General features: G+C 70.9%; 42 protein-coding genes and 4 pseudogenes. 21 read left to right on the forward strand and 25 right to left on the reverse strand.

What is annotated here, in order from left to right; genetic code table 11:
* Window positions 1-170 precede the first annotated feature (170 nt).
* The 3 genes from A3IC_RS0139860 (at window position 171) to A3IC_RS71775 (ending at window position 1,222) form a co-directional block, all read left to right on the forward strand.
* On the forward strand, window positions 171-389 hold the full coding sequence (locus A3IC_RS0139860; protein ID WP_020553410.1) for a hypothetical protein: 219 nt from the start codon (window positions 171-173) through the stop codon (window positions 387-389).
* Complete coding sequence (locus A3IC_RS0139865) at window positions 373-744, forward strand: hypothetical protein (RefSeq protein WP_020553411.1); 372 nt, start codon at window positions 373-375, stop codon at window positions 742-744. Before A3IC_RS0139860 ends, A3IC_RS0139865 begins: the two co-directional genes overlap by 17 nt.
* Window positions 745-994: 250 nt before the next feature.
* Window positions 995-1,222, forward strand: a complete 228-nt coding sequence (locus tag A3IC_RS71775) for a DEAD/DEAH box helicase family protein (protein ID WP_020555654.1) — start codon at window positions 995-997, stop codon at window positions 1,220-1,222.
* A 1,134-nt stretch (window positions 1,223-2,356) separates the two neighbouring features.
* Here the strand turns inward: A3IC_RS71775 and A3IC_RS71780 are convergent.
* The 3 genes and pseudogenes from A3IC_RS71780 to A3IC_RS70360 form a co-directional block, all read right to left on the reverse strand.
* Window positions 2,357-3,454 (reverse strand): hypothetical protein, encoded by a 1,098-nt coding sequence (locus A3IC_RS71780; protein WP_052174028.1) that lies wholly within the window; start codon window positions 3,452-3,454, stop codon window positions 2,357-2,359.
* Between the two features lie 149 nt (window positions 3,455-3,603).
* Window positions 3,604-3,744: pseudogene (locus tag A3IC_RS73810) on the reverse strand (IS256 family transposase); the annotation flags it as partial.
* A gap of 219 nt (window positions 3,745-3,963) precedes the next feature.
* On the reverse strand, window positions 3,964-5,007 hold the full coding sequence (locus tag A3IC_RS70360; protein WP_052174029.1) for a hypothetical protein: 1,044 nt from the start codon (window positions 5,005-5,007) through the stop codon (window positions 3,964-3,966).
* Between the two features lie 350 nt (window positions 5,008-5,357).
* On the opposite strand from A3IC_RS70360, the gene A3IC_RS0139890 reads away from it, so the two are divergent.
* On the forward strand, window positions 5,358-5,792 hold the full coding sequence (locus A3IC_RS0139890; protein ID WP_020555656.1) for a hypothetical protein: 435 nt from the start codon (window positions 5,358-5,360) through the stop codon (window positions 5,790-5,792).
* A gap of 424 nt (window positions 5,793-6,216) precedes the next feature.
* Here the strand turns inward: A3IC_RS0139890 and A3IC_RS0139895 are convergent, their stop codons facing one another.
* From A3IC_RS0139895 to A3IC_RS0139920, 6 genes are all read right to left on the reverse strand, one after another.
* Complete coding sequence (locus tag A3IC_RS0139895; RefSeq protein WP_020555657.1) at window positions 6,217-6,753, reverse strand: DUF2716 domain-containing protein; 537 nt, start codon at window positions 6,751-6,753, stop codon at window positions 6,217-6,219.
* 9 nt (window positions 6,754-6,762) lie between these two features.
* Complete coding sequence (locus tag A3IC_RS73815; protein WP_425387385.1) at window positions 6,763-7,464, reverse strand: DUF6225 family protein; 702 nt, start codon at window positions 7,462-7,464, stop codon at window positions 6,763-6,765.
* A 51-nt stretch (window positions 7,465-7,515) separates the two neighbouring features.
* Window positions 7,516-8,529, reverse strand: coding sequence for a UDP-N-acetylmuramate dehydrogenase (locus tag A3IC_RS59305; protein WP_020555659.1), 1,014 nt, complete (start codon window positions 8,527-8,529; stop codon window positions 7,516-7,518).
* Between the two features lie 21 nt (window positions 8,530-8,550).
* A complete protein-coding gene (locus A3IC_RS59310; RefSeq protein ID WP_020555660.1) occupies window positions 8,551-9,078 on the reverse strand; it encodes a serine hydrolase in 528 nt (175 codons plus the stop codon).
* Window positions 9,079-9,319: 241 nt separating this feature from the next.
* On the reverse strand, window positions 9,320-9,688 hold the full coding sequence (locus A3IC_RS0139915; protein ID WP_020555661.1) for a hypothetical protein: 369 nt from the start codon (window positions 9,686-9,688) through the stop codon (window positions 9,320-9,322).
* Window positions 9,689-10,910: 1,222 nt separating this feature from the next.
* Window positions 10,911-11,798, reverse strand: coding sequence for a helix-turn-helix transcriptional regulator (locus A3IC_RS0139920; RefSeq protein WP_020555662.1), 888 nt, complete (start codon window positions 11,796-11,798; stop codon window positions 10,911-10,913).
* Window positions 11,799-11,923: 125 nt separating this feature from the next.
* Here A3IC_RS0139920 and A3IC_RS0139925 point away from each other — a divergent pair, with 125 nt between their 5' ends.
* Window positions 11,924-13,309, forward strand: a complete 1,386-nt coding sequence (locus tag A3IC_RS0139925) for an MFS transporter (RefSeq protein WP_020555663.1) — start codon at window positions 11,924-11,926, stop codon at window positions 13,307-13,309.
* A 337-nt stretch (window positions 13,310-13,646) separates the two neighbouring features.
* Here A3IC_RS0139925 and A3IC_RS69840 read toward each other — a convergent pair whose 3' ends face one another.
* From A3IC_RS69840 to A3IC_RS71785, 3 genes and pseudogenes are all read right to left on the reverse strand, one after another.
* On the reverse strand, window positions 13,647-14,333 hold the full coding sequence (locus tag A3IC_RS69840) for a hypothetical protein (protein WP_026219282.1): 687 nt from the start codon (window positions 14,331-14,333) through the stop codon (window positions 13,647-13,649).
* 139 nt (window positions 14,334-14,472) lie between these two features.
* Window positions 14,473-14,924: pseudogene (locus A3IC_RS0139935) on the reverse strand (IS5 family transposase); the annotation flags it as partial.
* A gap of 44 nt (window positions 14,925-14,968) precedes the next feature.
* A pseudogene (locus tag A3IC_RS71785) lies at window positions 14,969-15,178 on the reverse strand (DNA phosphorothioation system sulfurtransferase DndC); the annotation flags it as partial.
* A 322-nt stretch (window positions 15,179-15,500) separates the two neighbouring features.
* On the opposite strand from A3IC_RS71785, the gene A3IC_RS0139945 reads away from it, so the two are divergent.
* A complete protein-coding gene (locus A3IC_RS0139945; protein WP_158696290.1) occupies window positions 15,501-16,802 on the forward strand; it encodes an MFS transporter in 1,302 nt (433 codons plus the stop codon).
* Window positions 16,803-16,861: 59 nt separating this feature from the next.
* Here the strand turns inward: A3IC_RS0139945 and A3IC_RS0139950 are convergent, their stop codons facing one another.
* The 6 genes from A3IC_RS0139950 to A3IC_RS0139975 are packed head-to-tail and all read right to left on the reverse strand — an operon-like array spanning window position 16,862 to window position 22,904.
* Window positions 16,862-18,658 (reverse strand): gamma-glutamyltransferase family protein, encoded by a 1,797-nt coding sequence (locus tag A3IC_RS0139950; protein ID WP_020555668.1) that lies wholly within the window; start codon window positions 18,656-18,658, stop codon window positions 16,862-16,864.
* Between the two features lie 23 nt (window positions 18,659-18,681).
* Window positions 18,682-19,560 carry a PhzF family phenazine biosynthesis protein gene (locus A3IC_RS0139955; RefSeq protein ID WP_020555669.1) on the reverse strand — a complete coding sequence of 293 codons (879 nt, stop codon included), beginning with the start codon at window positions 19,558-19,560 and terminating at the stop codon, window positions 18,682-18,684.
* Window positions 19,557-20,450 (reverse strand): LLM class flavin-dependent oxidoreductase, encoded by an 894-nt coding sequence (locus tag A3IC_RS0139960; protein ID WP_106669149.1) that lies wholly within the window; start codon window positions 20,448-20,450, stop codon window positions 19,557-19,559. The genes A3IC_RS0139955 and A3IC_RS0139960 overlap by 4 nt, the downstream gene beginning before the upstream one ends.
* A 5-nt stretch (window positions 20,451-20,455) precedes the next feature.
* Window positions 20,456-21,421 carry a hypothetical protein gene (locus A3IC_RS0139965; protein WP_020555671.1) on the reverse strand — a complete coding sequence of 322 codons (966 nt, stop codon included), beginning with the start codon at window positions 21,419-21,421 and terminating at the stop codon, window positions 20,456-20,458.
* The gene (locus tag A3IC_RS0139970) at window positions 21,418-21,897 is read right to left on the reverse strand and encodes a VOC family protein (RefSeq protein ID WP_020555672.1); all 480 of its coding nucleotides are present in this window, start codon (window positions 21,895-21,897) and stop codon (window positions 21,418-21,420) included. Before A3IC_RS0139970 ends, A3IC_RS0139965 begins: the two co-directional genes overlap by 4 nt.
* Before the next feature lie 59 nt (window positions 21,898-21,956).
* Window positions 21,957-22,904, reverse strand: a complete 948-nt coding sequence (locus A3IC_RS0139975) for a class I SAM-dependent methyltransferase (protein WP_245599793.1) — start codon at window positions 22,902-22,904, stop codon at window positions 21,957-21,959.
* A 428-nt stretch (window positions 22,905-23,332) separates the two neighbouring features.
* Here A3IC_RS0139975 and A3IC_RS0139980 point away from each other — a divergent pair, with 428 nt between their 5' ends.
* The 8 genes from A3IC_RS0139980 to A3IC_RS0140015 are packed head-to-tail and all read left to right on the forward strand — an operon-like array spanning window position 23,333 to window position 42,869.
* The gene (locus tag A3IC_RS0139980) at window positions 23,333-24,358 is read left to right on the forward strand and encodes a hypothetical protein (protein ID WP_020555674.1); all 1,026 of its coding nucleotides are present in this window, start codon (window positions 23,333-23,335) and stop codon (window positions 24,356-24,358) included.
* 50 nt (window positions 24,359-24,408) lie between these two features.
* On the forward strand, window positions 24,409-30,828 hold the full coding sequence (locus A3IC_RS59315) for a non-ribosomal peptide synthetase (RefSeq protein WP_052174032.1): 6,420 nt from the start codon (window positions 24,409-24,411) through the stop codon (window positions 30,826-30,828).
* A gap of 34 nt (window positions 30,829-30,862) precedes the next feature.
* A complete protein-coding gene (locus A3IC_RS59320) occupies window positions 30,863-34,744 on the forward strand; it encodes a non-ribosomal peptide synthetase (RefSeq protein WP_026219286.1) in 3,882 nt (1,293 codons plus the stop codon).
* 1 nt (window position 34,745) lies between these two features.
* Window positions 34,746-36,605 carry an asparagine synthase (glutamine-hydrolyzing) gene (gene asnB, locus A3IC_RS0139995; protein ID WP_020555675.1) on the forward strand — a complete coding sequence of 620 codons (1,860 nt, stop codon included), beginning with the start codon at window positions 34,746-34,748 and terminating at the stop codon, window positions 36,603-36,605.
* A gap of 26 nt (window positions 36,606-36,631) precedes the next feature.
* A complete protein-coding gene (locus A3IC_RS0140000) occupies window positions 36,632-38,464 on the forward strand; it encodes a non-ribosomal peptide synthetase (RefSeq protein ID WP_020555676.1) in 1,833 nt (610 codons plus the stop codon).
* 1 nt (window position 38,465) lies between these two features.
* Window positions 38,466-40,925, forward strand: a complete 2,460-nt coding sequence (locus A3IC_RS0140005) for a condensation domain-containing protein (RefSeq protein ID WP_020555677.1) — start codon at window positions 38,466-38,468, stop codon at window positions 40,923-40,925.
* 1 nt (window position 40,926) lies between these two features.
* The gene (locus A3IC_RS59325) at window positions 40,927-41,718 is read left to right on the forward strand and encodes an aspartate/glutamate racemase family protein (RefSeq protein ID WP_245599794.1); all 792 of its coding nucleotides are present in this window, start codon (window positions 40,927-40,929) and stop codon (window positions 41,716-41,718) included.
* Entirely contained in the window at window positions 41,715-42,869 is a 1,155-nt protein-coding gene (locus A3IC_RS0140015) for an acyl-CoA dehydrogenase family protein (protein ID WP_020555679.1), read from the forward strand. Before A3IC_RS59325 ends, A3IC_RS0140015 begins: the two co-directional genes overlap by 4 nt.
* 220 nt (window positions 42,870-43,089) lie before the next feature.
* Here the strand turns inward: A3IC_RS0140015 and A3IC_RS0140020 are convergent.
* Window positions 43,090-43,467 (reverse strand): annotated as a pseudogene (locus tag A3IC_RS0140020) (glycosyl hydrolase family 18 protein); the annotation flags it as partial.
* A gap of 88 nt (window positions 43,468-43,555) precedes the next feature.
* Between A3IC_RS0140020 and A3IC_RS59330 the strand changes: the two are divergent.
* The 3 genes from A3IC_RS59330 (at window position 43,556) to A3IC_RS0140035 (ending at window position 46,087) form a co-directional block, all read left to right on the forward strand.
* On the forward strand, window positions 43,556-44,161 hold the full coding sequence (locus A3IC_RS59330; protein ID WP_020555681.1) for a DUF4259 domain-containing protein: 606 nt from the start codon (window positions 43,556-43,558) through the stop codon (window positions 44,159-44,161).
* Window positions 44,162-44,261: 100 nt separating this feature from the next.
* Entirely contained in the window at window positions 44,262-45,236 is a 975-nt protein-coding gene (locus A3IC_RS0140030; protein ID WP_020555682.1) for a daunorubicin resistance protein DrrA family ABC transporter ATP-binding protein, read from the forward strand.
* A complete protein-coding gene (locus A3IC_RS0140035; RefSeq protein WP_026219287.1) occupies window positions 45,233-46,087 on the forward strand; it encodes an ABC transporter permease in 855 nt (284 codons plus the stop codon). The genes A3IC_RS0140030 and A3IC_RS0140035 overlap by 4 nt, the downstream gene beginning before the upstream one ends.
* 262 nt (window positions 46,088-46,349) lie before the next feature.
* Here A3IC_RS0140035 and A3IC_RS0140040 read toward each other — a convergent pair whose 3' ends face one another.
* Window positions 46,350-46,811 carry a GNAT family N-acetyltransferase gene (locus A3IC_RS0140040; protein WP_040877935.1) on the reverse strand — a complete coding sequence of 154 codons (462 nt, stop codon included), beginning with the start codon at window positions 46,809-46,811 and terminating at the stop codon, window positions 46,350-46,352.
* A gap of 753 nt (window positions 46,812-47,564) precedes the next feature.
* Between A3IC_RS0140040 and A3IC_RS0140045 the strand changes: the two genes are divergently transcribed.
* Complete coding sequence (locus A3IC_RS0140045) at window positions 47,565-48,122, forward strand: hypothetical protein (RefSeq protein WP_020555685.1); 558 nt, start codon at window positions 47,565-47,567, stop codon at window positions 48,120-48,122.
* Window positions 48,123-48,935: 813 nt separating this feature from the next.
* Here A3IC_RS0140045 and A3IC_RS65880 read toward each other — a convergent pair.
* Window positions 48,936-49,547 (reverse strand): cupredoxin domain-containing protein, encoded by a 612-nt coding sequence (locus tag A3IC_RS65880; RefSeq protein ID WP_245599795.1) that lies wholly within the window; start codon window positions 49,545-49,547, stop codon window positions 48,936-48,938.
* A 190-nt stretch (window positions 49,548-49,737) separates the two neighbouring features.
* On the opposite strand from A3IC_RS65880, the gene A3IC_RS67860 reads away from it, so the two are divergent.
* Complete coding sequence (locus A3IC_RS67860) at window positions 49,738-50,229, forward strand: hypothetical protein (RefSeq protein ID WP_158696291.1); 492 nt, start codon at window positions 49,738-49,740, stop codon at window positions 50,227-50,229.
* 347 nt (window positions 50,230-50,576) lie between these two features.
* Here A3IC_RS67860 and A3IC_RS0140070 read toward each other — a convergent pair whose 3' ends face one another.
* On the reverse strand, window positions 50,577-51,161 hold the full coding sequence (locus tag A3IC_RS0140070) for a hypothetical protein (RefSeq protein ID WP_321184048.1): 585 nt from the start codon (window positions 51,159-51,161) through the stop codon (window positions 50,577-50,579).
* Between the two features lie 63 nt (window positions 51,162-51,224).
* Window positions 51,225-51,419 carry a DUF5954 family protein gene (locus A3IC_RS71790; RefSeq protein WP_026219289.1) on the reverse strand — a complete coding sequence of 65 codons (195 nt, stop codon included), beginning with the start codon at window positions 51,417-51,419 and terminating at the stop codon, window positions 51,225-51,227.
* On the opposite strand from A3IC_RS71790, the gene A3IC_RS73215 reads away from it, so the two are divergent.
* Both A3IC_RS73215 and A3IC_RS0140085 read left to right on the forward strand, forming a co-directional pair.
* Window positions 51,333-51,701, forward strand: a complete 369-nt coding sequence (locus A3IC_RS73215) for a DUF6461 domain-containing protein (protein WP_158696292.1) — start codon at window positions 51,333-51,335, stop codon at window positions 51,699-51,701. The two genes, A3IC_RS71790 and A3IC_RS73215, sit on opposite strands and share 87 nt — an antisense overlap.
* Window positions 51,702-51,936: 235 nt before the next feature.
* Window positions 51,937-52,374: a hypothetical protein gene (locus A3IC_RS0140085; protein ID WP_020555692.1), complete on the forward strand. Its 438-nt coding sequence runs from the start codon at window positions 51,937-51,939 to the stop codon at window positions 52,372-52,374.
* 322 nt (window positions 52,375-52,696) lie between these two features.
* Here A3IC_RS0140085 and A3IC_RS69225 read toward each other — a convergent pair whose 3' ends face one another.
* Both A3IC_RS69225 and A3IC_RS69230 read right to left on the reverse strand, forming a co-directional pair.
* The gene (locus A3IC_RS69225; protein WP_020555693.1) at window positions 52,697-52,918 is read right to left on the reverse strand and encodes a hypothetical protein; all 222 of its coding nucleotides are present in this window, start codon (window positions 52,916-52,918) and stop codon (window positions 52,697-52,699) included.
* Window positions 52,894-53,085: a hypothetical protein gene (locus A3IC_RS69230; RefSeq protein ID WP_158696293.1), complete on the reverse strand. Its 192-nt coding sequence runs from the start codon at window positions 53,083-53,085 to the stop codon at window positions 52,894-52,896. The genes A3IC_RS69225 and A3IC_RS69230 overlap by 25 nt, the downstream gene beginning before the upstream one ends.
* Window positions 53,086-53,347 lie beyond the last annotated feature (262 nt).

Here is a 53,347-nt window from a genome sequence, read left to right on the forward strand (position 1 = left end):
GCCTCGGAGCCGGCGGCCGACACCTCACGCAGCGACAGTCCACCGCGCTTTCAACCAACGAGGTGGCGGGCACGTTACGACGCCGGCGACACACCACCGTCCGCAGGCTCGCCACGCGGGTGACCGTCGGTGCCCACGACACGCCTGCTAGCATTTGCTAGCATCGACTTATGGCGAAAACACAACTCAACGTGCGCCTGGACGAGGACGCGGCCGACGCCGCCCGCCAGGCCGCCGAGACCAGGCACATGACCCTGCAGCAATACATCGAACACCTCGTGCGCAGCGACACCGATCCGCTGCGGGCGGCGTTCGTGGCGTCCGCGCGCGATGTGATCACGGAGTACGGCGATCTCATCGAGGAGCGCGCGCGTGCACCTCGCGGTTGACCTGACCTGGATCCTGGAGATCGCGCGCCTCGCAGGCGAACAGGATCCTTCCCCCGACGACTTCGGGGTGCCCCTGGCCGCGGTCGAGCGCCACAAGGCCGTCCTGTTCGATCGTGACGTCTACGACGGCGTCCACGCGCGCGCCGCCGCCCTCGCGCACACCCTGGGCCGCCTGAACTGGCTCGAGCGCTCGAACATGACGGTCGCCGTCGCGGTCGCCGTCGCCTACCTCCAGGCATCCGGCAGGTCGGTCAAACCCGGGCCCGAGGAGATCACCCGGCTCGTCGACGAGCTGCGCCGCGAAGACTGCAGCGCCCACTCCGTCACCGCCCTCCTGCGCTCCTGGCCCGCCTGACCACCCCGACCCCCGGTCGGCGGACGGGGAGGCCCGGACCCACCCGATACTCGCGAATCCCCTCGCTCTGGGAGACGAAAGATGCGGAATCCCCCACCCACGTCGATCCCCCGGCGAGCGCGCCACACAGCTCCGGCGCTGCGGCCTCACCAACGCGACGCCCTCGAGGCGATCGTCCGCGAACTGGAGAACCCCGACCCTCAAGCGGTCGCAAGCGCCCCGTACAGCGGACGCCGGGCCACCCGCGGTGATGGCCTGCGGCACCGGCAAGACCTGGGTCGCCGCCGGAGCGGCGGCCACCCTCGCCGCCCACGAGCGCGTCCTGGTCCTGGTGCCCACCCTCGACCTCCTCGTCCAGACCGTCCGGGCCTGGCACAGGGCCGGACGCGTCGGCGGCAACCAGCTCGCGGTCTGCTCCCTGGCCGGTGACCGGGCACTGGGCGACGCCGGGGTACAGGCGACCATGAGCGCGCCGTAACTCGCCCTGTGGGCCAACCGGGACGGGCCGCTGATCGTGTACGCCACGTATCAGTCGCTGGGGACGATCCTGGACGCCCACGCGGGTGTGTACGGGCTGCGATTGGCACCGTGGCGGCTGGTCTGCATCGACGAGGCACACCGAACGAGCGGTTGGCTGGGGAAGGAGTGGGGGCCGTCCACGACGACGAGCGGCTCCCGGCCGGGGGGCGGCTGTACCTGACCGCGACCCCGCGCGTGTGGGAACCGCCCGGCAACAGCACGTACGGCGAGGGCACCGGCGAAGGCGAGGCCGAGCGGCCGTCGGTCCTCGCCGGCGACGCGGCGTGGGAGGACCCGGGGGCGGCGGGCCCGGCGGGTGGGATCGAGGAGCCCACCGACGGCGGGGACGGCCAGGGAGACGAGGACGAGGGTGACGCCCGGCCGCCTCGTGTGCGCGGTGGACGCCCGGTCCATTCGTCGCTGCCGCCTCACGCGGTGGCGTCGATGGAGGACGAACGGATCTTCGGCCCCACCGTCCATCGGCTGGAACTCGCGGCAGGGGTGCGTCTTGGCCTGCTCGCGAGACCGCGGATCGTCGTGGTCGACGTGGCCTACCCCACCGTCCAGGGTTTGGCCACGGCCGGCGGTGTCGATCTCAACCGGGGGCCGGGCCGGCGCGGCCTGGAGGAGGTCGAGGAGTACCGGGCCGCACGCCTGGCCGCCCTGCAAGCCGCCGTCCTTCGCGTCGCAGCCAACCAGGGGCTGACAGGCGACGGGACACGTCGGGGACGGGGCGCGTCGTCCGGGCCCCGACAAACGTCCGCGTTCGGATGGTCATGGAGGGCAGACGCAGCATCACACCGGTCGGAATTCCGTCCGGACTGGATTCAGGCCCGCCCGCCTGGTCCAGGTCCTCGAAACCGAGAACCACCTGCTGCGACGCACCACCCCCGACACCGGTCCCCTGCGTCTCGCCCGCGCGAGCGAACGCGGGAGGCGCCCGTCGACCACCGCGTGAACGCGCGTTCGCCCGAGGCGCGGACGTCGACCACCGAGCGCATCCGGCCCTGGCGCCTGCGGTCACAACACGCCGAGAACGTGCATTTCAGGCCACAGGGCGGGGCACCTCAAGGAGGGCTTCGTCGCAGAGCCGTCAAAAGGGCGGGTCGTCGGCGCATCCCTCGGCCTCTGCCCAAGGGTCGTCGGCGCTCGCCGGGCGTCGGCACGAGTCGGGGTCGAACATCCGCGCCAGGGTGCGGTCCAGTCCGTCGCCGTCGTGGTCGACCTGCCGCATCCACGGCACCGAGCCCATCGCGCGGCCGAGTTCGACCGTGACGCACTCGTCGAGAACCGCGCGCACCGCGTCGGGCACGGGATCGTCGACCAGACACAGCCACCCCAAGGCGGCGCACACACGATCCTCGGCGCGGCGGGCGGGATCGGACCAAAGGGCGTGGGTGAAGGCGGCGGCGTCCTCGTGCCGGTGTTCCCGGGCCAGTTGCGCGATCGCCAGGAGCAGGCTCGCGCGGACACGCCCGTGGTCCTCGGCCAGGAAGCGGTCGTGCAGCGCGGTGGAGATCTCGCCCGCCCGGCTTGTCAACGCCGCCAGGACATACGCGGCCGCCTCCCGGATCTCGGGGTCCGGGTCGTCCAGGAGCGCGATCGGGATGTGCGCGTCCGCGGCGATCGCGTCCCGCGCCGCCTCGACCGTCCAGTTCTGGAAGTAGCCGCCCATGTCGAAGTGCCAGGGATCGTCCTCGAGGGAATCGGCGACCTTGAGCAGATCGGCGCGGGAGCCGTCCTCCCAACAGTTGCGGCGCGCCACGGTCGCGACCAGGGTGAGTGCGTCCGCGCGAGGGTGTGTGGAGGGGTCGGCGGCGATGCGCAGCAGGAACGGGACCGCGAGCGGCGCGACCGAACAGCGCGTGCCCTGATGGCAGATCGAGCTCCACAACGCCCCGAGCGCCCCTTGTGCCGCCGCCGGGTCGGCGGACCGCGTCCTGTTCAGATAGTCCGGGACGTTCACGCCCGAGCCGTGGGTGTGGGCGAACCGGTTCCACGGCACCTGGTCGTAGACGAAGCCGTCCCGCACCTCGACCGGCATCCGGGCCACCACCACCCGCACGTCCCGATCGGTCCCCTCCCACCGCTCCGACCAGTGCTCATGCACTCGCTCCGCAGCGCTCCACGCCTGACGCAACGACTCGCTCCACGCCTCGTACAGCGCCTTCGCGTCGACACTGTCGTCCATCCTCGCCCGACCCCCGAATCCCCCGCCCGGCGCGACCGCGACCCTCGACGCGCCGTCACACGCCCCCCGACCCTCCCCGGGCCGGCGGACGCGCAGCGTACCCGGCGCCACCGACACGGACGTGCCGGCTTGTGTAGGCCCTGAGTTGGTCACTGAACGCTGACGCAGTCTTCGAAGAAGGGCGCGAAGGTGTCGAGGGCGTTCTTCCAGTGTGGCGCGACCGGGTTCGGATCGCGTACGCGTGGTTCGATCTGCTCACGAACCGCGAGGTGGAGGACCTTGAGCGCGGTCCTGTTTGGTCGGAGGTCGCCTTCCGCCGTCGCGGGCCTCGGGCAATATCGAAACCCCAGGGCCGACCGGGTGGTCGGGCGCTGCTATCGCTGCCCGGACTGCGGCGGCCGGCACCCGACGAGTCGGGTGTAGCGGATCCACGCCCCGACTCGCCGGCCCGCCACCGATGCGTGACGTCCCGTCGGGGTCGGCGGTGGAGCCCGCTCGCCGATGAGCTGTCAGAAGGGCGGGGCGTCGACGGACCACCCGGTCTCTCCCCAGGAGTCGGGGAAGGCGGTGCGGCGTCGGACGGGGCCGAGCATGTGCTCGAGGGTGCGCGTCAGTCCGGCGCCGCTGTAGTGGTCGACCTGCCCTATCCAGGGCACCTCGGCCATCAGGCGGCCGAGTTCGGGCGTGACGAGATCGGCCAGGACGGCACGCAGCTCGGCGGGCGGCGGATCGTCGACCAGGCACAGCCACCCCAGCGCCGCGGCGACGCGGACCTCGGCGGGGCGTTCGGGGTCCGTCCAGCACGCGTGGGTGAAACCGGCCGCGTCCTCGTGACGGTGCTCCCGCGCCAACTGCGCGATCGCCAGGACCAGACCCGCCCTCAGACGAGGGACCTTCTCGACGCGCAGGCGCTCGTGCAGGGCGGCGGAGAACTCCCCGGCGCGGCCCGACGAGGCCGCCGACACGCATGCCGCCTCCTCCCGCACCTGCGGATCCGGGTCGTCCAGGAGGGCGATCGGGATGTGCGCGTCGGCCGCGATCGCGTCGCGCCCGGCCCGCACCGACCAGTTCTGCAGGTAGCCGCCGCCGTCGAAGTGCAGTTCGTCGTCGGGGTCGGCGACCCGCAACAGACGCTCGCGGGACCCGTCGCCCCAGTGGTTGCGACACGCCACCGCGGCGACCAGGCCCAGCGCGTTCGCCCGTTCGTGCCCGAGACGGTTCGCGGCGATCCGCAACAGGAACGGCACCGCGAGCGGCGCCACCGAACCCGTCGTGCCCTGATGACACACCGAACCCCACAACACCGAGCACGCGCGCATCGCCCCGGTCGCGTCCGCGGAACGCATCAGCTCCAGGTGGCCGGGCACGTCCTCGCCCGAGCCGTACGCGTGGGAGAACCGACCCCAGGGCACCTCCCCGAGGAGGAACCCGTCCCGAACCGCCCTCGGCAGGCCAGCGACCACGACCCGCACGTCCAGCGCGGTCCCCTCGTACACCTCGAACCCGTCCACACACGCCCGCCGGTAATCGAACACGAGTTCCTCGGACGTCACGATCGCCTCCCACGGATGTCACCGGCCGAAGCACTCTTGCGTACCACCGGACACCGACACCACCTCACGGAAACGCGATCCGCACACCGGGGGCAGGACACCACCACGGCACAGTCGCCCGAGCCCGCTCGACAGGACCGACCGCCGCCCCGCAGCCGTCCTCGCGCCGGGCCGACCCGGACCGGTCGTCCCGCGTCGGCGGTGTACACCCGCGACCGGCGGAGGCGACCGGACCTGCCCTTCCCGGTGAAATCCTCCGATCCGTGAGGCACGCCGACCGTGCGTCGCGCCGGCCGGGAACCGGAACCCGCCCGGGTGAGGCTCCCGGGGGGCACCGATACGCTGGGGCGATGACCGGGTTCGACGACACCGACCGACGGCAACTCGCCCTGTTGTTGCACGAGTACGCCGAGCACGTCCTGGACGAGTCGGCCCTGCTGCGGGTGCGGACGAAGTACGGGGACGTGTACCTCGAGATGTTCCGTACGTTCCCCCCGGGCACCACCGACGGCTACTTCCACTCGATCGACCGTCTGCTGCCGCCGCTCGGCGCGCGGGAGAACCGATTCACCCCCGATCACGAGATCCGACTCGCCGTCCTGGTCCACGCGTACGCCGAACACGAACTCGACCAGTGGACCGCGCTGGAGACACGTACCACCCGCGGGCCGGTCCACATCGGGATCACCAACTCGACTCCCCCCAGCGGGACCCACGACGACGCCCGATCGCTCGATCACCTCCTCCCCGCACCGGGCATCGACGACCGAATCGACACCCGCTGAACCCGCGGGAACGAGGCGGATCCCGTGGGCCCGCACGCGGGTTGCGGACGCGGGAGGGGGCGGGGCGGACGGCCGGTCCTCGGGTCGCGGCCGCGTCCGTGGCGGCTGATCGACGCCGCCGGCGCCCGCGACGCTCCCCCGACGCGCGGAGGCTCTTCGACGAACGGCTCGACGCTCTCGCGGATTGCGTGCGCTCCTCTCCCGCCACGCAAGGCCGCCATTCTCCGGCGGCGACGCTCCCGCGAGGTACGGAGCCCGGTCGTCGCGCGCTCCGGCGGCCGGTATAAAAGCCCGGTGTGCGCGAGCGGCGACTTCCGCGAGGTCACGCCGGCCGGCGAGCCGATACGCGAGGTCGACCACGTCCGGGATCTCGCCGGAGGCGGCCGGAACCACCCGGAGAACGTGATCGCCGCCGCGGGGCGGGTCAGTCGGCGGGTGCCCCGTCCCGGCGCTGGGGTCGTCCCAGTAGGCGTTGCATGTCCTGTTCGATCGCGTCCAGGAGTTCCGCGCCGAATACGCAAAGGGTGTGTTCCCAGGGGTGCCCGAAGGTGCCGAATCGCAGGTCCTCCGCGAGGAAGACGTGGTAGTCCCCGTCCGGGTAAGGGCCGAACGGCCAGCCCTCGCGCGAGCGCCCCTCGAGCACGCGCGGCAGGAACATGTCGGTCTCCGGGATATCGGGGCGCAGCCGGTAGCACGTGTGTTGCCAGTCCAGGATCCACAGCGACTCCCCCGGCGCGCAGCAGGCGGCGAGCCCGTCCTGGACGACGTCGACCAGGCGGTCGAGGTTGCGGTCGCCGGGGTCGTCGCGCAACGCGTCCAGGCTCCACGTGATCGACGGCGAAGGCTCCGTGATCCCCGGAAACTCGCACACACCGGCCCTGAACGCGAACCGGGCGTCGAAACGGTCCCAGACATCGGTGTATTCGGGACGGGACAGGTGGCGCAGGCGTTCGACGGTCACCGGGCGAACCTATCGTCGCGTGGCCCGTCCGCCGGTGGTGCCGGCGCCTCGACCGGTCACCCGCCCTCGCAACCGAGGTCGTGAGGACGGTCGTCGGGCGCGCGGCGTGGCGGGCGTACACGGTCGCGCCGTCGTCGACCACGAGGAAGTCGCCCCGGGGACCGACGGGTTCGGGTTCGGCGGTCGCCGGCGCCGCCGGTGCGTCGTGCCGGCAGCGCTCTCGTCCTGTGGGCTCCCTCCTGCATGACGGGCGGTACTACGACCCATACCGCCTGTCACGCTCGCTGCTTGACATCTTCTCCATTGGGAATCCCGGTCCTCCCGGATCGGCCGCTCGTACACGCCGGTCGGGCGCTCCGACGTGATCGTGACGTGCGTGTCCGACACCGGGCCGCGCTCGTCCGGCCACGTCGTCGTGCCGTGCCCGGCGTGGGAGATCACCCAGTCGGTATCGGCGACCGCCGCGTACTCCCCGGTCCCGGGCGATCCCTCGGGGACGGCGACCGTGAGCGGCGCGTCGTCGGGCAGGCCCGCCAAAGCCTCGCGGAGCCGGCCCACCGTCCACGCGTCCGCGACGTGATGGACACGCTCGTACGCGGTCGTCGGGCCCGCCTCTCGTTCGAGTGCGACGGCTTCCGGGGGCGTGACGGTCGGGTCCGTCGTCACCGGGCTCGACGTGCGATCACCGGAGGCCGGTCCCTCCACGGCCATCGGGGGGACGCCGGAGCAGGCTCCCGGTCGGAGGCTGTCGTGTGTCGGGTGTCAGTGTGGCGTGGTCGGTTCGGGGTGCAAGCGGATGCCGAAGGTGGTCTCAACGTCGGTCACCAGGCCGACCAGTGTGTCGGCGAATGCGGTCGCTGTGGCGTTCTCTCGGGCGACGATGGTCAATGCCCGGAGGGTCGAGCACCAGATGCCGGGGCCCAGGGGCGAGTCGGGTTGGTGTCCGAGTTGTTGGATCAGCCAGCCCGCGCTTGCGCGTTGGGTTCCGTCCGGGGTGCGGTGGACGGGTCCTCCCGCAGCGCGTAGGGCTGTGGCTTGGTGGGCGGTGACGGGCGGGTTGAGGAAGACGGAGCCGACCTGGCGGGCGTCGGGGCCGTGGGTGGGCAGCAGGAGTCCACGCGCCCTGCGGTCGGCCGCTACGCCGGCGGCGGCTTCGGCCAATGGTGGGGTCGCCCCGAGGGGGACGTCGAGGGATTGCGCCAGGTGCCGGTAGGTGATCGGTGCGGCGTGGGCGCGTGGCGTCAGGCGCAGGGTGACGTCGAGGATGGTGAAGCGGCGGGGTTCGGTCTTGAAACGGCTGGTGCGGTAGCCGAATCGGCATTGTTCGCGGGTCAGGCGCACGGTGCGGCCGGTGTGGTGGTCGTGGGTGGTGAGGGTGGTGAGGGTGTCGGCGATCTCCTGTCCGTAGGCGCCGGCGTTCTGTACGGGTGCGGCGCCTGCGGTGCCGGGGATGCCGGTCAGGTACTCGATTCCGGAGAGGCCGTGGGCGACGGTGTGCGCGACGAGGTTGGCGAGGGGTTCACCGGCGCGGGCGGTCACCTCGACGGTGCCGTGTGGGCCGTGGGTGGTGGTGATGCCGCGGGTGGCCATGATCACCACGACGCCGCGGTGTCCGGCGTCGGGCGCCAGGACGTTGCTGCCGGTGCCCAACACCCACGGACGGCATGGCAGTCGCGCGACGAGGTCGGGCCAGGTAAGTGGGTCGGTGTGGGTGTGGAGTCGGTCGGCGGGGCCGCCGAGGCGCAGGGTGGTGTGATCGGCGAGAAGGTCACCCATGGTGAGCCTCCGAGGTGGGGGTCAGGTGGCGGTGATGGTCTTGCGGGCGAGGGTGCGCAGTGAGGCGAGGCGGGGGCCGGGTGGGCCGTGGTAGACGGCGTTGGTGCAGATGGCGATGTAGCGGCCGGTGGTGGGGGCGAGGAAGAGGCTCGTGCCGGTCCAGCCGTGGTGGTAGACGACGTTGCCGTCGTCCGCGACCAGCCACGCGAGTCCCCGGTCGAGGCCCGGTTCGATCGGGGCCTGGGGCGCGCGGGAGGTGGTGAGCCAGGTGTGGAGCGGGTGTTCGGGGTCGAGGAGGTGTTCGGCGTAGCCGGCGAGGTCGTTCGCGGTGGTGAAGGTGCCGGCGTGGCCGGCGGTGCCGCCGAGGAGGGCGGCGTTGTCGTCGTGGACGCCGCCCCAGATCCGGGGTGCCCCGGTGAGGCGCTGTTCCGTGGGTGCGACGTGCGAGTGCGTGTCCGACTCGCCTCGCCGGCCTCGGTCGATGACGAAGCGTTCCTGGCCACCACCGCACCGATCCCATACGCTCGAAAAGCGGTCATTTTGTGTCATTTGGCAAGGAGTGTGTATGCGGGCGACATGGAAGGGGTCCGTCTCATTCGGGTTGGTGAGCATCCCGGTCGAGTTGTATCCCGCAACCGTTTCGGAGAGTCGCTCCGCTGCGCATCAGGTTCACGTGTAGGTTCTCGTTTTTCGTTGCGTCTCGTCTCACTCCGACCAGGCATTCTTCACCCTGTTCCGCCCCGTGCCGGAGGGTTGCGGTCTCAACGATGACGGCTCTGACTCGTTGTGATCACGGCATGCCGGGACGGTTCTCTTGATTTCGGACTTCGAGCAGCCGGCGAAGGCGCCGGATCTCCGCAACGAGGCGGGGGATGTCGTGGCGGGCGTTGGCGATGAACTGGGCGTTCTCGTCCCAGCGTTTGTCGGCGACGTCGACGTAGCGTGGGTCCTGGACGAGGGTCGCGGCCACGATTTGTTCATGGTCGAAGTCCGGCCAACGCTCACCGAGCCCGGTGTCCGGGACAGTGCTGACGGCGACGAAGCTCATGGCTTCGTCGTCGTCGAGTTGTCGCACGTGCCATGGACCGGGGGTCGTGGCCGCGGCGAGTTCCTCGATCTCGGTGAGGTCTTCGTCGGTGAGAGGCTCGGAAGTATCCATCCGGACGTCGGCTCCTTGCTTTCGAACATGGTTGCGTGAACCATGCCTCGGCGCGGACCGGGACGGCCAGGGAGAATTCGCCGACGCAGATGGGATGGAGTAGGAATCGGCCGGGTTGGATGGGATGGTGCTCGGCACCTCGTCTCGCTCCGGCGAGTCACGGTCGTCCCGTTGAGGCTCGTGATCAGCGCCATCGATCACGCTCCGGTCGGCACGACGCAGGCTCACCGTTCCCGAGGCCGCCCTCACCCGCCACGATCCGTCCCCGCACCTGTGGTCGACACCGCCGACTGTGATTCACGGTGCCGGCGGCGGGGCGGCCTTGGTCGGGAGCGAGGTCGCCCCGACCACTGGCGTGTCACACGGCGACCAACTGCCGCCGGCGGTCACGGTCTTCGTTCCCCGCGTCCTGCTGCTTGATCGGCTGGGTTCGCAAGTAGTTGTCCCGGAGCGGTGTTTCGGAAGGCCCGGTCGCCCAGGGCCGGTTGATCCGGCTGGTGACCTCGGGTTCGTCCTCGGGGCGCGAGGCAACGAAAGGTCGGCCGCCGACTCGTTGGCGTATGGGATGTGAAGAGGTCCGAGATGCGGTGAGGCTGTCGGCGAGCGCCGAAGCCCGGTGAAGGAGACCGAGGCGTTCTCCCCCTGGAGCGCGGTGTGGTCGCCGCCGTCGACCGGTGCGTGCCCACCGCGACCGCCCGGTGCGGAACGCCGGAGTGGAGCCCCGCCCGCCGGCCGGCCCCGAGGTCGGTGACGGGCCTGGTGCCGGTCACAGGCCGCGGCGTCGAAACCGTTCACCTCGAGCAGCTACCGAAGCCGACGCGGAGACCTTGCACCGACTTCGCGACCGCCGCGGTCCCGCGGATCGCCGGCTTCGTCTCCCGCTCCGGAACCCCGGCCGTCACCGCCACGCCGGCCCGGGGCCGGGACGAAGTACGAGGGGTGGAAACCGCGGCCCGCCCCGAGACGGCGGAGCCGGCCGAGAGGGTTACCGGCTCGGGGTGTCGATCGTCTCGTGAATCCCCCGTTTCCCTTCGTCCCGGAGAGAGCCGGGACGCGTCGCGCCCGAGTCGGGAAACCCCCGACGCAGTCGGCACCGGCGAACTCGGCCGTACCGGAGACGGTCCGGGTGTACGACCCGTGACTCCCGTCCTGGAAATCGAGCTTGGCGGTCCGACGGCCGAGGTAGACCCAGGGCGGCGGACCGCGGCCCGAAGGCGGTTGGCTAGCTGTTCCGTCTCCGAGAGGGTGAGACGGGCGCCGTCTCGCCGGATCCGACGGACGGGCCGGAGGCGAGGTCGAGGAGCGTCATCTTGTCGTGGTCCGGGCTGCCGGGCGGCGCCATGTAGATGACGAGGCGCTGGCCTTGTGCTCGGTTGAGGGACAGCCCTTCGTGTGAGAGCGTCATCGTGCCGACCTCCGGGTGTCGGAGCGTCTTCTCGCCGTCGCCGATCGTGTGCACTTCGTACCGCTCCCAGAGCCGGTTGAAGTCGGGGCTCTTGACGATTAGCTCACCTACGAGTGCGGCGAGATCCGGGGCATCCGGATCGGTGCCGGCGATCGCCCGCAACTGGGCGACGCACCCCTTGGCCTTCTGTTCCCAGTCCGTCCACAGCTCGCGGGCAGCCGGGTGCAGGAAGGTGTACCGGACGGTGTTGCGCTGCCGCTCCGGCCAGTCGGTGATGCCGTGGAGCAGCCGCAGCCCGCCGGGGTTGGCCGCCAGCAGGTCGTTGGTGCGGCTCACGACGTACGCCGGGTTGGGCCGGAGCGTCTCCAGAAGCTGCGTGAGGGTCGGACGGACCCGCCGTGACGGCAGGGGACGGGGCTCGGATGCACGCCGCGCCGCGCGCGCCGCCAGCTCGTGCAGGAAGCCGCTCTCCTCCTGGTCGAGGCGGAGCGCGTTGGCCAGCGCCTCGACCACGGAGGGGCTCGGATGGGTCTCCTTGCCGCGTTCCAGACGTATGTAGTAGTCGATGCTCACACCGGCCAGCGCCGCCAGCTCTTCCCGGCGCAGACCCGGCGTACGGCGCGTGCCGGTTCCGGCGGGCAGTCCGACGTCTGCCGGGCGTACGTCGCCACGGCGAGCCCGCAGGAACTTCCCGAATTCGGTCATGTCGTCATTCTGCCGGCGTGTGATCAGGGGTCCAGCCCGGAGCCTGACCCTGTTGCACCCACCTATGGCGCACCCCGGGAGATCACGGTCTGCCTCGCCCTCGCGAGCCTCACCAGTCTGGACGGATGACCACTCTCGAACCAGTCCGCGCCGTACAGGATGCCCGGCAACGCACGGCCGCACCGAAGCTGATCCTGGCGACCACGTTCATGGGCATCTTTCTGCTCAACCTCAACACCATGGCGATGAACGTGGCGCTGCCCGCGATCGCGCGGACCTTCGGCGGCAGCACGGCGGGGCTGCAATGGATCGTGGACGCCTACACGCTGATGTTCGCCGCACTCCTGCTTTCCTCGGGCACGCTCTCCGACCGCATAGGGGCGAGCCGCGCGTACGGCGCCGGCGTCGCGGTCTTCACGATCGCCTCGGCGGCCTGCGGACTGGCGCCGGGGCTGGGCGAGCTGATCGCCGCCCGCCTGATCCAGGGGAGCGCGGCGGCGATCATGCTGCCCTCCTCGCTGGCCCTCGTCCGGCAGGCCTTCCCAAACGCGGCCGAACGGGCACGGGCCATCGCGCTGTGGACCGTTGGCGGAGCCGTCGCGGTTGCCGCCGGCCCGGTGGCCGGCGGGGTGCTGTCCAGCACTCTGGGCTGGCGGGCGATCTTCGTCGTCCACCTGCCCGTCGGCATCGCCACCCTCGCGGTGTTGACCCGCGTGGAGCGCTCGCCGCGCCGTGCCACGCCGCTCGATCCGTACGGTCAGCTCACGGCGATCGTCGCGCTCGCGGCGCTCACCTTCGCGGTGATCGACGGAGGGGAGAACAGCTTCGGCGAGCCCGTGGTGCTGGGCTGCCTGGGGCTCGCCGCGGTGGCGACGGCCGCGTTCATCATGATCGAGGCACGTACCGCCGCGCCGTTGGTCCCGCTCGACCTCTTCCGTTCGCGCACGGTGACGGTTTCGGTCGCGATCGGCTTCGTCGTCAATGCCGCGTTCTACGGGCTGGTGTTCGTGCTGAGCCTGTTCTTTCAGGACGTTCTGAACCTGTCCGGCATGGCCGCGGGGCTCATGTTCCTACCGATGATGGCCGTGATCGCCGGAGCCAACCTGGCCTCGGCCAGGGCTGCGGCACGCTTTGGGCCGCGGATGCCGATCGCCATGGGACAAGCGATCTTCGCGCTGGCGATGATCGGCCTGCTCTGGATCGACGAGGGCACCAGCAGACCGGTGATCGCGGCGATGCTCATCCCGGTCGGCCTCGGCCTGGGTTTCCTCGTACCTTCCCTGACCGCCATCCTGCTGAACGACATCGCCGCAGATCGGGCCGGAATGGCCGCCGGGATCCTGAACTCCTTCCGGCAGACGGGCGGCGCGCTCGCCGTGGCCGTCTTCGGAGCCTTGGTCGCGGACCGGGGTGAGTTCATGGTGGGCCTGCGGGTAGCCTTGTGCGTCGCGGCTGTGATGCTGATAGCCACCACGGCCGCAGCCTGCATGCTGCCGCGCAGCCGTAGCTGACAGGACGGTGACGGGGATGTCTGGCGCGGGCCCGGTAATCGTCAACCGCCCGCTTGTCCAGCAGAGTACTCAGCACCTGCTCGGCTGAACCCGGTGAACCTGCGCCGGCGCCCTCGGCCACCCCACCGGCGGACCGTAGGATCGAATCCACGTCACCGCCGCCGTACGCACCACCCCATCCGCGCGGCTCGAACAGACCCACCCCGGCGCCCTCATCGTCATGCCTGGGGCACCTTGCGTCCGGGCGAAGCGCAGGTGTGGGAGGTGTCGATCGTGGGCGCGGTCGGGCGATCACCATTCGCCCGGCGCCGGTGGTGTCGGGTCGGGTCGCAGTATCTCACTCGGGGGTGTAGTCGGCGCAGGCGAGTAGAAAGCCCTTGGGGGCTTGGGCGTTGGGGACGGCGGCGGCGATGACGCATCCGCGCGGCAGGACGGGCCGGGTGGGCGGTCGCGGTCGGGTGTCGGCCGGGTCGTGCCGGGTGGTCGCCGCGGCGTACGCCCGGCCGAGTTCGCGGGCCGCCAGGTATTCCGAGCAACTCGGTTGTGACTCGTGGGCGAAGCAGCCGTGGTCGGCGGCCTTGACCACGCGGTCGGATCGTGGGTCGAGGCCGCGTGCGCGCAGTATGCGGGCCTTCTCCAGGGCGGCGTTGGTCTCGGCGATGGAGGGTTGGGCGGGCATGCGCGGGATTGCCGGTCCGGCAGGGGCGCGGGTCCCGCCGGCCGCCGTCGGGGCGTCCTCGACGGCGGGCGCTGCGGGCGGCGGCTCGGCTTGCGCGGGAGCGCCCGTGCCGGCCGTCGGGGAACCGGGAGTCGTCGCCCCGGACGGTGGGGGGTCGACCGCGTCGGGGCCCGGTGTCGGCGGTTTCGTCCCGGTCTCCTGTGCCGCTTCCGCGCGGGGGTGGCGGTCCTGGGTCTGCGTGCACGCGGCCGTCATCAGGACCGCGCTTGTCGCGACGACAACGGCGACGATGCGTCCGGTCACGGCATCGGCGCCGATACGGCCGATGCGTCGCGCGCGGTTCATGATGTGACTCCTCGATGGATGAACTCGGCGTGTCCGCCGGGGAGATCATGCCGGGTAGGAGCAGAGGAAGCGACAGGGAATCCGCTCTCCTGTTCATCCGGCGTCCGAAGGCCCCTCGCCAGAGTGGCTTCCGGCCCTGTTCGCAAGCCAGATAAATCTTCGTCGTCAGCCCGCCGCGCGAGCGCCCGAGTGCGTGGTCGTCGGGCTCGACGGCGACACCGCCGGGCGGCTCCCTCTGGAGTGCCCCTTTTTGCGGGCCCCGGCGGCGTGTTGGTGCGCGCGGCAGATCGTGGAGTCGACGTTGACGTCCCAGGTGATCGGTCCCTGTGCGTCGGCCTCGGCCTGGAGTCGCTCCAGGACGCGTTTCCAGGTGCCGTCGCGTTGCCATCGACGGAACAGGCCGTAGACCGTCTGCCACGGCCCGTACCGCTCCGGAACGTCACGCCACGGAACCCCGGCCCGCGTCCGCCACCGGATCCCGTCGATCAGCTGCCGTTTCGTCCGTATCGGTGGCCTTCCGGACTTGACGCCGACCGGCAACAGCGGTTCCAGGCGCGCCCATTGACCATCCGTCAGATCTCCCCGTCCCACACGATGATCATGACAGATCAAGATCAACTTCTGAAACAGGCCCTAGGGGTGGTCGTGTCGACGACCAGGGGGCACTCGTTGTCGGGAGAAGCGCCCTGGTACATCGACAACAGGTCCTTGTTGTCCCCTCCCCACGGGTTCGCATGCAACTGCATCAAAGGGATCCACACTTCGTCGTTCGTCAGGTCCTCGATGGGGGTGTAAACGAGCGAGTTCGCCGGCGCACCATGCGGGCTGAGGCGGTCCCGGACACGTCACAGAGGCCCTGAGCCACCTGGAGAGTGCGGCTACTCGCACCGGTGCCGATCACGCATCGGCGCCGGCGCTTGGGTCCGGGTGAGGCTGGTGGCCGTTGCGGGTCGTGATCGTCGGCCGGGCCGGAGCGGGTCGCCGCGGAGTTCGGTACCCGCGGACTGCTCGACGGCTACCGACGCGGGCAACGTCCTCACCCGGATCCGGGTGCTCACCACGAATCGGGCGGACGGGTCGAATGCGCCGTCGACGTGTTGGTGCCTGCCGGGCGCCATCCCTCTCGTCTCCCGTTCGTCGGGGCCGGCCGGCTGCCAGACTGGGGCGGTGACTACGGCGAAATCGGCGGCATCGCAGGGGCTTCCGGCGTCGAGGCTGGGCAGGAAGTTCACGCTGCTGTGGTCGGCCTCGTCGGTCTCCGCCGTGGGTGACGGCATGCGGGACGCGGCCCTGCCCTTGTTGGCCGCCACGGTGTCGTCGTCACCGAGCGCCGTGGCGTTGGTGACGGTGGCCGGAACGCTGCCCTGGCTGGTGATGTCCTTGGTGGGGGGTGTCCTGGCCGACCGGTTCGACCGGCGGCGCCTGATGTGGCAGGTCGACCTGGTGCGCGCCGTGGTGGTCCTGGGCTTCGCCGCGTGGGTGCTGGTCGCGAGCCCGCCGTTGGTGGTGCCGGCCCTGCTGGCCTTCGTGCTCGGATGCGGCGAGACGGTCTTCGTCAACGCGTCCACGTCCGCCCTGCCGGATGTGGTGCGGCCCGAGCAACTCGAGGCCGCCAACGGTCGTCTGGAGGGCGGTCTCATCGTCGGCGGACACTTCGTCGGCCCGCTGCTGGGCTCCGCCCTGTTCGTCGTCGGCGCGGGGTACCCGTTCGCCGTGGACGGCGTCTCCTTCGTCCTGGCCGCCGCGCTGGTGGCCGCGTTGGGTCGGTCGAGCGCGAGCACGCCGTCACCTCGTCGCCCGGTGGCGGCGGACATCCGCGAGGGCGTTCGCTGGACCTGGACGCACCGCGGGATCCGGCTGCTGGCCATCGTGGCCGCAGTGGCGTCGATGGCCTTCTATCTGGCGGTCACCATGCTGGTGCTGCTGTTGACGAAGACCCTGGGGGCGTCGCCCGTGGCGTACGGCATGGTGTTGGCCTCGGGTGCCGTCGGCGGAGCGTTGGCCGGCGTCACCTCGGGCCGGCTGCGCAACCGCCTCGGCCTGACGGCCAGAATCGGTCTGTCCTTCTTCCTGATGGGAGCCTCACTGCTGGGTCTGGGGGTCGGCTCCTCCGTGGCCTTGGCGGCCGTCTTGTATGCCGTGGCCAGTTTCGGTGTGGTGACCTGGAACGTGCAGGTGGTCTCCCTCAGGCAACGGGTCGTACCGCGTCGGCTTCTCGGTCGGGTCAACAGCTGCTACCTGTTGCTGAGCCGTCTGGGGATCTTGGTCGGCGCCGGGCTCAGCGGCTGGCTCGGTTCCGCGTTCTCCGTGCGCACCCCCGCCATTCTCGGCGGTGTCGTCCTGCTCGCGTCCCTCGTCGTGGTCCCCAGGTTGGCGAGTCTCGAGGCGGTTCGAAGCCGACCCGCCGGACTCGACGGCGCAGCCGATCCGGATCCGGATCCGGTCGACGATCCGACGCTCCCCCGGTGACCGGGCACCGCTTTCCGCAAGGCCGGGCGCGACTCCCACGGCGCCCGTCCCGTCCACGGTCACCGAACGACCGCGTACGCCTGTTGCCCACGCGGACTCGCCGCCGCCAGCACGCCGCCGTGCGAGTCCGGGCCCGTGGCACACACCTTGCCCAGGGTCATCGGCGCGACCGTCTGCACCTCGTGGCCGCGCCGGCGAAGCTCGGTCAGGACGGCCGGATCGAACCCGTCCTGCTCCACGACCGCGGCCAGTGGCCGCGCCCGACGGGGCGTGAACGAGCTCGGTACGTGATCGGTGTGGAAGGTCGCCGCTTCCACCGCCTGCTGGGGGCTCATGCCGAAGTCGACGTGGTTGACGAAGAAGTTCAGGGTCCACTGGTCCTGTTGGTCGCCGCCGGGCGTACCGAAGGCCAGGTAGGGCGCGCCGTCCCGGAGCGCCAAGGTCGGACTGAGCGTCGTACGGGGCCGTTTGCCGGGAGCGACGGAGTTGTTGTGCCCCTCGTCCAACCAGGCCATCTGGCCTCGGGTGCCCAGCGGAAATCCGAGACCGGGGACCACCGGGGAGCTCTTGAGCCACCCGCCACTGGGGGTGGCGACCACCATGTTGCCGTCGCGATCGGTCGCACTCACGCAGCACGTGTCGCCCTTCGCCGCCGTCCGCTGCAGGACGGTCGGGATGCCGTCGGCCAACTGCCGCAGCCAGTCCGGGTCGCCGGAGGAGGCGGACACGTCCAGTACCGGGGGAATCCACGGTTTCCGACCGTCTGGGGAGCCGGGGCGCAGGACATCGGACGCCTCGGATCCGATCAGGGTCCGGCGGGCCGCCGCGTAGACGGGGTCGAGGAGGCCGGCCAGCGGCACGTCGGCGTGCTCCGGGTCGCCGTACCACGCCTCCCGGTCCGCGAAGGCCAACTTGGCGGACTCGATCACCGTGTGCACGTGGTCCGCGCTCCCGAAGCCCATCGCGTTGATGTCGAAGCCCTCCAGCAGGGCCAGTTGCTGGAGGAAGACCGGGCCTTGGGACCAGGGACCCGCCTTGTGCACGCTGTGACCGCGGTAGTCGAGGGCCACGGTGGCCTCGACGGGTACCCGCCAGCCGGCCAGGTCGTCACCGGTGAGCAAGCCGCCGTTGTGCCGGCCGGTGGAGTCGATCGGCTCCTCGGTCGCCATGAACCGGTCGACGGCCTCGGCGACGAATCCCTCGTAGAAGGCCGAGATCGCGGCGTCCGCCTGTGCCTCGCGCGTTCGTCCGCCCGCCGTGGCCTCGGCGAGGATGCGGCGATACGTCCGGGCCAGCGCCGGATTGCGCATCCGGGCGCCGGGCGCGGGAGCCGCGCCGTGGTGCAGATAGGTACGGCCGGACTCGGTCCACTCGTCGCGGAAGAGCGGCGCCATCACCTCGATCATCGCGGCGGTCTTGGGCAGCAGCGGATATCCGTCCTCGGCGTAGCCGATCGCGGGCTCCAGCACGTCCTGTACCGTCAGCCGGCCGAAGTCGCGCAGCAGGCGCATCCAGGCGCCGAAGGCCCCGGGCACGGTGGCCGCCAGCAGTCCGGAGCCGGGTATCACCGCCAGCCCGCGCCGGCGAAACGCCTCGGGCGTCGCCTGCCGCGGCATCGGACCCTGTCCGCAGACGATCTGGGTGGACCCGGTCGCCGCGTCGTAGACCATGATCGGGACGTCTCCGCCGGGGCCGTTGAGATGCGGCTCCACCACCTGGATGACCAGGGCCGCGGCGGTGGCGGCGTCGAACGCGTTCCCGCCGCGGTCGAACATCGCCACGCCCGCCGCCGAAGCGAGCCAGTGCGTGGAGGAGACCGCGCACGCGGTGCCGTGCAGTTCCGGACGATGCAGCACGAGACGTCCTTCCGAGGGGTCGGTCAAGGGGATTCGACGGGGTACGCGAGGTGTCCGGAGGCGACCGGTGTCACCCGGCCGGTCACGCTGCCTCGCACCACGAGGCCGTTCTCGACCGTCACCGTGCACTCGAGCAGTGCGGGGCGGCCCGCCTCGGCTCCCTGGCGGACCGTGTATCCGTGCTCGCCGTTCGTCGCGGGCAGTCGGCCGGCGACGATCAGCCACCCGCCCAGGGCCATGGCCACCGGTCCGCAGGCGGGGTCCTCGGGGATGCCGAAGCCGGGGGCGAACAGCCGGGCCCGGGCGAGGCGATCGGCCGGGTCCCAGGTGAACAGGCACAGAGCCGGCAGCGCGACGTCGCGCATGTGCGCGTAGTCGGGTCGGGCCCGAGCGATCGCGCCGGCGCGGACCGGGAGCACCGCGAAGCCCCCGCCGAAGCCCGCCAGTCGCGGCCCGCCGTCGCCGTCCGCATCGGCGAGGTCGGCCTCGGTCAGCCCCACCGCGTCGAGCAGTGGTTGCCGATCCAGCGGTTCGCCGCGCACCGGCCCGGTCGCGTGCAGCGTGGCGCGGTCGGCCCGCGCCGCGAGCACCTGGCGTCCGGTGCCACATTCCTGCACCACGTGGCCGGTGGGAACGCGGCCCAACCGAGCCAGCGTGGCGGCGGTCCCCACGCCGGAATGCGCGCCGTGCGGTGATTCGGCGTCCGGACCGAAGACGCGTACCCGGTACGACGCGTGGGGCGAGGTCGCGGGGAGGACGAAGGCGGTTTCCGCGGCGCCGAGTTCCGCCGCGACGCACTGCATCACGGCGGACGAGAGTCCCGTCGCGTCGGGGACCACGGCCAGGGCGCTGCCCGTGAAGGGACGGTCGGTGAACATGTTGACGAGCTCGTAGCCGATCATCGTGTGTCCGTCGACGTGAAGAGCTTGCCGGCGATCCGCTCCACGACCTCGGGGCTGCCCTGGTAGGGGAAGTCGGCTCGGGGCCAATGGACGACCAGGTCGGTGAAGCCGATGTCCGCGAACAGCCCGCAGGCGTCCTCGTAGGCGTCCACCGAATCGATCACGCCGGTGATCATCGCGCCGGTGACGACCAGGCGGCGCACCGTCGAGGGGTCGCGGCCGATGTCCGCGCACGCCGCGTCGAGGGCTTGCGCCTGTGCGCGAAGGTTCGCGATCGCCGGTGCGTAGCCGCTCGGTTCACCCCAGCCGGGGTCGCCGGCCGTCACCCAGATGTCGGCGTGGCGAGCCGCCAGCCGGATGCCTCGGGGGCCGGTCGCGGCGATGGCCAGGGGCAGGCGCGGGCGCTGGACGCAGCCCGGCACCATGAAGGCGCCGTGGGCTTCGAACCAGGCACCCCGGTGGTCGGTCACCCGTCGGCGCAGCAGCAGGTCGGTCATTTCGACGAACTCCGCGAAACGGTCGTGGCGTTCGGCCGGGGACGGGGGTGTGTGGCCCAGCACCCGGTCGTCGTGGCCTCCGGCGCCGGCGCCGAGTCCGCAGATCAGCCGGCCGTCCGAGATGTCGTCGAGGGTCATCAATTCCTTGGCGAAGGTCACCGGGTGCCGGTAGGACGCGCCGGCGACCATCGTCCCGAGTCCGATCCGGGAGGTGGCCTCGGCCGCGGCCGCCAGCGTGGGGACGGCGCCGAACCAGGGCTTTTCGCGCAACCATCGCCACATCAGGTGGTCGTAGGTCCACGCGTGGTCGAAGCCGAGTTCCTCGGCGTGCGTCCACAGTCGCCGCGCGTGCGACCAGCGCTGCTCGGGCAGCAGGATCACCCCGTGCCGCATGGTGCTCACGAGGCGGTCATCTCCTTGGCCACCCGGGCCGCGGAGAAGCCGGCGGCCAGACCGGCGACGCGAAAGAGCGAGGGGGTCAGATCCTCCTCGCACTCCACGATGTCGGGGTGTCGCATCTCCGCCAATGTCTCGTCCCGGCTCTCCGGCGACCCCGGGTACAGGCCGTTCGTGGCGAGGTCCATCACGATGGCCTTGTTGCGCCGCAGCAATTGCGCCAGGATCTCCTGCCGCGTGGTCGGCGCCCGCAGGGTCAGGAAGTAGCAGTCGAAGATCCCCTCCCACATGCGGGGCTGGTTGGCGTCGCGTTGCGCGACCGACTGCTGGAGCAGCGACCTGCCGCCTTCTACCAGCTTGGCCGCGACCCCCAGGTGGATGCGGTGGCTCAACTCGACCTGTCGGAGCAGCCGTTCCCGCTCGGAGTCGACCACGGGCGGCAGTTTCCGGCCTCGGAACAGGCTTCGTACCGGCGGGTAGTCCGGCGCCCAGGTACCGCTGAAGGTGCTGTGCAGCCGATGCATGCTCGGTCGGATGTCCGCGTTGTAGATGGCGCTGTTGCACGAGCCCGTGTACAGCAGCATCCCGCAGTACGCCCGCACGTATTCCGTCACGGCGACCGAGGCGGCCTCGCGGTCCTTCGGGTTCGAGGACAGTCGCGACAGTTCGTCCGCCAGCAGGCGCCAGATCACGAAGGAGACGTGATGGCCGATGATCCAGCGAAACCAGAACAGTTGCCCCAGGCGGCTGTCGTCGACGGGCGGGGTGATCCCGAAGCCCTCCTTGGCCCGGGCCAGAAAGCCCAGGCACGCGTCGTCGAGGTCGGCTTCGTCGCGACTGCCGCCGTCGGGCGCGGCGCTGTTCGGCGCCGGCATCGTCAGCGGTTCCAGGCCGTAGGGGTAGTCGCCGAAGTCCCAGCCGTTGGTGCCGGGCAGGGAGAGTGCGGCGACGGCCGACGGGCGCCTCATGCGTTTTCCCCCACTGCTCCCCCGATGCAGGTGAACTCGAATTCCAGGCCGTTCACGTCGAGACAGTAGAAACTTTGGGTGCCCTGCGCGTCGGTCACGATCTCGGTGGGTTGCTCCGGGTCGACGAACGCGTAGCGGTGCGAACCGGAGAGTTCCAACCAACGGCTGCGCCAGGTACGCAGTTCGGCGGGCGTTTCGACGCTCAGGCACACGTGTTGGAAACGAGGTGCGTCCGGCGCGGCCCGGCGCTCGGCGGGAGTGCCGCGTTCGAAGAGATGGAAGTGCGCGGCCCCGACGGCCAGTTCGGCCATCCGCACGACGCCGGGCAGGCGGGATACGGTCAGGTCCGAGAATATGTCCGTCGCCCAGGTCAGCCGGCCGCCGAAGAAGTCCTCGTACCATGAAATCGAGTTGTCGAGGTTGTCCGTCTGCACCGCGATGTGGTGCAGAACGGGCACCGATTCGAGATCGGGCATACGAATCCTCTCCGGTGGCCGGCGGCCTGCGTCGGCCCGGTTCCGACATCCTGCGTGGCTCAGAGCTTTTCGAGTTCGAAGATGACCTCGCCGACGGCGATGTCGATCGAATTTTTACTCCTGAGCCGCCAACCGCCTTCCTCGAAAACGGATTCCCAGTCGCGCACGGTCGGAATGAAGGTGCCCATCATGTCGTGCGCGACCTCGAATCCCAGCGCGAAGATCGGCAGGTCACGGTCGGCGACTCCCTCGCTGCGGGTGGCGTCACCCAGCAGGAATCTGCGCGCCCGCGGGAACAGGATGCGCAGCCGCCGAAGGTTTTCGATGCACCTTTGCCGGGGCCAGAAATCGTGCCCCATCATGAAACAGGTCAGGAGTTCGACCTCTTCGAACGCCGGAACCGGGGCCATCGTCAGCACGTCGGCCTGCACGAACGTCATCCGGTCGGCAAGGCCGGCCGCGGCCGCCGCGGCGGTTGCCATCCGTACGGCCGGCTGGGCGATGTCGATGCCCACGGCCCGGGTACCCGGATGGCGGCCGAGGAGTTGCATGAGCCGCTCGCCGCTGCCGCAGCCCAGGTCGGCGACGACGTGAAAGTCGAAGTCCAGGCCCTGCACCGTCTGCCAGAACCAGGGGTCGTAGCAGAACTCGCTGATCTCCCGGCACGCGAAGGCGATGGCGGCGCTGTCGCGCGGGCAGAAATTTCCCACCCTGTTCTCGGTACGCACGACCTCGGGCGCCCGCCGGAACAGATCGGCACTCCCCCTGGTGAGCCAGTGAAAGAACGATTTGTTTCGGTATGCCTCGGAGAAGTGGACGCCCGGTAATATCTTGAACTCTTCGCGCTCGACGATCTCGACCGCCGACAGTGCCCGAAAGAGGCCGAGAACGGAAACGGTGTCGAGTCCCCGTGCGGCCGCGAAACTCTGCACGTCGAGCATTCCCTGCGTGTGTAACTCGTCAAACATACCGAGTTCCCAGGCGGCACCGATGGCCGAAGCCGCCACCGCAGAATTGTATATGTGGGTTATCGCTCTTTCGCTGTCCCCCGGCGTCACATCCACCCCTCTCACGCAAAATGGTGAGAAACAAAAATTTACGACAGGCGACATTTAATATCCATGATCACGATCGGATAACGCAAGTGACGTGCGTCACATCGGCGTCGTGTTGACAGGGCGACCGCACCGACGGCAGGTTCACCATGACCCACCTGGACGACCAGGGCCGCCGACCACTCGGCACGCCGGGACGGCGGCTGGAATTCATGTCACCCCGCCTGCCTTGCGGCCTCCCTGGATAGGGCTTGGCGCGACCGTCGGACCGGAATGCGGCAGAGTGACTGGAGTTCACGTTGTCCGATTCGTCAGCAGACATACCCTTACCAGGAAATTCTTCCGTCTCGTCATATACCGAGTGGGATCCACTCGAAGAAGTGATTGTCGGGATAGTTGACGACGCCACGTTTCCCCCGTGGCACGCGTCACTGGAACCGGTCATTCCGGCGCACCAGCACGAGACCTTCCGCCGCTGCGGCGGGCAACCGTTTCCCGCGGAGCTGATCGCCGCGGCCCGCAAGGAACTCGACGAGTTCGTGCACATCCTCGAAGCCGAGGGGGTGACGGTCCGACGCCCCGAGCCGGTCGCGCAGCGCACGCCCTACGCCACGCGCGACTGGACCAGCACCGGTCTGTACGCGGCCATGCCGCGGGACTGCCTCCTGGTGGTGGGCGAGGACGTCATCGAGTGCCCGATGGCCTGGCGCTCCCGGTACTACGAGACCCTCGCCTACCGGCCGCTCCTGAAGGAGTACTTCCGGACCGGCGCCCGGTGGAGCGCCGGACCCAAGCCCGAACTCACCGACGAACAATACGACTTGACCTGGACCGAGCCGGCCGAGGGGATGCCGACCCGGCTGATCGTGACCGAGTTCGAGCCGACCTTCGACGCGGCCGACTTCCTGCGGCTCGGGCGCGACATCGTCGCGCAGAAGAGCAACGTCACGAACGAGTTCGGCATCGACTGGCTGCGCCGCCATCTCGGTGATCGATACCGGATCCACGTCCTCGAGTTCGACGACACGCACCCCATGCACATCGACGCCACGCTGGCCCCGCTGGCTCCCGGGAAGCTGCTCGTGCACCCCGAGCGGGTGTCGAAGGTACCCGCGATCTTCAAGGGCTGGGACGTGATGCGCGCCCCCCGGCCGGTGATTCCCGACAGTCACCCGCTCTACCTGACCAGCAAGTGGATCAACATGAACGTCCTGATGCTGGACGAGAACCGCGTCGTGGTCGAACGCGGCGACGAGCCGATGATCTCCGCGATGAAGGAGTGGGGCTTCACCCCCATTCCGTGCAGCTTCCGCAACTTCAACAGTTTCGGTGGCTCCTTCCACTGCGCCACCCTCGACGTGCGACGCAGCGGCGGACTCGACTCCTATCTCGACCACCCCGGCTGACCCACCGCAGGGAGCACCTCGCCAAGCGTCGTCTCGATCTGGAGTGTGAGATGTCGGACCGCAGCGCCGGACGTATCGAGCTCATGGCAGGGCAGCGGGGCCTGTGGTACGCCCATCGATTCGACCCCGAGAGCCCGATCCTCAACGAGGGCGAGTATCTCGACATCGACGGCTCCCTCGACATCGGCCTGTTCGAGGAGGCATTGCGGCAGACCGTGTCCGAGGCGGAGACCCTGCGGCTGAGATTCTTCGAGGACGAGGACGGGCTCCGCCAAGAGGTCGACCCGGACCTCGAACATCGCCTGCACGTCGTCGACGTGAGCGCGGACCGGGACCCGCACCGGTCCGCGCTGGAGTGGATGAGTGCCGATCTGGCCCGCCCGCGCGACCTCGAACGCGGGCCGCTCGTCACGTTCGCGCTCTTCAAGCTGCACGATCGGCGTTTCCACTGGTACCAGGGCTGCCACCACATCGTGAACGACGGATTCGGCTTCCCCCTGGTGGTCGCCCGCGTCGCCGAGCTCTACACCGCCCTGTTCGAGGGCGGCTCGGCCGACGGCGAACCCTTCGAGTCCGTGCAGGCCCTCGTCGACGCCGATGCGGCGTACCGCGCCTCCCCCGCGTTCGACGAGGACCGGCGGTACTGGCTCGACCTGCTGGCGGACCGGCCCCGCCCGGTGTCCCTGGCCGGCGGGACGGTGCAAGGACCGGCCCGCGCGCGCCGGCGCGAGACGAGGAACCTGGACCCCGCGGCGGCCGACCGACTCCGGTCCGCCTGCCGCGGCTTCGGAACCAACCTGGCCGGCCTCGCGGTCGCGGCCACCGCGCTCTTCGCCGCCCGGGCCACGGGCGAGACGGACGTGGTCATCGGCTTCGCCGTACCCGGCCGCGGCCCCGGCATCGAGCAGACGATTCCCGGAGTCGTGGCCAACGTGGTCCCCATCCGCCTGTCGGTGCGTCCCGAGACGACCCTGGCGGACCTGGTCGACCGAAGCGTTGTCCAGGTCCTGGAGGCGATGCGCCACCAGCGATACCGCTATGAGGACATCCGCCACGACCTCGGCCTCGCCCCGGGGGAGGTGCCCTGGGCGGTCTCCCTGAACGTCATGCCGTTCGACTACCGAGTCACCCTCGCCGGCCGGCCCTTCGTCGCCCACAACCTCGCCACCGGGCCCTTCGAGGAGATCTCCCTGAACCTGTGGGACATCTCGCGCGACGGCAGCCTGCAACTGGCCGTCGACACCGACCCCGACCGGTTCGACGAGCGCACGCACGCCGGCTGCGCGCGCCTGCTCGACGAAGCGCTCGACCGCGTCGTCGACACGCCGGGCAACACCCCGGTGGGCCGAATCGACGTGCTGCCGGCCGCCGTTCGGCGGCTGCTCCTGACCCGGTGGAACCCGCCGTCCGCACCGCTCCCCCCGCGCACCCTGTCCGAGCTGCTCGCCGAGCAGGCCCTGCGCACCCCGGAGCGGACCGCGCTGGTGTACGGGGACACCTCCTTGACGTATGCCGAACTCCGGGCCCGGGCGGGGCGGCTGGCCCGCGTGCTCACCGAGCGGGACGTCGGACCCGAGCGGTTCGTGGCCGTACTGCTGCCCCGCTCCCCGGCGGGCGTGGTGGCCTTCCTGGCCACGCTCACCGCCGGAGGCGCCTACGTGCCGATCGATCCCGGGTACCCGCCGGAGCGCATCGCGTACATGCTCGACGACGCGCGACCGGCTCTGGTGGTGACGACGGCGGACCTGGCGCGGGGACTTCCACCAGGCTGGACCGGGCCACGGTGTCTGGTGGTGGACGAGGTCACCGGCGCCGCCGACCGGACGCCCCTCGCCGAGTTACCCGACGCACCCGCGCCCGACCTCCTCCCGGCGCATCCGGCGTACGTGATCTACACCTCGGGGTCGACCGGACGTCCCAAGGGGGTGGTGATCGAACACCGGTCGATCGCCCGGTACGTGGCGCACGCCGTCCAGGCGTACGGCGTGGGCGAGCAGGACCGTGTCCTGGCGGCGTACGCCTTCACCTTCGACGGTTCCATGCTCGAACTGTGGGTCTCCCTGGCCGCCGGGGCGCAGATCGTGCTGGCCGACGACGACCAACGGCTCGACGCCGAAGCCCTGCAACGGCTGATGGCCGCCCATCGGGTCACCGTCGCGCATCTGTCCCCGGCCCTGATGCATCTGCTGCGGCCCGACGAACTGCCCGCGCTGCGCACGGTGTCCGCCGGTGGCGAGCGCGTGCCGGCAACGCTCGTGGACCAGTGGGCCGCGGACGGACGAAAGTTCTGGAACGGATACGGACCCACCGAGACCACCGTCGACGCCGCGCAGAAACTGTGTGTCGCGCCCTCCGACGGCCGATCGCCGCCGATCGGCCCACCGGTCGCCCACGCCGCGGCGTACGTGCTGGACGCCGGTCTGCACCTGCTGCCCCCGGGCGCCGTCGGCGAGCTCTACGTCGCCGGACCCGGCCTGGCCCGGGGCTATCTGCGGCGCCCCGGCCTCACCGCCGAGCGCTTCGTCCCGAACCCCTTCGGTGCGCCCGGATCGCGGATGTACCGTACCGGGGACCTGGTGCGCTGGACGTCGGACGGCGATCTGGACTTCGTCGGGCGGGCGGACCGCCAGGTCAAGATCCGCGGCTTCCGGATCGAGCCGGGCGAGGTGCAGGCCGCCCTGGCCCGGTGCGCCGGCGTCGCCGCCGCGCTCGCCGTGGTGCGCGAGGACCCCGGCACCGACAAGCGCCTGGTCGGCTACCTGGTGCCCGCGGCGGGAGCGCGGCCGGACATCGCGGCGATCCGTGCGCAGGTGGCCGGCTTCCTGCCCGACTACATGGTGCCCGCCGCCTTCGTCGTGCTGGACGCGCTGCCGTTGACCACCGCGGGGAAGGTGGACGAGCGCGCCCTGCCTGCACCTTCCCGCCAGGCCCCGAGCGGCGGACGCGAGCCCGGCACACCCGCGGAGAAGGCGCTGTGCGCGATCTTCGCCGAGGTGCTGGGCCTGACCTCGGTCGGCGTCGACGACAGCTTCTTCGCGCTGGGCGGCCACTCCCTGTCGGCGACGCGCCTGCTCACCCGGATCCGGACCGTGCTCGGCCGGGAGACGGGCATTCGGACCGTGTACGAGGCACCGACCGTCGCGGCGCTGGCCGCCCGGCTCGGCACGGCCGGCCCGGCCCGGCCCGCACTGGTCCCGGCGGTGCGGCCCGACCGGATCCCGCTGTCGTTCGCCCAGTCCCGACTGTGGTTCCTTCGACAATTCCAGGGGCCGGTCGCCACGTACAACGAGGGCATGGGGCTGCGTCTGCTCGGTGCCTTGGACGTCGCCGCCCTGCGCGCCGCGCTGCGCGACCTGGTGGGCCGGCACGAGGTACTGCGCACCGTGTTCCCGGCCGACGACGGCCATCCGTATCAGCACGTGCTCTCCGCCGACTCGGTTGACCTCGACCTGCCCGTGGTGCCGATCGGCCGGGCCGACCTGGCACAGGACCTGGCCCGGGCCACCCGGCGGGCGTTCGACCTGGAGTCGGAGATCCCACTGCGCGCGCGGTTGGTCGCCCTGTCGCCCAGGGAACACGTCCTGTTGCTGGTGATGCACCACATCGCCGGCGACGCCTGGTCGTTGCGTCCGCTGTTGGCTGATCTGGGCCGGGCATACACCGAGCGCGCCGCCGGACGGGAACCCGGCTGGGCGCCGCTCCCGGTCCAGTACGCCGACTACACCCTGTGGCAGCGGGACCGGCTCGGCTCGGCGGCGGATCCGGACAGTGTCCACGCCGGACAACTGGCCTACTGGCGGCGGGCCCTGGCCGAGCTGCCGCAGGAGATCAGCCTCCCGTCGGACCGGCCCAGGCCCGCCCTGCCCTCCTACGCGGGCGACTCGGTTCCGCTGGAGATCCCGGCGCACGTGCACCTGGGGCTGGTGAACCTGGCCCGGGCACACGACGCGAGCACGTTCATGGTGCTCCAAGCCGTGCTGGCCGTGCTGCTGTCCAAGCTCGGAGCCGGCGACGACGTCCCCATCGGTGCGCCGGTGGCCGGACGTCTGGACGACGCGCTGGAGGAGCTGGTGGGGTTCTTCACCAACACCCTCGTGGTGCGTACGGACCTGTCGGGAGATCCGACCTTCACCGAGTTGCTCGCCCGGGTGCGGGAAACCTGCCTGGACGCCTACGCCCACCAGGACGTCCCCTTCGAACTGCTGGTCGGCGACCTGGCGGTGGAGCGTTCCCTGGCCCGGCATCCCCTGTTCCAGGTGGCGCTCGTGCTGCGCAACACTCGCTCGGGCGAACTGGTGCTGCCCGGCATCGAGGTGCACCCCGAGTCGGTGTGGACCGGCATGTCCCCGTTCGACCTGGTGGTGGAGTTCGACGACGAGTCCGCCGGGTCGCAGGGCCCCACCGGACTGAGCGGCGCCCTGCTCTTCGGCACCGACCTGTTCGACCGGAGCACCGCGTTGTCCATCGCGGACCGGCTGCGGCGCCTGCTCGCACAGGTGGTGAGCGAGCCCACCCGCCGGATCGGCGCGTTCGAACTGTGGGCGCCCGGCGAGCGCGAGCGGGTGGTGCGGGACTGGAACGACACGGATCACCCGGTCGTCGAGACCACGCTGCCGGCCCTGTTCGAGTCCCGGGTCGAGCAGGGCCCCGAGCGCACGGCGGTCACCGCGCCCGACGGGAGCATGACGTACCGCGAGTTCAACGCCCGGGTGAACCGGCTGGCGAGGCTGCTGGTGGCCGCCGGGGTGGGGCCCGAATCCGTGGTCGCCCTGGCCGTGCCGCGCTCGCTCGACCTGGTGGCGGCGGTGTGGGCGGTGCTCAAGGCGGGTGCGGCGTACCTGCCGCTGGATCCGCAGTATCCGGCCGAGCGGATCGCCTTCCTCCTCGACGACGTCCGGCCGGCCCTGCTGCTGACCACCGTGCGCACGAGTGCGGAACTGCCGCCCGGCGTCCCGCGCCTGCTCCTGGACGAGCCGCGGACCGGCGCCGCGGCGGCCGCCGAGTCGGCCGACGACCTGCGCGACGACGAACGGACCGGGCCGTTGTCGGCGCTGCACCCGGCGTATGTGATCCACACGTCCGGCTCGACCGGCAGGCCCAAGGGCGTCACCATGGGTACGGGTGCGATGGTGAACCTGGTGCAGGCGCACGCCCGGTGGGTCCGGCGGGAGCGGACGGGCATCGGCGGCCCGGTGGCGCAGTTCGCGGCGATCAGCTTCGACGTCTCGGCCTGGGAGATCATCGAGACCCTCACCTCCGGCAGGCACCTGGTCGTCCCCGACGACGAGGTCCGGCGCGACCCGGCGGCGTTCACCAGATGGCTGGACAAGCACGAGGTGGAGCAGTTCTGCGCGCCGAACGTGATGGTGGAGGCGGTGTGCGAGGCGGCCCTGGCCCAGGGGTTGGCGCTGCCGGCACTGCGCGACATCGGACAGGGCGGCGAGGTGCTGCGACTGACCCCCGGGGTCCGGGAGTTCCTGTCCGCGCGGCCGAAGGTGCGGCTGCACAATCTCTACGGCCCCACCGAGACGCATCTGGTGACCGCCTTCTCGCTGCCGGCGGACCTGACGCACTGGGAGTCCTCGACCGCGCCGTTGGGAACGCCGATCTGGAACACCCGTATGTACGTGCTGGATCGGACCCTGCGGCCGGTTCCGCCGGGGGTGACCGGTGAGTTGTACATCGCCGGCGCGGCCCTGGCCCGCGGGTACTGGAATCGTCCCGGCCTGACCGCCGACCGGTTCGTGCCGAACCCCTTCGACGGCCCCGGCGAGCGCATGTACCGCACCGGCGATCTGGTGCGCTGGTCCGGCGACGGCCGGTTGGACTATGTGGGTCGCGTCGACGATCAGGTCAAGGTGCGCGGGTTTCGGATCGAGCCCGGAGAGGTGGAGGTGGTGCTCGCCCGGCACCCGGACGTCGACCGGGTCGCGGTCGTCGTGCGCGAGGACCAGGCGGGAGAGAAGCGGCTGGTCGCCTACGTCGTGCCGGCCGCGGGCACCCGTCCGGACCCGGTCGCGCTGCGCCGCTTCGTGGCCGAGTCGGTGCCGGACTTCCTGGTGCCCACCGCGGTGCTGATCCTGGCCGACCTGCCGCTGACCGTGAGCGGCAAGGTCCATCGCCGGGCGCTGCCCGCCCCGGACTTCGCGCAGTTCGCCTCGACCCGGACACCGGCTACGCCGGAAGAGGAGGCCCTGTGTGCGCTGTTCGCGGACGTACTGCGACTGGAGCGGGTCGGACCGGACGACTCCTTCTTCGACTTCGGCGGTCATTCGCTCCTGGCCACCCGACTGACGAGCCGGATCCGGACCGTGCTGGGCATCGACGTCGAGGTGGGCGCGGTGTTCGAGGCGCCGACGCCGGCGGCGCTGGCCGCCCGGGTCAAGGGCACGAAACGTTCGCGCCGGCCGGCGTTGCGGCGGATGCCCCGCCCGGGGCCCGCGGCCGAAGAACGGAGCGACGGCTCGTGATCCACTCGGACCGCACCCACCTGGGGTACCGCTGATGATTCCGCTGTCGTACGCGCAACACCGGATCTGGTTCCTCAACAAGCTGGACGACGGGACGGGCTACCGCATCCCGTTGGTGTACCGACTCTTCGGGGAGCCGGACGTGGCGGCGCTGCGGGCCGCGTTCACCGATGTCCTGGCCAGACACGAGAGCCTGCGCACGGTCTTTCCCGAGTCCGACGGCGCCCCCCGCCAGGTGGTCCTGGAGGACTCCGCGGCCTGGCCCGTCCTGGCGGTCGAACGAATTCGGCCGCCGGAACTGCCCGGGGTCCTTCGAGCCGCGGGAGCGCACGTCTTCGACCTCACCACGGAAGCGCCCGTGCGGTTCACCCTGCTCTCGCTCGGACCGGACGAGCACGTCCTGCTGATCCTCCTGCACCACATAGCGGCGGACGGCTGGTCGCGAGAACCACTCCTGCGCGACCTGGCGACCGCCTATGGGGCGCGGTGCGCGGGGCGGGCGCCGGGCTGGGATCCGCTGCCGGTCCAGTACATCGACTACACCCTGTGGCAGCGTGAACTGCTCGGCGACGAGGCTGATCCGAACAGTCTGATCAGCGAGCAACTGGCCTACTGGCGCGGCGCCTTGGCCGGCATCCCGGAGAATCTGTCGCTGCCCGTGGACCGGCCTCGGCCGGCCGCGGCCTCCCATCGCGGCGAGACGATCCCGATGCTGATCGCAGCCCGGACGCACCTGGCCCTGATCGAGCTGGCCAGACAGGAGCGGGTCAGTCTCTTCATGGTGTTGCAGGCCGGGCTCGCCGCCCTGTTGACCCGGCTGGGCGCCGGCACCGACATCCCCATCGGCTCGGCCGTCGCCGGCCGGTCCGACGAGGCGATGGACGATCTGGTGGGGATGTGCGTCAACACGCTGGTGCTGCGCACCGACACCGGCGGTAATCCGTCCTTCCAGCAACTCCTGGCCCGGGTACGGGAGACGGACCTGGCGGCGTACGCACGTCAGGACGTGCCGTTCGAACGGCTCGTCGACGTGCTCGCCCCCTCCCGTTCGGCGGCGTGGAACCCGCTGTTCCAGGTCATGCTCGTCCTGGAGGACCGCACCACGAACCTCCCCTACCTCCCGGGCCTGCCGGCCACCGAGGAACCGATCGACAACCCGGACGCGAAAGTCGACCTGTCGCTCCACCTCCGGGAGCGACAGACCGACGACGGCAGCCCCGACGGCCTGGAAGGCGGCCTGGAGTTCGCCCGCGATCTGTTCGACTCGATCACCGCCGAACACATGGTCGAACGGCTGGAGTCGGTGCTCGCGGCCATGGCTGCGGACCCGGACCGCTCCATCGGCGACGTGGAGATTCTCCGGCCCGGTGAGCGCGGCGCCCTCCTCGGCGCGTGCCGCCCGGCCCCGGCTCGAACCCGGGAGCAGTTGCTCCCCGGGCTCTTCGAGGCGCAGGTGGCGCGTACTCCGGAGGCGACGGCACTGATTGCCGGGCAGGCACGGACGACCTACCGGGCACTGAACGCGCGGGCCGACCGGCTGGCCCGATGGCTGACCGGCCGGGGTATCGGCGCCGAGGACATCGTGGCGCTGCTGCTGCCCCGCTCCATCGACGCGGTCGTCGCCATGCTCGGCGTGCTCAAGGCCGGCGCCGCGTACCTGCCGGTGGACCCGGATTACCCGGCCGCCCGGATCGCCTTCATGCTCACGGACTCGGCGCCCACGCTGCTCATCACCACGGGGAGCGCGGCCGGCCCGGCCGGGGCGGGCACCGTCCCCGTTCTGGACATCGCCGCCTGGCAGCACGAGGCGGCGGATATGCCGCCCGAAGCGGGACCGACCCGCAGTGCGCGGGCCGGTGTGCCGCACGAGGCGAACGCCGCCTATGTGATCTACACCTCCGGTTCCACCGGCCGCCCCAAGGGCGTGGTGGTGGAACACCGTTCCCTGGCCGCCTATGTGGAACAGGCACGGGCGGCGTATCCGAGCGCGGCCGGGTCGAGCCTGGTCCATACCTCGCTGTCTTTCGACCTGACGGTGACCGCCCTGTACACCCCGCTGGTGAGCGGCGGGCACGTGCGGTTGGACGAGTTGGCCGGGCCCCACACCGGCCCGCTCCGCCACTCCCTCTTGGACGTCACGCCGAGCCATCTCGACCTGATGGCGGCGATGCCGGTGGATCCGTCGCCGACCCGATGCCTGCTGATCGGCGGTGAGGCGTTGCGCGGGGAGTCGCTGGCCAGGTGGCGGGAGCAACACCCGGACGTCGTGGTCCACAACCTCTACGGCCCCACCGAGGCGACCGTGGACTGTGCCCGGTTCCGGCTCGACCCGGGCGAGCCCACACCGCCCGGACCGGTTCCCATCGGCCGCCCCCACGAGGGCCTGAGCATGTACGTCCTGGACGAGCGGCTGCGCCCGGTGCCGAGCGGCGTCGCGGGCGAACTGTACGTGGCGGGTCCGGCCCTCGCGCGAGGCTATCTGGGCCGGTTCGTGCTGACGGCCGAGCGTTTCGTGGCGGATCCGTTCGGCCGGGCCGGTACCCGGATGTATCGCACCGGTGATCTGGTCCGCCTGCGCTCCGACGGCGAACTCGAATACGTCGGGCGGGCGGACCACCAGATCAAATTGCGCGGCCACCGCATCGAGCCGGGCGAAGTGGAGGCCGCGCTGCTGGCCCTGCCCGGGATCTCCCGGTGCGCGGTCGTGGTCCACGAGCGTTCTTCCGACGACAGACGCCTGATCGGGTATGTCGTCCCGACCGGTCCGGTCGCGAGCGTGAGCCCGGCAGCCGTCCGGGCGGCCCTCGCCGACGCACTGCCCGCGCCGATGGTCCCCTCGGCCGTCGTGGTCCTTGCCCAACTGCCGGTCACGCCACACGGCAAGCTCGACCGCGCCGCTCTTCCGCCGCCGGAGACCGACGCACCGGTCGGTGACCGGCGGGCGCCGCGTACCCCGGCGGAGGCGTCGCTGTGCCAGGTGTTCGCCGAGGTGATCGGCGTCGACACGGTCGGCATCGACGACGGATTCTTCGAGTTGGGCGGGCACTCGCTGCTCATGCCGCGGTTGCTCACCCGGGCCAAGGAGGCCCTGGGGCTGGAACTGACCCTGAAGCAGTTGTTCGTGCGACCCACCGTGGCGCAGCTGCTCCGGGACCAGCCCGCGACGGCGGACCTGCTCGGCCCGCTGATCCGCCTACGCGGCGGAACGGGTCGGCCGCTGTGGTGCATCCATCCGGGGAGTGGCCTGGGCTGGAGTTACGCGGGCCTGCTGCCGTACATTCCGGCCCGACACCCGGTGTACGCCCTCCAGGCGCGCGGTCTCGACGGCTCCACCGCCCTGGCCGGCAGTTTCCCCGAGCTCGTCCGGGACTACTGCGCGCGGATCGTCGACATCCAACCGAACGGGCCGTATCTGCTTGCCGGTTGGTCCTTCGGCGGAGCCGCGGCCCATGCCGTCGCGGTCCGACTGCGCGCGTCGGGGCATGCGGTCGCTCTGCTCGCCGCCATCGACGCCTGGCCGGCGGGCGCCCGTACCGATCGCGACACCGAAGAGCCCTCCGACGTCCGGCTGGTGGCCTTCGACGGCGGGGAGGCGATGGCGGCCCTGGACGAGGAGTCGGTGGCCGCGCTGCTGCGGGCCACCGGCAACAACATCCGCCTCCTGCAGGATCCGGGGATCGTCCCGGAGTTCTTCGACGGCTCGCTGCTGCTCTTCGAGGCCGCGCCCGGCGGCCGAGGAACGCAGGCCGGGCAACGGTGGCGGTCCTGCATCGGCGGGGACATCGCGGTGGTGCCGGTGGACAGCGAGCACCTGCGGATGATGCGCCCCGCGGCGCTGCGCGTGATCGGACCGGTCCTCGCCCGGGCGTTGCGATCGACGATGCCCCTGTCGCCGGCGATCAAGGAGCGGATCTGACATGTGCGGCATCACCGGGTCCATGGTCCTGCACAACGCTCGACCGACGACGGCCGAGGTACTGGAGCGGATGAGCGATACGTTGACGCACCGCGGCCCGGACGCGGCGGGCACCCTGATCCAGGACGGCGTGGCGCTGGCCTGCCGCCGGCTGAGTCTGGTCGACCTCGCCGGCGGCGGGCAGCCGATGTCCAACGAGGACGGCAGCGTCACGATGGTGTGCAACGGCGAGATCTTCAACCACGTCGAGCTGCGCGCCCTGTTGCTCGCCCGGGGCCACCGATTCGAGTCATCCTGCGACGTCGAGGTGATCCTGCACCTCTACGAGGACGAGGGGCCCGAGCTGTTGGCGCGACTCAACGGGCAGTTCGCGTTCGCGATCCACGACCGGCGCAGGCGACAGCTCTTCCTCGCGCGCGACCACGCCGGGATCGCTCCCCTGTACTACACGGACACCGGCGGTCACTTCGTCTTCGGATCGGAGATCAAGTCGATCCTGGAACACCCCGGCGTACCGCGCGACGTGGACCTCACCGGTCTGGACCAGGTCCTCACCTTCCCCGGGCTGGTGAGTCCGCGCACCATGTTCCGCGGCATCGAGAGCGTGCGCAACGGCCACTACCTGATCGTGCGGGACGGTGTCGTCACCGACCGGTGCTACTGGGCCCTGGGCTACCCCCGCGAGGACGTCGCGCACCGGCCCGACGAGTTCTACCCGGAACACCTGCGTGAACTGCTCACCCGGGCCGTTCGGCTCCGGATGCGGGCCGACGTCGAGGTCGGTTTCTATCTCAGCGGCGGCCTCGACTCCTCGCTGATCGGCGCGCTGGCGTCGCAATCGGGGCCCCCCGCCCACTCCTTCTCCATCACCTTCCCCGACGCGGCCATCGACGAGTCCGGGTATCAGCGCCTGATGGCGACCAAGGTGGGGTCCGTGCACCACGAGGCGGTCTTCACGGAGCAGGACACCGTCGCCGAACTCCAGCGCATGGTGCGCCATGCCGAGTGCCCGGTGAAGGAGACCTACAACACCTGCTCGCTGGTCCTGTCGGCGCTCGCGCGAGAACACGGCGTCAAGGCGATCCTGACCGGCGAGGGGGCCGACGAACTCTTCGGCGGGTATCCCGGGTACCGGTTCGACGCGGGTGGGCGCGGCCCGGTGGTGTCGGGTGATCCGCTGGAGGACGCCTTCGAGGACGACCTTCGCGCCCGGCTGTGGGGCGACCCGGAGCTCTTCTACGAGCGCCGGTACCACGCGTGGCGGGACGCGAAGTTCGAGCTCTACTCCGAGCAGGCCCGGGCCGCCTTCGCGGAGTTCGACTGTCTGCACCACCCGGTCGTCGACCACGAGCGCCTGGTGGGCAGGCCGCGGCTCAGTCAGCGCTCCTATCTGGACTTCACCCTGCGGCTGTCGGACCACCTGTTGACCGACCACGGGGACCGGATGGCCCTGGCCAATTCCGTGGAGGCCCGCTACCCGTTCCTCGACCGCGCCGTGCTCGATTTCGCCACGCAGGTTCCCAACCGGCTCAAGGTGGGCGCGCGGGGCGAGAAGCTCGTGCTGAAACAGGCCGCGGAGGGACTGGTCCCGCCGGAGATCATCCGCCGGGAGAAGTACGGGTTCCGCGCGCCCGCGAGCCCTCGGCTGCTCCGGCGCAACGTCGAATGGGTCGACGACCTGCTGTCCCCGGCGCGCATCGCCCGTCAGGGCTACTTCGATCCGGCGGTCGTGGAGCAGTTGCGCTCGCGCAGCCTGGACGCGGGCTTCGACCTGCACCCGCACCTGGACGACGATCTGTTGCTCGTCGTCCTGACGTTCGGAATTCTGCTGGACACCTTCAACCTTCCCGGTCACGTGTGAACGCGGGTCGAGCAAAGGAAACCGCAATGGCGTTCGAACCGATCCAGTCGCTTGTCGCCCGCGCGATCGACCGCTTCCCCGACCGAGTCGCCGTACAGACCGCGCACGGCTCGCTGCGCTATCGCGAACTGGACCAACGCGTCGACGCCGTCGCGGCCGAGCTGTATCGGTGCGGAGCACGCGGCGCCTCCGTCGTCGCGGTCCTCGCCGGCGACCGGGCCGAGCTGACCGCGGCCCTGCTCGCCGTCCTGCGGCTGGGCGGTGTGGTGGTCCCCCTCGACGTGGGCACCCGGCCGGATCGGCTGGGCTGGATGCTGCGCGAGGCGGACCCCGATCTCCTGGTCGTCGGCGCCGACGACGGCGACCTCGCGGAGGACGTGCGCGACACGTGCGACCGGGCCACCCTGGTCGATCTCGGCACGGTCAAGGACCGACCCGGGAACGACTACCCGCCCCACGTGCCGGCGCCGGACGATCCCTGCTACCTGTTCTTCACCTCCGGCTCCACCGGCCGGCCCAAGGGGATCCTCGGCCGGCTGAGCGCGGTGGACCACTACATCCGCTGGGAGGCGGAGCTGCTCGGCGCCGGTCCCCAATGGCGGGTGGGCCAGCTGATCTCGCCCGCGTTCGACGCCGTGCTGCGCGACCTGCTCCTGCCGTTGAGCGTGGGCGCGACGGTATGCGTGCCGGCCGAGGACGTCCGGCTCGACCCGGTCGCCCTGTGCCGGTGGCTGGACCGGGAACGGATCGATCTGATCCACTGCGTGCCCTCGGTCTTTCGCGCCCTGGCGGGCGCGATCGACACGGTCCGGCCGGGGTTCGAGGCGCTGAAGTGCGTGGCCCTGTCCGGCGAGCGCGTGCTGCCCGCCGACGCCGCCGGCTGGTTCGACCGCTTCGGCGAGCGGATCCGGCTGCTGAACCTCTACGGGCCCTCGGAAACCACCATGACGAAGACCTTCCACTTCGTCACCGCCGCCGACGCCCGGGGCAGGTCCGTCCCGATCGGGCGCCCGATGCCCGACACCGTCGTATTGCTGCTCGACGAACGCGGCCGGGAGGTACCGCCGGGGCGGGTCGGCGAGATTCACCTGCGTACGGCCTACCGCAGCCTCGGGTACCACCGCAGGCCGCAGGAGACCGAACGCGCCTTCATCGCCGACCCCACCCGGCCCGGCGACGACGAAGTCGTCTACCGGACCGGTGACTTCGCCCGCCTGCTGCTCGACGGCACGCTCGACTTCCTCGGCCGCCGGGACCGACAGGTCAAGGTCGGCGGCGTGCGGGTGGAGTTGGACGGGGTGGAGCAGCTCCTGCGCGAGGACCCGTCGGTCGCCGAGGCGGCCGTCGTGTCGGTCGAGCCGGACGACGCCCCGCCGTACCTGTGCGCGTTCGTCGAGACCGGCACCGGGACGGACCCCGAGGAGCTTCGCTCCCGGCTGAGCGAGCATCTGCGCGCACACCTGCCGGACGGCGCGATCCCGGGGGTGATCGTGCCGCTGGAGTTCATCCCGCGCACCATCAGCGGCAAGATCGACCGCAAGGCGCTCACCGTGCCCGTGCGGTCCCCCGCCCGACCGGACGCGGACGCCGTCGCACCGCGCACCGCCACCGAACGCACGATCGCCGGGATCTGGGCGCGTACGCTGCCGGCCCCGGTCGACGACGTGCACACCCGGTTCTTCGACGTGGGCACCTCGCTGGCCGTGATCTCGGTACTGGCGCGGCTGACCGAGGAGTTCGGGGTGTCCGTCCCGCTGGCGGACTTCCTGGCGAACCAGACGATCGAGGGCCTGTCGCACCTGGTCGAGCGCTTGCTGCTCGCCGACGACGACGCCGACGACGACCTCTTCGGGAGCTGACATGACCGACCAGCCACTGGACGCCGAGCAGACCGAGTCCGTCGAACGCCGGGTGCGGACGGCCGTGTTGGACCAGGACGGCGTCCTCGACTGCGCCGTCGTGCTCAACGAGGCCGACCCCGCGGCGGCCGGCGCCCGCGCCTGTGTCCGGTGCGGGATCAGCGCCGCGTACCCGGGACTGCGCTTCGACCCGGACGGGGTCTGTTCGCTGTGCGCGCGCTACGCCGCCCATCGATCGGCGATGCACGCCTACTTCCGTGACCCACGGGAGCTGGCGCCGCGGCTGCGCGAGGCCGCGCGAGGGCGCGGATCGGACTACGACTGCCTGCTGCTGTTCAGTGGCGGCAAGGACAGCACGTATGTGCTCTACCAGCTCGTGGGACTGGGTCTGCGGGTGATGACCTTCACCTTCGACAACGGGTTCATCTCGCGGACCGCGCTGCGCAACGTCGAGACCGTCACCGCCGAACTGGGCATCGAACACGTCACCGCCACCCACGCCGAGCAGAAGCGGATCTTCCTGAACTCGCTCCAGGAGCACAAGAGCGTGTGCAACGGGTGCTTCCGCTCCCTCCTGGACCTGAGCACCGAACTCGCGCACCAGCGCGACATCCCCACGGTGGTCACCGGGCTCTCCCGCGGCCAGATCATGGACGAGCGGCTGTCCTGGTTCCACGAGCAGGGCATCTTCGACGTGGCCGAGATCGAGGAGAAGCTGCGGCTGGGCCGGGAGGTGTACCACCGGGCCGCGGGCACGGTCGACGCCGCCGCGGTGAACGCGGTCCAGGTCGTCGACTACTTCCGCTACTCGGCGGTGACGAAGGAGGACGTGCGAGCCTTCCTGCGCGAGCGCTCGTCGTTCTGGGCGCAGCCCACCGATACGGGGTTCTGCAGCTCGAACTGCATGATCAACGATGTGGGCACCTACGTTCACGCCGCGGAGCGCGGTTTCCACAACTACGAGGCGCCGACCCGCTGGGAGGTACGGCTCGGGCATCTGGACGTCGCCGAGGCGGACGCGGAGCTGCGCGCCCCGGTGGAGACCGCGCAGGTGAAACGGATGCTGGCCAGGATCGGCTATCCGGACCCGGCCGACGCCGACCGGACGGGTGCCCGGCTGGCGGTCTACTACGTTGCCGACCGAAGCGCGTCGGGCGACCGGCTCGCGGCCGCGGTGGCCGATGCCCTGCCGCCCGCACTGGTACCGGCGCAGTGGGTGCAGGTGGCGGAGATCCCCAGGGTCGCGGGCGCCGTGGATCAGTGGGCTCTGCGCGGGATGCACCGCCCGAAGGCCCCGGGCTCGCGGGGCGGGGGCGTCACCGCGGACGCGGATTCCGATCGCTCGGTCGCGGTCCGTCCGGTACAGCGTCGGATTCTCGATCGGGATCCGGTCCGGGCGGCGCACCGGGCCCGAGCCCTGTTCCTGACCTCGGAGGCCGGTTTCCCGGTCACCGACCTGAAGCGGGTGTGGCTGCAACTGCTTTTGCACCACGAGGCGTTGCGGCTGCGGTTCGGCCACGGGGATCAGGGCTGGCGGCAGTCCCGGGGCGGCCTCGGCGGTGCGGTCCACGTCTCGCGGGTGGACCTCACCGACCAGGACCCGGGCGCGCAGGGGCAGGTGCTGCGTCGGCTCACCGACCGGATGCGGGCCCGGCTGCACGTCGATCGGGGTCCGCTGCTGCGGGCCGCGGTGGTCGACCGGGGTACCCGGCCGGCGGGTCTGTTGATCGTGGTGCACGAACTGGCCGCGGATGTCGAGTCCTGGCGGGTGCTGTTGGCGGACCTGGCCCTGGGGCTGGGACAGCTCCAGGCGGGCTCGGACGTCCGGTTGCCGCCTGCCGCGTCGTTCCTGGACCACCCGGCCGAGCTTGCCGACGTCGAGGACGAGGCGGGCCCCGAGGTCGCCGGGGCCGGCTGTGTCCTCCCGGGTTCGCCCGCACCCGAGCCGATCGCCGAGGAGCCGCTCGAAGCGCGCTGCCCGGTGCGCGCGGCGACGGCCCGCGACGTCGCCGCTGCGATCGCGCACGTGCTGGTCGAGGAGTTCGGCGGCGGGCGACTGGTCGCGGACGTCCTCGATCACACCACGCGCAGGCCCGCGGCACGGGTGATCGGTCCGCTGGCCGAAGCGGACCGCTGGGTGGTGACCCCACTCGCGCGGGGAGCGAGCGTCGTACGGGTCGCGGGAGCGGCCGAGCCGGCCCGGGTGCGCTACGAACACTTCGGCGATCCGGCCGCCGCGCTGCTTCCGTCGGGGGTGGCCTGGACGCTGCGCGACACGGTGTGGCGGGACTTCGCCGGGCCGGGGCACCCGGGCGACACCGATGCGACGATCACCGGTGTCGTCGACGCCGGCGAGCTCGTGCTCACCTGGTGGTGTCCCGCCTCCGTGGGCACGCGGCTGGCGGCGGCCCACATCCCCGAGCGCGTCGCGCAGCGGCTGATCGGGGAGCAGGCCGGCTGAGGTGGCGCGCTCACGCACCCTCGGTGTGCTCGGTGGGATGGGACCGGCGGCGACGGCGGAGTTCCTGCGGCTGCTGGCCGTGCGCGTCGCGGCCGGCAGCGACCAGGAGCACCCCCGGATCCTGATGCTGTCCGAGCCGGGCATCCCGGACCGGACCGCCGCGCTGCTCAGGGGCGACGACGCACCGCTCCTGCCGATCCGGCAGGCGCTGTTCACCCTTGCCGACTGGGGCGCGGAGCTGCTCGCGGTGCCCTGCAACACCGCGCACGTCTACATCGATCGATTCCGCAGCCGACTGCCGGTGCCCCTGGTGCACATCGTGGAGGCGAGCGTGCGGGCCGCCGAGGTCGCCAGTCCCGACGGGGCCTGGTTGACGGCGACCGCGGGTACCGTCGCCGGCGGCATCTATCAGCGCTATGCGCAGCACCGGGGATACCGACTCCTGCTCCCCCACGAGGCGCTCCAGCAGCGCATCCACGCCGCCACCGTGCTGGTGAAGGCGAACCGGCTGCCGGCTGCCGGCGCGACCCTGGGTTCGGCGGTCCACGAGCTGCTGCGCATTCGGTGCCTGCCGGTGATCAGCGCCTGTACCGAACTCCCGCTCGCCTACGCGCACAGCGGGCTGCCGGCGGAATTCCAGGTGTCCAGCGTCGACGCGCTGGCGTCGGCCTGCGCGCACGCCCTGTACCCCCACCGCGGACCCGTACCGGGCCTGCTCTCGTCGACGGCCCGACGGGCGGTCGCCGGGTCCGGCTCCGGGTCCACGTCCGATCCCCCCGAAGGAGCACGATGACACGCTCACGCCTGTCGAAGGAACGCCGGCTGCTGCGCGAGACGGTCGCCGACTTCGCCCGCGCCAAGGTGGCTCCGGTGATCGCCGATATCTACCGACGCGAGGAGTTTCCCTACGAACTGGTCGCCGCCATGGGCCGCATGGGCTTGTTCGGACTGCCCTTCGAGGAACGCTACGGCGGCATGGGCGGGGATGTGTTCACCCTGTGTCTGGCCATCGAGGAACTGGCCAGAGTGGACTGCTCGGTGGCCGTCGCACTGTCCGCGGGCGTGACGCTCGGCGCGATCCCCATCCATCGGTTCGGCACCGCGGCACAGAAGGAACGCTGGCTCCCCGCCCTGTGCACCGGCGAGCGGATCGCCGGCTTCGGGCTCACCGAACCCGGCGGCGGGACCGACACGGCGGCGGCCCGCACCAAGGCGGCACTCGACGGCGACGAATGGGTGATCAACGGCAGCAAGGCGTTCATCACCAACTCCGGCACCGACATCACCAGCCTGGTCACGGTGACGGCGGTGACCGGTACCCGCGCCGACGGCGCCAAGGAGATCTCCGCGCTCGTCGTGCCGTCGGGCACCCCGGGCTTCACGGTGGCGCCGTCGTACTCCAAGGTGGGCTGGTGCGCCTCGGACACCCACGAACTCGGTTTCGCCGACTGCCGGGTGCCGGCCGAGCACCTGCTCGGCGAACGCGGCCTGGGCATCGCGCAGTTCATGTCGGTGCTGGACGAGAGCAGGATCGCGATCTCGGCCGTCGGAGCGGGGATGGCCCAGGGCTGCGTGGACGAGTGTGTGCGCCATGCCAAGGAGCGGACGGCGTTCGGGCAGCGCATCGGCGCGTACCAGTCGATCCAGTTCAAGATCGCCGACATGGAGACGCGCGCCCACACCGCACGCCTGGCCTACTACTCGGCTGCGGCCTCGATGCTGCGCGGCGAATCCTTCTCGAAGGAGGCGGCGATGGCCAAGCTGGTCTCCTCCAGGGCGGCGATGGACAACGCCAGGGACGCGACCCAGATCTTCGGTGGCTCCGGCGTGATGAACGACAGCCCCGTGGGCCGCTTCTACCGCGACGCCAAGATCCTGGAAATCGGCGAAGGCACCACCGAGGTACAACAGATGATGATCGCCAGGCACCTTGGCTTGTCCTGACCCCACCGCCGGGCAGCGCCGCGACGCGTCATCTCCGGGTTCGCCGACCTCCGAGTGGCCCTCGGCGAGTTCGGGAAGGGCCGACGCCATTGCCGGCCGGTCACCGGATCCGGACGCGCGCGGCCCGACCCCGGGAGTCCGAGGCTGCGCCGACTGCCCGGAACGTCGCGGCCGGCCACGCTCGGTCCGGCCGCGACCTTTCTCGGGTGGGGCGAGTGGGTTATCCCAGTCCGCGGTCGAGGGCGGCGGCGAGTTCGCCGTTCTCGGTGTCGCCGCTCAGCTCCCAGAAGAAGGCGCCGCCCAGCTGCTGTTCCCTGGCCCACTTCGTCTTGACGGCGAGGCTGGCCGGGGTGTCGTAACCCCACCATTCGTTGCCGCAGTGGCCGTACGAGGTGCCGCCGGCCAGGCCGGTGGCGGGGCAACGAACCTTGAGCGCGCGGTAGCTTCCGTCACCCGACGCGGGCGCGGTCGCGGTGCCGCCCGGTTCGCTCTGGGTGACGCCCGTCCAGCCGTGGCCGTAGAAGGGAACGCCGAGCAGCAGCTTCTTCGCGGGTACGCCCTGCGTCCGGAGCTTGGCGATGGCATCGGCCGAGTTGAAGTTCGGCACTGTCCTCGTTGAAGACCAACCCCCGGGGCCCGAGCCACGCGGACAGCCGTGCCTTGACCTCCTCGGCCTGTTCCCGTGAATGACACAAGGCGAGGAGATCGTCGGCATAGACGACCAGAGCCGGGGAGTCACGCGCCAGGATCGCGGCATCACTGCCGACGCGCTCCCGTGGCACCGGTTCCCGCACTTGGTCGGGGACGCTCTCGCCCGGTTGCGCGTCGTCGACGACCCCGTTCTCGACGAAGCTCTCCCGACCTTCCGGGACGATCTTCGGGTTCTTGCCGTCGACGCACTCGACCGGGTGGTCGCCGAGGATCCCGAGTTCGCCGCGCTGTGGGACGAGACCCCGGATGGCCCGAAGTGGCCGGCAGGCATTCGCCGCCTCCGCGCCGTCCTGGCCCCACGGTTCGAGCCCGGGTCGGCGGCGGCACTTCGACACCACCACAACGTACGTCGCGGGGAGGGTGTTCGTGCACGTCAGAGCCCTATGCCTCTGGTGTGGGGCTCTTGGCGGGCCGGTGTCCTACCTGTGTGGGTTCCTCGTTTCGAGGGCCGCGCCGTGCGGGAGTGCGTCCGCAGCGAACGGGATGCGGGCGAGAAGATGTCCGTCACGCAGGTCGAGCATGTTGACCCGGGCTTCGTCCGGGGCGATCACGGCTGCCGAGGTCCGCCGGGCCACGAATGATCCAGGGGGAGGCCGGGAGGGGCGCTGCCGCGGCTGCGAAGACTCGGGCGCGGGGGAGAATGGAACCGACGGGTGTCCTCCACACGAGGGAGAAAGGCCCGTGAACGAGGCGATTGACGTCGAGGACCTCGGCAAGCGGTTCGGCGCTGTGACGGCTCTCGAATCGGTGGACTTCCGTGTCGCCGCCGGGACGGTTTTCGGCCTCCTGGGCCCGAACGGCGCGGGCAAGAGCACGGCGATCCGCATCCTGACCACGATCGCGCGTCCCACCGCCGGGCGGGCCTTCGTGCTCGGGCACGACGTGGTCCGCGATGCCGCCACGGTCCGGAGCATGATCGGGCTGGCCGGACAGTACGCAGCGGTCGACAAGAACCTCACCGGCCGGGAGAACCTGCGCCTGATCGGGCGCCTCACCCACATCCGGCGCTCCCGTGTCCGAGCCCGGGCGGCAGAGCTCTTGGAACGGTTCGACCTCGCGGAAGCGGGCGACCGCCCTGCCCGAACGTACTCCGGCGGCATGCGCAGGCGGCTGGACGTCGCTGCGGCTCTGGTCCCCGATCCGCCGGTGCTCTTCCTCGACGAGCCCACCACCGGACTTGACCCGCAAAGCCGCAATGCGTTGTGGGAGATGATCCGCGGCCTTGTCGCCGATGGGACCACCGTGCTCCTCACCACCCAGTATCTGGAGGAAGCCGACCAACTCGCCGAGCGGGTGGTGGTCATCGACCGGGGGCGGGTCATCGCCGACGACACGCCGGCTGCGCTCAAGGCCCGCCTGGGCAACACGGTCATCGAACTCGACCTGGAGGAGGCCGGCCGGGGAGAGTGGGCAGCGCAACTCGTGAGCGCTCGGTTCTCCACCCGCGCGGACGTCGAAGGCTCCCGATTGCGCTTGACGTCCCACGACGGGTCGCGGCCGCTGCTGGACATCCTGCGCCTCCTCGATGCCCACGGTCTGGTGCCCGGCGCTGTGGCGGTCCACGAGTCCAGCCTCGACGACGTGTTCCTGGAACTGACCGGCCGCCGCGCAAACGCCGCCCCGGAGTCCGCTCGAACCTCTCCGGATGAGTCGTGACCAGGCCAGGCGCGTCCCCCGCGACAGTTGCCCGTAGCGGCCGGGCCGGCGGAGTCTCGGCGCCGTCGACGCGCGGAGCGCTGTCCCTCGTTCGTACCGTTCAGGACGGACTCGCCATCGCGTGGCGGAACCTGATCGCCCTGCGCCGAGTGCCACGGTTGCTGATCTTCTCCACCATCCAGCCGCTGGTCTTCGTGTTGATGTTCCGGTACGTATTCGGCGGCGTCGTACAACCGGCCCTGCACGGGGTCGATTACGTCGACTTCCTGATCCCGGGAATTTTTGTGCAAACCGCGGTGTTCGGCGCCATGAACACCGCGATAGGGCTCGCCACCGACATGGACACCGGCCTGATGGAACGGTTCAGATCCCTGCCCATGGCCCGCTCCGCGGTACTTGTCGGCCGCACTACCGCCGACCTCGCCAGGAACGTCTTCGTCGTGGCACTGATGGCCGCGGTCGGCTTCGCCATCGGATTCCGCATCCACGCCGGAGTCCCGGCCTTCCTCGGCGCCATCGTGTTGGTCCTGGCCTTCGGCTTCGCGATGTCGTGGATCTTCGCGGTGGTCGGCATGGCAGTCGGCGATCCGGAGACCGCCCAGGCCGCGGCCTTCCCCGTGCTTGCTCCGCTGGTCTTCGCGTCGTCGGCGTTCGTTCCCGTGGCAACCATGCCGGGGTGGCTGCAGGCCTTCGCGGAGCATCAACCGGTGTCACGCAACGCCGACGCAGTACGCGCTCTCGTACTGGGCGGCCCCACCGCCACCGACGTCTGGCAGGCTTTGGCGTGGGACGTCGCAATCGTCGCCGTTTTCGCGCCGATCGGGGTATGGCTGTACCGCAGGGAACCCTAGACCCGGGACCTGACCCGTGTTCCGGGCGGACGCTCCGCGCGCTCGTATCGGCCGTGTTCGGTGTCGGTGGCCTTACCGCGCGATGCCGCGCGATCGCCCGGCCCGGGACATCGAGCACCGCACGACCGTTCGCGCGCTGCGGTCAACAACCCAACGCATCGACTCGGGCAAGTCGTTCGGCCTCGAATGCGGTTCGATCGTCGCCGTGACGATTCACCCGACGGGTCCCTCGCAACGCCCCTCAACCTGTTTACCGGCTATGTCACGTTGGTGCTGCGTAGCAGCGGATGGCCACCGTCTGGTGCGGGCTCCACTGTTGCTGGACTGTGGCCATCAACTGCCAGCCCAGGCGCTCGTACAGGTCTGCCGCGGCCGTGTCGGACGTGACGACGTCGAGCACCGGATGCAGGCCGCGATGCCGTGCCTCCTCCACTGCTCGGTCGATCAGCACTGCGCCGATCCGATGTCCCCTCGCCTGCGGGGCGACGAAGAGTGCGCCGACCACGGCGGTAGCGCTCCTCCCCGCCCCATGTCGCTCGCTCCACAGCCCCGGAGCCAGATCGCCTTCGCCGACCTGCGACAAGCAGACATGCCCGACCAGGCGCCCGTCGACTTCGGCGACCCAGGAGCCCAACAAGGGACCGCGTGACAGCCACTCGCCGGGCTGATCGGGCCAGTTCACCGGATAGCCGTCGCGCGCGTGGACTTCCGCGAGGACGCGCACACACTCCTCGATATCGCCATCCGCCCGCCGCCGGACGCGGTGGCTCGGCCGCTCGTCAGGCACCCCGGAGTTCTCGATGTTCACGGTGCAATGGGAACACAGGCCACAGAGTCGGAACCAGCCACTTCACGCCGCTGTTGGGGCGCGCCATTCACCGAACACGGCTACGTTCGTGTGCGACTGGGGATCCACCCCGCGCGCGTCCGCGGCACAGTCACGGTCCGCCTGTGAGACGGCCCGCTCAGCCGGGTCGAGGAACGGCGTTTCGGTCACAGGGAAGGACCACGGCCGCCTCTACGCTCGAATCATGACGTGCCGGTGTATGGGCGTTCGCGCGGACGGGTACCCGCGTCGCGACCCGGCGACCGAGAACCGACTAACCGGTCCCAGGAGGCCACCCGCATGGACCCGAAGAACCAGGACGTCACCCATCGACGCTCCGACGCTCCGACGCCCCGCACGACGCCAAGGACGCCCAACTGGAGCAGTACCGCGTCCGTCCCACGGCCAAGCACCTGACCACGAACCAGGGCGTCCGCGTGGACGATGACGACGACTCGCTCCGAGCCGGGTCCGCGGTCCCACGCTCCTTCGACGGCTTGTACGCCCGTTCGGGTGAACGCCCGTAACGACCCACCGGGCCTGCCTCGTTGCACGATCGCAGTCCCGTTCGCGCAGCGCCCGTGGGCGATGCACGCACCATCGTCCTCGTCCCGCCACCCCAACGGCCACATCCATCTGCGAGGTTGACCCATGAACGCCACGCGACTCCTCGGCATGGGACTCGTCGCCCTTCCGGCCGTGATGGTGCTCATCGCGGCGGGCACGGCGAGTCCGGCCGAACCCACCGCGTCGGCGCTGCCTGTGCCCGTGGTGCAGACCTGCACCGGGTTCCAGACCGAGACCTTCACCCCGGGGCTGAACGCGACCCTGCGTCAGGTTGTCGGCGAAGGCAACGGCGAGCTGACCTCCTGTGTGCCGTTCGGCGACTCGCTGCCCGCTTCGGGCCGCGTGACCTCCACTATGGCGGGGATGATGAGCTGCGGCGGGGGCACTCGCACTCGGAACACGACCATCACCTGGGACGACGGCGGGAGCAGTACTCTCCAGGAGTCCGGCAGTGTCGAAAGCCCGGTCGGTGGCGGGCGGGCGGCGGTCTTCACGGGGAAGATCCTCTCCGGACGCTTCGCCGGCGCCACGACGGTCACCACTCGAACCCTGTCTCCGCTGCCGAAGCCACAGTGCGCGACCGAGGCGGGTCTCACCGAAGCCGGCGGCCCCCTGACGGTGGAGATCACCCACGTGCCCTGACCCGGTTCCAACCGCCACCACGTCGTCCGCGACGGTAAAGGCACCGCGCCATGCTCGTCGACGAAGACCATGGCGACAAAGCGGTCGTTGCCCCTCGGCGGGTCGACGGCGGATGAAGAAGACGGACGTCCACGCCCTCGTCAGGTCCGAGGACCGGTGCACCGCGACGCCACGATTCGCGGCGGCCGAGTGCGAAGTGTTCGTCCCGCCCCGGTGGAAGAGACCGTCCGGGCATGTGAACGGGAATCCGGACGCCGCGCCGCGCACCGGCGTGGCGATCCGAGGGATGGTCCGGACACCGCCCGCCGGCGGCACCGAACCGGCGCTGTCCGACGTGGTCGGTGCCGGAGGAGCGGTCCGCCCTCTCGGCAACCGAGGTACCCCGGTTGTTGGCCCGACGCTCCGCGCCGCCCTGCAGGGCAGCCGACCGCGAACAGCGGCACGCCGAGGCATCGCCGCCTGAATCCGCCGCGCTCCGACGCCTCGAGCACCCCCACCGCACCGGCCCCGTATCGGTGGCTGTCAACCGTACCCACGGCCGGGCGCACCCTGCCCCGCGGTTCGCCTGCCCGGCGACGACGGCTTCGCCCTCGCTCTCCGTCGCCGCTCGAAGTCGATTACCTCAACGCCGCAGGCCGCGCGTCGCCTTCGGATCGGTGAACCCAGCCGCCGCCTGAGGCAACCGCAACCCGCGGACGCCTCACGGCCGCCGCCCGCACATGCCGTCCGGGACGCGCGGTGATTCGGGCGGCTTCACCCCTCCGTGGTGCGGTGGACGGCGCGGCCTCGACGGTCATGAACCGCGGGTCGACGCTATTTCACGACGAGGGTTCCTTTCATGAACGGGTGAATGGTGCATTGGTAGTCGTAGGTGCCGGGGGTATTCGGGGCGACGAAGGTCGTGGTGGTGGTGCCGCCGTCGATGGTTCCGGTGTCGAACGCCTGGTCCTTGAGGGCCGTTACCGTATGCGCGACGGAGTCCTGGTTGACGACGGTGACCGTGGTTCCGGGCTTCACCGTCAACATGGTCGGGGCGAACGCGAAATTCTGGATCGTGATGGTGGACACGTCGGCGGTCTCGGTCAGCGAAGCGGACGGGCTTGCCGATTTCTTGTTCGATGAGCCGCTTCCGGAGGAGCCTCCACACGCGCAGACCAGGACGAACACGAGCAGCAGGGCGCCGACGATCGGACCGGTGGGCCGAGGGCGGTAAGAAGAAGCGGAGCGCACGAGGCGGGCCTTTCCGAAGTCACGAAGAACGAAGTCACGAAGAACAAGGAGGTGCAGCGCCCCCGGCTCCCCGGTGGTTCGGGACGGCATGCGTTCCTGCCGGATCCCACTCGCCGAAAACGCCTGTTCTGCCACATTCACACCCGAACCGGTTCCCGGATGCGTGCGGTTCCCCTGAATGAGCGCCGAGTTCACTGCGACGAGTGACGGCATCCGACATGCCGCCGATGGTTGTCGCGTTCCCCGCGCGTCACCACGCGTCGGCGTGTACTCGGGCCGGGTGAGGTGCGCGGGCGAGACGCCGCCCGCCGTCGCGCGGGCGGACACCCGGGCCCGGTGCGAGGCGTCGCGGCGGTCGTGGGAGGCCGCTCGCAGGGAGCGTGTCGTGCACAAGTACGCCGACGGCGAGGCGCCCGACGCGATTGCCGAGGCGGGTGTGCGGGAGGAGGCGGTGGCGCTGGCGATGCTGCGGTACGCGCCCGAGGCCGGGGTCCTCGACCCGCTGCCGAAGTGGTCGATGCCCCTGTCGGCCGCCGCGGACGAGCAGCCGGACCTGATCGCCTCGTCCGTGCGTGCCGGCCTGTTGGCGATCCACTGCGACTCGGGCGTCGACGCCTTCGTCTGGGAACCGACCTCGTTCGAGCAGGCGTTGCGTGCCGCCGAGGGCGTGTACGAGGACGTGCGCCCCGCCGAGCTCACCGGGATGTACCTCCCCCTTTCGCACCGACGAGCGCGCCGAGATCACCGAGTCCCTGCCCGGAATGGGCCCATCCTGGGCGCCGAATTCATCGCCATCGTCGGCGACCTGTCCGGCTGGCGCTCGCCAACGGGCGACAGCGAAAGGCCACGTGGCCGCCGGAGCGCGTCGCGGCCTTGACCGGGCTCGGCATGCGATGGAGCTGAGACGAGCCCGACGGGAACGCGGAGGGAAGATGGTCGGGGGCCGGAGGATGGCGTGCGGAGGAGCGCGGGCGATCTTGTCTGCCTGTGCCTCCTCGACGGCAAGGGGCCTTTGCCGGTATTGCTCTCGAGGCTCGGCCATGTGTTGGCGGAGCACGGCGGCGCCGGCCGTTGCCCGTCCGTGTTCGGATTGTGGGTGAAGGAATCCCGCATCGGCGAGTTGCCCGGTTTCCGTGCCCGCGCCGGCGGGCTCACGGTGAGTCCCGGTGGTGGCTGACGGCGGTGCGCGCCACGGGCATCTCGCGCCTGCCCGGTCCGGTGACGTCAAACGCGAGGCGGCAGGATCTCGATGATCTCGGCGATGCCGGCGACGGGTTGGGCCTGGTGCATGAGGGCCACGTCACCAGGCTCGAGGTGCTGCCACTGTTGGGGCCGCAGGGGAGCCAGGCGCACGGTGGCTGTCTCTCCGGGGCCGAGCCGTGGCTGGAACTCCACCCACAGCCTTGCGACGCAAAGTGCTCGTTCTCCGTCCGTGGTGCGACCACCGATGTCCCACATCGGCCTGAGCCGACCGTCCCCGGGAAAGGCGGTTCGAGGTCCGCCCTCCTTCGGATCCATCAAATGCAACGTTGCCCGGACCGTGCCGTGCCGGACTTCCCAGGCCCGCCACCGACACCAACGACGACTGCGGTCGAGCGCCATCCGGCGAGCGGCTTCGGCGAGGAGCTCCCAGAAGTCCACGGACACGGGATGGACATCCCCGATCTCCTCGAGAACGCCGAGCACCAACTCCCACTCCTGGCGCCCGACGTCCTCGCGAACGTCCCCGACCGTCTGGCCGTTGTCTGACACGGCGTCCTCGGGCAGCAGATCGACGGCCTGTCGAAGGAGTGTGAACGCGTCAACCATGCCCTGCATTGTCCGTGACCCCGAACGCCCCGTTCAATGACCGAGTACGGCGGCCCTGCTTGGTCATCGGTGGTTCGAGGCCCGGATCGGGGTCCCTCGCGCCCTGCCCCAGTCCGGTATGGCGGGGTCGGGGTCGGTGGGTCGGGGCGGTTCCGGGGTGTCGCCGTCGGTGTGGATGTACTCCTCGCCGCGCACGATGCGGTAGCGGGTTCCCAGGACGTGGAGTTCGTCGACGGTCTCGGTCTCCAGGCGGGCCACCGCCGCCAGGAGTTCGCGGACGCGCTCACGATTTTCCACTACGCGGACTCCGGGGACGTGGTGTGCGGGTTCGACCGGCCCCGCGACCGCTGGGGCTCCGACCCCGATCGGCTGGTCCCGCACCTGACCCGCGCGGGCCTGCTGCTCCCCGACGGGATCCGACCCGACCACGGCATCGACGAACGACAACGCCTCACCCACCGCATGATGCACGCCAAGTTCGGCACAACACTGCCCCGCGAGGACGTCGAGCACGGCGAACTCCTCGCCGCGATGTACTGAACGCGGGCCCGGGAACCAGGCCCGCGTGCCCTCCCCGGGCCTGTGGGCAAGACACGGACACAATGGACGCCACCGGGGAACCGGGCTTCGGGGTCGACGGCCGTCGTCGCCCCCACTCGCATCCGGCCCGCCCGTACGACGGGCACGATCACGGCCGTCGACCCGCGACGTACAATCGCGATGGGGGCGAAGCGCCGGGCCGAGATTCCGGCACCGGTGTGAGGGAGGGGCCAGGATGTTCGGTTCGAAGAAGAAGCTCGACGATCTGATGGCGCAGCTCAGGCCCGACCTGAGTCGGGAATCGCTCGGCGTCGGGCCCGACTTCCCGGGCGTCGCCCCGAACCCGCTCCTGAGCGGTGATGCACGAAAGCGCAATGCGGAACTGCGTACGGGGGCGCTTGCGCTCGGCGTTCTCGTCGACTGGCGTGAGGTCAACAGCAATCCACGCGTGGTCCTGATGCTCGACGTGGAGACCGCCGACGGCATCTCGTTCCGCGGTATCGCGGACGAAGACCTCACGATCACCGAGCTCACCCGACTCGCCCCGGGACAGACGTTGCCCGTGCGCTACCGGCCGGCCGTCATGGACCACTACGTCTGCCTCGCCCGGGACGCGGACCCCGCCCACGTGCAGCGGCTCTCCGACGAGATCGCGAGCCGCAAGCGGACCTGACCCGAAGCCGTTGGCCGGATCCCGGGGGCGTGTCCGGCAAAGGTTGAGCGTTCCGGCCGGAACTTCGCTCCCGTGTCGCGGTTTCGGTTGCTCTCGGATGCCCGGTGGTCGTTGATCGAGGGGATGCTCCCGAAGCCGACGGGACGTCCGGGCAGGAAGTTCTCGGATGCGCGGTCGATGGTCGAGGGGATCATCCACCGCTATCGGTGCGGGATCGCAGCCCGGATCGCGCCGTGCGCATCGAAATCAACCGAACCCCGAGGGCGGGCGTGCGCGAAACGTCGTCCGCCCGTGGTCCTCTCGTCTCGGCGGCGACCGTCGGCTACCGCGGATGGGAGGAGTTCGCGATCTCCCCGACCCAGACCACCATCACGACCAGGCCTACGGCCCACGCGAGGACCGCGCCGTAGCGCACAGCCCGCACACGGGCGAGGATCGCCGCCGTCCCGGCGACGGCGAGGACCGGCCCGCCGAACCACGGGATCCGCCAACACAACGCCTGACCCCTCGCCGTGCAGATCAGACCGTCCGCCGCCGACCACACGGATCGCTCCCCATCGCCCCCAGCGGCAGAACCAACATCAACACCCCGGTCGCCGCCCACAACAACACCAGCGCCGACGCCACCAGCACGCCACGACCCCCGGCACTCGCCCCCGGTGCTCGCGTCCCGCCCACCGCATCGCGCCGCCCCACCGTCTTCGTTGGCATGCACCCACCCTGCCGGAGCGAGAGAGCACACCCACAGGGGCGACCTACTCAACCGAGCGCGTCCACGTACGCAACCGACCGCGCTCACCCCGGCCGTCGCCAGGACCCACGCGAGGCGCGGCACAGGCCGGAGACCGGGCCCGCGCGCGTGAACGCCGGGGGCCGCACCCGCGAATGGCGCACCGCGGTGGGTGGTCCACGTACCGTCGGCACGGCGTTGTGTCGGGACAGGCCCGACACAACGCCGTGAAAGTTCGCCGAG

It is taken from the genome of Embleya scabrispora DSM 41855 (genome assembly GCF_000372745.1).
Classification (GTDB): Bacteria; Actinomycetota; Actinomycetes; order Streptomycetales; family Streptomycetaceae; genus Embleya; species Embleya scabrispora.

Bases quoted from the DNA above. Each gene is read 5' to 3' on its own strand.
- A3IC_RS0139860 (WP_020553410.1), top strand. From the start codon at position 171: ATGGCGAAAACACAACTCAACGTGCGCCTGGACGAGGACGCGGCCGAC.
- A3IC_RS71775 (WP_020555654.1), top strand. From the start codon at position 995: ATGGCCTGCGGCACCGGCAAGACCTGGGTCGCCGCCGGAGCGGCGGCC.
- A3IC_RS71780 (WP_052174028.1), bottom strand. From the start codon at position 3,454: ATGGACGACAGTGTCGACGCGAAGGCGCTGTACGAGGCGTGGAGCGAG.
- A3IC_RS0139890 (WP_020555656.1), top strand. From the start codon at position 5,358: ATGACCGGGTTCGACGACACCGACCGACGGCAACTCGCCCTGTTGTTG.
- A3IC_RS73815 (WP_425387385.1), bottom strand. From the start codon at position 7,464: ATGGCCGTGGAGGGACCGGCCTCCGGTGATCGCACGTCGAGCCCGGTG.
- A3IC_RS59305 (WP_020555659.1), bottom strand. From the start codon at position 8,529: ATGGGTGACCTTCTCGCCGATCACACCACCCTGCGCCTCGGCGGCCCC.
- A3IC_RS59310 (WP_020555660.1), bottom strand. From the start codon at position 9,078: ATGACACAAAATGACCGCTTTTCGAGCGTATGGGATCGGTGCGGTGGT.
- A3IC_RS0139915 (WP_020555661.1), bottom strand. From the start codon at position 9,688: ATGGATACTTCCGAGCCTCTCACCGACGAAGACCTCACCGAGATCGAG.
- A3IC_RS0139920 (WP_020555662.1), bottom strand. From the start codon at position 11,798: ATGACCGAATTCGGGAAGTTCCTGCGGGCTCGCCGTGGCGACGTACGC.
- A3IC_RS0139925 (WP_020555663.1), top strand. From the start codon at position 11,924: ATGACCACTCTCGAACCAGTCCGCGCCGTACAGGATGCCCGGCAACGC.
- A3IC_RS69840 (WP_026219282.1), bottom strand. From the start codon at position 14,333: ATGAACCGCGCGCGACGCATCGGCCGTATCGGCGCCGATGCCGTGACC.
- A3IC_RS0139955 (WP_020555669.1), bottom strand. From the start codon at position 19,560: ATGATCGGCTACGAGCTCGTCAACATGTTCACCGACCGTCCCTTCACG.
- A3IC_RS0139960 (WP_106669149.1), bottom strand. From the start codon at position 20,450: ATGCGGCACGGGGTGATCCTGCTGCCCGAGCAGCGCTGGTCGCACGCG.
- A3IC_RS0139965 (WP_020555671.1), bottom strand. From the start codon at position 21,421: ATGAGGCGCCCGTCGGCCGTCGCCGCACTCTCCCTGCCCGGCACCAAC.
- A3IC_RS0139970 (WP_020555672.1), bottom strand. From the start codon at position 21,897: ATGCCCGATCTCGAATCGGTGCCCGTTCTGCACCACATCGCGGTGCAG.
- A3IC_RS59315 (WP_052174032.1), top strand. From the start codon at position 24,409: ATGTCGGACCGCAGCGCCGGACGTATCGAGCTCATGGCAGGGCAGCGG.
- A3IC_RS59320 (WP_026219286.1), top strand. From the start codon at position 30,863: ATGATTCCGCTGTCGTACGCGCAACACCGGATCTGGTTCCTCAACAAG.
- asnB (WP_020555675.1), top strand. From the start codon at position 34,746: ATGTGCGGCATCACCGGGTCCATGGTCCTGCACAACGCTCGACCGACG.
- A3IC_RS0140000 (WP_020555676.1), top strand. From the start codon at position 36,632: ATGGCGTTCGAACCGATCCAGTCGCTTGTCGCCCGCGCGATCGACCGC.
- A3IC_RS0140005 (WP_020555677.1), top strand. From the start codon at position 38,466: ATGACCGACCAGCCACTGGACGCCGAGCAGACCGAGTCCGTCGAACGC.
- A3IC_RS0140015 (WP_020555679.1), top strand. From the start codon at position 41,715: ATGACACGCTCACGCCTGTCGAAGGAACGCCGGCTGCTGCGCGAGACG.
- A3IC_RS59330 (WP_020555681.1), top strand. From the start codon at position 43,556: ATGACACAAGGCGAGGAGATCGTCGGCATAGACGACCAGAGCCGGGGA.
- A3IC_RS0140045 (WP_020555685.1), top strand. From the start codon at position 47,565: ATGAACGCCACGCGACTCCTCGGCATGGGACTCGTCGCCCTTCCGGCC.
- A3IC_RS0140070 (WP_321184048.1), bottom strand. From the start codon at position 51,161: ATGGTTGACGCGTTCACACTCCTTCGACAGGCCGTCGATCTGCTGCCC.
- A3IC_RS0140085 (WP_020555692.1), top strand. From the start codon at position 51,937: ATGTTCGGTTCGAAGAAGAAGCTCGACGATCTGATGGCGCAGCTCAGG.
- A3IC_RS69230 (WP_158696293.1), bottom strand. From the start codon at position 53,085: ATGCCAACGAAGACGGTGGGGCGGCGCGATGCGGTGGGCGGGACGCGA.